The 57245-nt window shown below is 71.0% G+C and carries 48 protein-coding genes and 5 pseudogenes (1 of these 53 running past the window's edge); 19 read left to right on the forward strand and 34 right to left on the reverse strand.

Going from position 1 to position 57245, the window contains the following annotated elements; translation table 11 throughout:
• Positions 1-415: 415 nt before the first annotated feature.
• From ACFHWY_RS07380 to ACFHWY_RS07390, 3 genes are all read left to right on the forward strand, one after another.
• Complete coding sequence (locus tag ACFHWY_RS07380) at positions 416-1138, forward strand: hypothetical protein (protein ID WP_416579356.1); 723 nt, start codon at positions 416-418, stop codon at positions 1136-1138.
• A gap of 203 nt (positions 1139-1341) precedes the next feature.
• Positions 1342-1905, forward strand: a complete 564-nt coding sequence (locus ACFHWY_RS07385) for a DinB family protein (protein ID WP_416579357.1) — start codon at positions 1342-1344, stop codon at positions 1903-1905.
• 114 nt (positions 1906-2019) lie between these two features.
• Positions 2020-2190, forward strand: a complete 171-nt coding sequence (locus ACFHWY_RS07390; RefSeq protein ID WP_416579358.1) for a hypothetical protein — start codon at positions 2020-2022, stop codon at positions 2188-2190.
• An 18-nt stretch (positions 2191-2208) separates the two neighbouring features.
• Here the strand turns inward: ACFHWY_RS07390 and ACFHWY_RS07395 are convergent.
• The 3 genes and pseudogenes from ACFHWY_RS07395 to ACFHWY_RS07405 form a co-directional block, all read right to left on the reverse strand.
• Positions 2209-2346 (reverse strand): annotated as a pseudogene (locus ACFHWY_RS07395) (IS256 family transposase); the annotation flags it as partial.
• Positions 2331-2609 (reverse strand): annotated as a pseudogene (locus tag ACFHWY_RS07400) (transposase); the annotation flags it as partial. The pseudogenes ACFHWY_RS07400 and ACFHWY_RS07395, both read right to left, overlap by 16 nt.
• A gap of 37 nt (positions 2610-2646) precedes the next feature.
• Positions 2647-3378: a TioE family transcriptional regulator gene (locus ACFHWY_RS07405; protein ID WP_416579543.1), complete on the reverse strand. Its 732-nt coding sequence runs from the start codon at positions 3376-3378 to the stop codon at positions 2647-2649.
• 82 nt (positions 3379-3460) lie between these two features.
• Between ACFHWY_RS07405 and ACFHWY_RS07410 the strand changes: the two genes are divergently transcribed.
• Positions 3461-5053, forward strand: coding sequence for a DUF6194 family protein (locus tag ACFHWY_RS07410; RefSeq protein WP_416579359.1), 1593 nt, complete (start codon positions 3461-3463; stop codon positions 5051-5053).
• Positions 5054-5251: 198 nt separating this feature from the next.
• A pseudogene (locus ACFHWY_RS07415) lies at positions 5252-5671 on the forward strand (LysE family translocator); the annotation flags it as partial.
• Positions 5672-5699: 28 nt separating this feature from the next.
• Here ACFHWY_RS07415 and ACFHWY_RS07420 read toward each other — a convergent pair.
• From ACFHWY_RS07420 to ACFHWY_RS07435, 4 genes are all read right to left on the reverse strand, one after another.
• Complete coding sequence (locus ACFHWY_RS07420) at positions 5700-7724, reverse strand: beta-galactosidase (RefSeq protein ID WP_416579360.1); 2025 nt, start codon at positions 7722-7724, stop codon at positions 5700-5702.
• 149 nt (positions 7725-7873) lie between these two features.
• Complete coding sequence (locus ACFHWY_RS07425; RefSeq protein ID WP_416579361.1) at positions 7874-8737, reverse strand: carbohydrate ABC transporter permease; 864 nt, start codon at positions 8735-8737, stop codon at positions 7874-7876.
• Positions 8738-8838: 101 nt separating this feature from the next.
• Positions 8839-9849, reverse strand: coding sequence for an ABC transporter permease (locus tag ACFHWY_RS07430; RefSeq protein WP_416579362.1), 1011 nt, complete (start codon positions 9847-9849; stop codon positions 8839-8841).
• Positions 9850-9880: 31 nt separating this feature from the next.
• Positions 9881-11548: an extracellular solute-binding protein gene (locus ACFHWY_RS07435; RefSeq protein WP_416579363.1), complete on the reverse strand. Its 1668-nt coding sequence runs from the start codon at positions 11546-11548 to the stop codon at positions 9881-9883.
• Positions 11549-11742: 194 nt separating this feature from the next.
• On the opposite strand from ACFHWY_RS07435, the gene ACFHWY_RS07440 reads away from it, so the two are divergent.
• The 6 genes from ACFHWY_RS07440 to ACFHWY_RS07465 all read left to right on the forward strand — a co-directional run bounded on the left by ACFHWY_RS07440 (position 11743) and on the right by ACFHWY_RS07465 (position 20779).
• Positions 11743-12960 carry an ROK family transcriptional regulator gene (locus ACFHWY_RS07440; RefSeq protein ID WP_416579364.1) on the forward strand — a complete coding sequence of 406 codons (1218 nt, stop codon included), beginning with the start codon at positions 11743-11745 and terminating at the stop codon, positions 12958-12960.
• 242 nt (positions 12961-13202) lie between these two features.
• On the forward strand, positions 13203-15650 hold the full coding sequence (locus tag ACFHWY_RS07445; protein WP_416579365.1) for a beta-glucosidase family protein: 2448 nt from the start codon (positions 13203-13205) through the stop codon (positions 15648-15650).
• Positions 15647-16723 (forward strand): LacI family DNA-binding transcriptional regulator, encoded by a 1077-nt coding sequence (locus tag ACFHWY_RS07450; protein ID WP_416579366.1) that lies wholly within the window; start codon positions 15647-15649, stop codon positions 16721-16723. The genes ACFHWY_RS07445 and ACFHWY_RS07450 overlap by 4 nt, the downstream gene beginning before the upstream one ends.
• A complete protein-coding gene (locus ACFHWY_RS07455) occupies positions 16720-18936 on the forward strand; it encodes a glycosyl hydrolase family 95 catalytic domain-containing protein (protein ID WP_416579367.1) in 2217 nt (738 codons plus the stop codon). Before ACFHWY_RS07450 ends, ACFHWY_RS07455 begins: the two co-directional genes overlap by 4 nt.
• 12 nt (positions 18937-18948) lie before the next feature.
• Entirely contained in the window at positions 18949-20106 is a 1158-nt protein-coding gene (locus ACFHWY_RS07460; protein WP_416579368.1) for a hypothetical protein, read from the forward strand.
• Between the two features lie 331 nt (positions 20107-20437).
• A complete protein-coding gene (locus tag ACFHWY_RS07465; protein WP_357148888.1) occupies positions 20438-20779 on the forward strand; it encodes an RNA polymerase-binding protein RbpA in 342 nt (113 codons plus the stop codon).
• 59 nt (positions 20780-20838) lie between these two features.
• Here ACFHWY_RS07465 and ACFHWY_RS07470 read toward each other — a convergent pair whose 3' ends face one another.
• The 3 genes from ACFHWY_RS07470 to lnt all read right to left on the reverse strand — a co-directional run bounded on the left by ACFHWY_RS07470 (position 20839) and on the right by lnt (position 23929).
• Positions 20839-21399: an FxsA family protein gene (locus ACFHWY_RS07470; protein WP_416579369.1), complete on the reverse strand. Its 561-nt coding sequence runs from the start codon at positions 21397-21399 to the stop codon at positions 20839-20841.
• An 84-nt stretch (positions 21400-21483) separates the two neighbouring features.
• Positions 21484-22332 (reverse strand): polyprenol monophosphomannose synthase, encoded by an 849-nt coding sequence (locus ACFHWY_RS07475; protein WP_416579370.1) that lies wholly within the window; start codon positions 22330-22332, stop codon positions 21484-21486.
• Entirely contained in the window at positions 22304-23929 is a 1626-nt protein-coding gene (lnt, locus tag ACFHWY_RS07480) for an apolipoprotein N-acyltransferase (RefSeq protein WP_416579544.1), read from the reverse strand. Before lnt ends, ACFHWY_RS07475 begins: the two co-directional genes overlap by 29 nt.
• A 202-nt stretch (positions 23930-24131) precedes the next feature.
• Here lnt and ACFHWY_RS07485 point away from each other — a divergent pair, with 202 nt between their 5' ends.
• Positions 24132-24713: a helix-turn-helix domain-containing protein gene (locus ACFHWY_RS07485; RefSeq protein WP_416579371.1), complete on the forward strand. Its 582-nt coding sequence runs from the start codon at positions 24132-24134 to the stop codon at positions 24711-24713.
• A gap of 401 nt (positions 24714-25114) precedes the next feature.
• On the opposite strand, the gene ACFHWY_RS07490 is transcribed toward ACFHWY_RS07485, so the two are convergent.
• Genes ACFHWY_RS07490 through ACFHWY_RS07515 form a run of 6 tightly spaced genes read right to left on the reverse strand, consistent with a single transcriptional unit; the run spans position 25115 to position 31818 of the window.
• Positions 25115-26437, reverse strand: coding sequence for a glutamate mutase L (locus tag ACFHWY_RS07490; RefSeq protein ID WP_416579372.1), 1323 nt, complete (start codon positions 26435-26437; stop codon positions 25115-25117).
• The gene (locus ACFHWY_RS07495) at positions 26434-26829 is read right to left on the reverse strand and encodes a hotdog domain-containing protein (protein ID WP_416579373.1); all 396 of its coding nucleotides are present in this window, start codon (positions 26827-26829) and stop codon (positions 26434-26436) included. The genes ACFHWY_RS07490 and ACFHWY_RS07495 overlap by 4 nt, the downstream gene beginning before the upstream one ends.
• Positions 26826-27575, reverse strand: coding sequence for an OAM dimerization domain-containing protein (locus ACFHWY_RS07500; RefSeq protein WP_416579374.1), 750 nt, complete (start codon positions 27573-27575; stop codon positions 26826-26828). The genes ACFHWY_RS07495 and ACFHWY_RS07500 overlap by 4 nt, the downstream gene beginning before the upstream one ends.
• A complete protein-coding gene (locus ACFHWY_RS07505) occupies positions 27572-29131 on the reverse strand; it encodes a lysine 5,6-aminomutase subunit alpha TIM-barrel domain-containing protein (RefSeq protein WP_416579375.1) in 1560 nt (519 codons plus the stop codon). The genes ACFHWY_RS07500 and ACFHWY_RS07505 overlap by 4 nt, the downstream gene beginning before the upstream one ends.
• A 52-nt stretch (positions 29132-29183) precedes the next feature.
• Positions 29184-30752 carry an amidohydrolase gene (locus tag ACFHWY_RS07510; RefSeq protein WP_416579376.1) on the reverse strand — a complete coding sequence of 523 codons (1569 nt, stop codon included), beginning with the start codon at positions 30750-30752 and terminating at the stop codon, positions 29184-29186.
• 4 nt (positions 30753-30756) lie between these two features.
• Positions 30757-31818, reverse strand: coding sequence for a zinc-binding alcohol dehydrogenase (locus ACFHWY_RS07515; protein WP_416579377.1), 1062 nt, complete (start codon positions 31816-31818; stop codon positions 30757-30759).
• A gap of 143 nt (positions 31819-31961) precedes the next feature.
• Between ACFHWY_RS07515 and ACFHWY_RS07520 the strand changes: the two genes are divergently transcribed.
• Complete coding sequence (locus tag ACFHWY_RS07520; protein WP_416579378.1) at positions 31962-33368, forward strand: KamA family radical SAM protein; 1407 nt, start codon at positions 31962-31964, stop codon at positions 33366-33368.
• Between the two features lie 58 nt (positions 33369-33426).
• Here ACFHWY_RS07520 and ACFHWY_RS07525 read toward each other — a convergent pair whose 3' ends face one another.
• Positions 33427-33621, reverse strand: a complete 195-nt coding sequence (locus tag ACFHWY_RS07525) for a CsbD family protein (RefSeq protein WP_416579379.1) — start codon at positions 33619-33621, stop codon at positions 33427-33429.
• Positions 33622-33994: 373 nt separating this feature from the next.
• Here ACFHWY_RS07525 and ACFHWY_RS07530 point away from each other — a divergent pair, with 373 nt between their 5' ends.
• The gene (locus tag ACFHWY_RS07530) at positions 33995-34606 is read left to right on the forward strand and encodes a histidine phosphatase family protein (protein ID WP_416579380.1); all 612 of its coding nucleotides are present in this window, start codon (positions 33995-33997) and stop codon (positions 34604-34606) included.
• A 72-nt stretch (positions 34607-34678) separates the two neighbouring features.
• On the opposite strand, the gene ACFHWY_RS07535 is transcribed toward ACFHWY_RS07530, so the two are convergent.
• From ACFHWY_RS07535 to ACFHWY_RS07560, 6 genes are all read right to left on the reverse strand, one after another.
• Positions 34679-36346, reverse strand: coding sequence for a CDP-glycerol glycerophosphotransferase family protein (locus ACFHWY_RS07535; protein WP_416579381.1), 1668 nt, complete (start codon positions 36344-36346; stop codon positions 34679-34681).
• A gap of 38 nt (positions 36347-36384) precedes the next feature.
• Entirely contained in the window at positions 36385-37839 is a 1455-nt protein-coding gene (locus ACFHWY_RS07540) for a polysaccharide pyruvyl transferase family protein (protein WP_416579382.1), read from the reverse strand.
• Between the two features lie 211 nt (positions 37840-38050).
• Positions 38051-38560 carry an Lrp/AsnC family transcriptional regulator gene (locus tag ACFHWY_RS07545; protein WP_416579383.1) on the reverse strand — a complete coding sequence of 170 codons (510 nt, stop codon included), beginning with the start codon at positions 38558-38560 and terminating at the stop codon, positions 38051-38053.
• A gap of 86 nt (positions 38561-38646) precedes the next feature.
• A complete protein-coding gene (locus tag ACFHWY_RS07550; protein WP_416579384.1) occupies positions 38647-39789 on the reverse strand; it encodes an acyl-CoA dehydrogenase family protein in 1143 nt (380 codons plus the stop codon).
• Positions 39786-40901, reverse strand: a complete 1116-nt coding sequence (locus tag ACFHWY_RS07555) for a M24 family metallopeptidase (RefSeq protein ID WP_416579385.1) — start codon at positions 40899-40901, stop codon at positions 39786-39788. The genes ACFHWY_RS07550 and ACFHWY_RS07555 overlap by 4 nt, the downstream gene beginning before the upstream one ends.
• A gap of 66 nt (positions 40902-40967) precedes the next feature.
• Positions 40968-41195 carry a VOC family protein gene (locus ACFHWY_RS07560; protein ID WP_416579386.1) on the reverse strand — a complete coding sequence of 76 codons (228 nt, stop codon included), beginning with the start codon at positions 41193-41195 and terminating at the stop codon, positions 40968-40970.
• A gap of 88 nt (positions 41196-41283) precedes the next feature.
• Between ACFHWY_RS07560 and ACFHWY_RS07565 the strand changes: the two genes are divergently transcribed.
• The gene (locus ACFHWY_RS07565; protein ID WP_416579545.1) at positions 41284-42192 is read left to right on the forward strand and encodes a 5'-3' exonuclease; all 909 of its coding nucleotides are present in this window, start codon (positions 41284-41286) and stop codon (positions 42190-42192) included.
• A 77-nt stretch (positions 42193-42269) separates the two neighbouring features.
• Here ACFHWY_RS07565 and ACFHWY_RS07570 read toward each other — a convergent pair whose 3' ends face one another.
• The 3 genes from ACFHWY_RS07570 to ACFHWY_RS07580 are packed head-to-tail and all read right to left on the reverse strand — an operon-like array spanning position 42270 to position 45387.
• The gene (locus ACFHWY_RS07570; RefSeq protein ID WP_416579387.1) at positions 42270-43088 is read right to left on the reverse strand and encodes a sugar phosphate isomerase/epimerase family protein; all 819 of its coding nucleotides are present in this window, start codon (positions 43086-43088) and stop codon (positions 42270-42272) included.
• Complete coding sequence (locus ACFHWY_RS07575) at positions 43085-44194, reverse strand: dihydrodipicolinate synthase family protein (RefSeq protein WP_416579546.1); 1110 nt, start codon at positions 44192-44194, stop codon at positions 43085-43087. Before ACFHWY_RS07575 ends, ACFHWY_RS07570 begins: the two co-directional genes overlap by 4 nt.
• A gap of 41 nt (positions 44195-44235) precedes the next feature.
• The gene (locus ACFHWY_RS07580) at positions 44236-45387 is read right to left on the reverse strand and encodes a Gfo/Idh/MocA family protein (protein WP_416579388.1); all 1152 of its coding nucleotides are present in this window, start codon (positions 45385-45387) and stop codon (positions 44236-44238) included.
• Between the two features lie 283 nt (positions 45388-45670).
• On the opposite strand from ACFHWY_RS07580, the gene ACFHWY_RS07585 reads away from it, so the two are divergent.
• A complete protein-coding gene (locus ACFHWY_RS07585) occupies positions 45671-46687 on the forward strand; it encodes a LacI family DNA-binding transcriptional regulator (RefSeq protein ID WP_416579389.1) in 1017 nt (338 codons plus the stop codon).
• A gap of 165 nt (positions 46688-46852) precedes the next feature.
• Here ACFHWY_RS07585 and ACFHWY_RS07590 read toward each other — a convergent pair.
• Positions 46853-47134: pseudogene (locus tag ACFHWY_RS07590) on the reverse strand (XRE family transcriptional regulator); the annotation flags it as partial.
• Between the two features lie 31 nt (positions 47135-47165).
• A pseudogene (locus ACFHWY_RS07595) lies at positions 47166-47615 on the reverse strand (helix-turn-helix domain-containing protein); the annotation flags it as partial.
• Here ACFHWY_RS07595 and ACFHWY_RS07600 point away from each other — a divergent pair.
• Positions 47614-47820, forward strand: a complete 207-nt coding sequence (locus tag ACFHWY_RS07600) for a hypothetical protein (protein WP_416579390.1) — start codon at positions 47614-47616, stop codon at positions 47818-47820. The pseudogene ACFHWY_RS07595 and the gene ACFHWY_RS07600 sit on opposite strands and share 2 nt — an antisense overlap.
• Positions 47821-48082: 262 nt before the next feature.
• On the opposite strand, the gene ACFHWY_RS07605 is transcribed toward ACFHWY_RS07600, so the two are convergent.
• Positions 48083-48550: a hypothetical protein gene (locus tag ACFHWY_RS07605; RefSeq protein WP_416579391.1), complete on the reverse strand. Its 468-nt coding sequence runs from the start codon at positions 48548-48550 to the stop codon at positions 48083-48085.
• Positions 48551-48897: 347 nt separating this feature from the next.
• On the opposite strand from ACFHWY_RS07605, the gene ACFHWY_RS07610 reads away from it, so the two are divergent.
• Positions 48898-49902 (forward strand): phosphotransferase family protein, encoded by a 1005-nt coding sequence (locus ACFHWY_RS07610; RefSeq protein WP_416579392.1) that lies wholly within the window; start codon positions 48898-48900, stop codon positions 49900-49902.
• Positions 49903-50003: 101 nt separating this feature from the next.
• Here ACFHWY_RS07610 and ACFHWY_RS07615 read toward each other — a convergent pair whose 3' ends face one another.
• The 5 genes from ACFHWY_RS07615 to ACFHWY_RS07635 form a co-directional block, all read right to left on the reverse strand.
• Positions 50004-51803: an IucA/IucC family protein gene (locus ACFHWY_RS07615; protein WP_416579393.1), complete on the reverse strand. Its 1800-nt coding sequence runs from the start codon at positions 51801-51803 to the stop codon at positions 50004-50006.
• Complete coding sequence (locus ACFHWY_RS07620) at positions 51790-52389, reverse strand: GNAT family N-acetyltransferase (RefSeq protein WP_416579394.1); 600 nt, start codon at positions 52387-52389, stop codon at positions 51790-51792. Before ACFHWY_RS07620 ends, ACFHWY_RS07615 begins: the two co-directional genes overlap by 14 nt.
• Positions 52386-53666 carry a lysine N(6)-hydroxylase/L-ornithine N(5)-oxygenase family protein gene (locus ACFHWY_RS07625; protein WP_416579395.1) on the reverse strand — a complete coding sequence of 427 codons (1281 nt, stop codon included), beginning with the start codon at positions 53664-53666 and terminating at the stop codon, positions 52386-52388. The genes ACFHWY_RS07620 and ACFHWY_RS07625 overlap by 4 nt, the downstream gene beginning before the upstream one ends.
• 35 nt (positions 53667-53701) lie before the next feature.
• Positions 53702-55252 carry a pyridoxal phosphate-dependent decarboxylase family protein gene (locus ACFHWY_RS07630; protein ID WP_416579396.1) on the reverse strand — a complete coding sequence of 517 codons (1551 nt, stop codon included), beginning with the start codon at positions 55250-55252 and terminating at the stop codon, positions 53702-53704.
• A 143-nt stretch (positions 55253-55395) separates the two neighbouring features.
• Positions 55396-56427 carry an ABC transporter substrate-binding protein gene (locus ACFHWY_RS07635; RefSeq protein WP_416579397.1) on the reverse strand — a complete coding sequence of 344 codons (1032 nt, stop codon included), beginning with the start codon at positions 56425-56427 and terminating at the stop codon, positions 55396-55398.
• A 170-nt stretch (positions 56428-56597) separates the two neighbouring features.
• Between ACFHWY_RS07635 and ACFHWY_RS07640 the strand changes: the two genes are divergently transcribed.
• Positions 56598-57245, forward strand: the 5' portion of a protein-coding gene (locus tag ACFHWY_RS07640) for a FecCD family ABC transporter permease (RefSeq protein WP_416579398.1). 348 nt of this gene lie beyond the right edge of the window; the window shows 648 of its 996 coding nt (coding positions 1-648); it begins with the start codon at positions 56598-56600; its stop codon lies off the right edge, out of view.

The raw sequence follows: 57245 nt of genomic DNA on the forward strand, positions 1-57245 counted from the left end.
ACTCAAGCAGCCGCCGCCCCAGCTTCGCTGGGTCGGGTCGCAAATAGTCGGCCCACAACTCCCAGCTTCAGCGGGATGTCTCAGATCAACTGGGACAGGACACCAGCCGTCCGTGTGCCGAGACACCAGCTTGAGTGGTTACGCACAATAACAGTCATTATGATGCATCGGCAGATTGTCCCTTATGTGGCTTTAATTAACCGAATATTGTTACCAGTAATTCGTTAATTGGCCGGATGGGGTCCCGCCCTCCTCGTCGAGTACGAGATCAAGTCAGATCTCAGCCGACGTGTGGCGAGCACGCCGTGTAGGTGGCGAACGCGTGGCGAGTTCTCATCCAAGTTGGCGAAGGGGTCTGTCGAAACCTCCGGCGAGCCGACAGCGGCAGCGCTCCGCCCTGCCCGAAAATCGACGTGTGACGACGACTTCTTTCACGCGGCAGACGGCCGACTCCTCTCCTGCGCTGCACTACTACGTGGTCCGCGACGGTGCTGGCGATCCGGAAGGGCTGCTGGCCGAGGAGTTCCTGCTCGCGGCGGATTACTCCTCCGCCGGGCTGGTAAGTGGTGGCTGGAGCCGGTCGGAGGGCCGCTGGTGCGACGCGGCGGCCACCAGCCGGCGCTTACGCGTCGACGCCGCGTTGCGGGAACGAGTGACGCCCGTCGGCCGGACAGCGGCCGCGGCGCTCTATCGGGATCTTTGCGGCGCCGACCTGCCGAATGAGACCGCGCTGCGGGCGTGCTTCGGTGCGCCTCCCGCTCAGATGCCGCGCCCCTTGCGGCTGAACGGGTCCGAGGCCACGTCGGGGTTCCGCGAGACGCGCGTCTACCGGATCCTGTTCACCGACGAGTTGACCCAGGACGGCCTCGCGGCGCTCAGCGAAGCGTGGCAGATGCCGATCACCGGCGACCTCGCGGATCCCGAGGTGCGCATCCTGGGTGCGGTGCGCCGTCAGGTTTCCGGCGACGCCTTCCGTTGGGATCTGCGCCGGGTCGCCGCGGGGGCCGCCTGGGGATTGGACGTGACCTGCGATCTGCTCGGGGATCGCGATGAGGCAGTCGGCGTGCTGTTGCGTGACCTGACAACCCAGATGCGGCAACAGGGGATGATTCCCGTCACCGTGGACCGGTTTCGCTGAGTGTCTACAGGTGCCGTTCCGGGTCTCTGAAGTTGCTGAGGGGCCACCGCGTGCCGTCCCTCGCTGCTTCCCGGCTGGACGCAATCAGAGTGTCAGTTCTCTGCTGAGCTGGCGGAGTCTCAGACGACCTGTCGGTACAGGTGGCGGAGTCTCACCGGATCTGGCGGACGCAGTCTGCTCGACGGGGTCTGTAGTGTGCGGCAATGACAAGAAGCGAGCGGCTCGCGGAGCAGTTGGACTGGTACTGGCGCCAGAACCTGCGGCCGCGGCTGGACGGTCTTACTGACGAGGAGTACTTCTGGGAGCCGGTGCGCGGCTGCTGGAGCATCCGCCCACATGGCACGTCGGCCGCTCCGATGTCGGCAGGTTCGGGGGAATGGACGGTGGACTTCGCGTCCCCTGCCCCGGTGCCGGCACCGGTGACCACGATTGCCTGGCGGCTGGCGCACATCATCGTCTCGTGCCTGGGCTATCGGGTCGGGTGGTACTTCGGCGGCCAGGAAGTCGACTCCGAGACATTCGCCTACGCGGGGACCGCTGACGAGGCGCTGAAACAGCTCGATGAGATGTATGGGAGATGGAACGCGGGGGTCCGCGAGCTCTCGGACGCTGACCTGGACAATCCGCCTACGGTGGGTCCCGAGCGGTTTCCCATGGAAAACAGGGTCCTGCACGTCAACAGGGAGCTGATCCATCACGGCGCCGAGATTTCCCTGCTGCGCGACCTCTGCCGCTGGCAGGACGGAGCCACACCGTACCAAGTATGACTTTCGGTAACCGGAGATCGAGCTTCGGAAATTTACGTGGACACAGGACATGTGTCTCACGAGACTTGGCGGCCCTGCGCATTCGTTTCAGTTGATGTGGCGGATGATGTTTCGATGATCAGCCAGGGGCGGGTGGCGCTCGCCGATTTCGAGGCCGTGTATGTCGGGGCCGATGGTGTGGAGCGGCAGCTGCCGTGGGCATGGATGCCGGAGGTCGTCGACGAGTTGGAGCGGCCGGTGCGGTCGTTCCCGTCGTATCGAGGGTCTGTCAAGTTAACGGTGTAACTGGGGTTGGTTGATCTTCTATTTGCGGCCGGCAGAGAGGCGTCCGTCCAAGGTGATGTCGAAGGCGTTGAGGGCGTTCTTCCAGCGGGTGGCCCAGCGTTTGCGGCCTTGTCCGGTGGGGTCGAGGCTCATCACTGCGAGCGGGAGTTGCCGGAGTTCACGCCGGCCTGGTCGTGCTTGTCGTAGCCGAGGTGGTCGGTGATCTCACCATCGAGGGCTGACTCCAGCACGATCTTCGTGAGCTGCTGCAGCAGCTGACCCTCGCCGGACAACTGCAGTCCCTGCTCGCGGGCCTGGGTCACCAGCTGCGACACCAATGCGGGGTCGACACCCGCCGGCGTCGTCCTCGTACGGGATCGCTTGGCCTTCTCGTCACCAGGCACAGCGGCAGTGTCCACCGCATCGGTCGTGATCGTCATCAGGTGCTACTCCCTTAATCGAAGTTACACCGTTGTTTTACAGTCCCGCACCGTCCACTGGGACGGGCACGGCAGCGCGGGTCAACTCGACGAAGGACAGATAGTCCGCGAGGCGGGCGGATCCGGTGAGCATCGAGCGGCCGCGGGCCGTGATGCGCTCCCGCCACTGATCGATCGAGGCCGCCAGCGGGCCGGGTCCACCGGCGGCGTGAACCTGCTCGATCACGGCCGCGATGTGGTCCAGTTGGTAACCGCCGCGGCGCAGCAGGTGGGCGAGTTCGGCGTCGCGCACGTCATCGGGCGAGTAGGCCCGCGCGCCCCGGGTCCGGGCCGGGGCCAGGATGCCGGCGCGCTCCCACTTGCGCAGGGTGGCCGGGCTGACCCTGAGCCGGTGGGCGAGGACACCGATCGAGACGGGCCCGCCCGCTGGTGTGGCCGGCGTGCAGGAGGCGAGTACGACAGCCGCCGAAGCGACCCGGTCTACGGTTTCCCGGTCGCGTTGAAGCCCCACATGGGCGGCGTCGAGCACGGCCAATGCCGTCGAGAGTTCGCCGCGGAGCACCAGTTTCATGATCTCACCGGCCGCACGGTGGCCGTACCCCGGTACGAGCGCCACGTAGGCGCGCAGCGCTCCCGCATGCTCGTCGGTGTAGACGCGGTAACCGCTCGCAGTCCGTGTTGCTGGCGGGATCATCCCGCGCTGCTCGTAGTTGCGGACCGCCTGCGCGGACAGCCCATACGGCCGTGCCAGGTCCACCGGTCGGTACACCCTTGTTTGAGACTTCAACGGGCACTCCTCAGGTCAGCGGAGGAAAAGCTTCAACCGCTGGTTGAACGATACGGTTGAGGTCATGGCTTTCGAACCCGAGTTGCAGTCCCTTGTCTGCGTACGCCAACCGCTCCTGCTCGCGATCGGTGAGCCCTACCACGGCGAGCCGGCGTTCCCTCGCCTGCGCAACCGGATCCTCGAAACACTCTCCCGGTCCGGCTTCCGGTCGATCGCGATCGAGTCCGACCGGGCCGCCGGCCTCGCCGTCGACGACTACGTACAGGGCCGGCGCGATGACGTGGACCTGACCACCGGCATCAGCCACGGCTGGGGCACCCACCCCGCCACCCGCGAACTGATCGACTGGCTACGCGCCCACAACGAGAAGCTGCCGCCCGGCGAGCGCATCGCATTCCACGGCTTCGACGCCCCGACCGAGATCACCGGTGCTCCCAGCCCCGGCCCGCTCCTGCGGGAACTGCGTGCGTACCTCGGCATCCCGGCCGTCGAACTGGACCGGCTGGTCGGCGACGAGGGGCGCTGGAGCGCACAGGAGATCATGTTCGACGCGACGCGATCTCCCGGCCGGTCACCGGAGGCTGCCGCGCTGCGCGGCCTCGCCGAAGACTTCCGCACGCAGCTGTACGCGGAGGCACCCCGCCTCATCAAAAGCACCTCCATGCAGTCCTGGATCCGCGCCAGAGTGCTCGCCACCACGGCCGTCGGCCTGCTCGCCTACCACGCCGCGATGGCCGAACCGGGCACCCAGTCGCAGCGGATCGGTCGTCTGCTCGCGGCGCGTGACGCGCTGATGGCACAGAATCTGCTCGACATCCTCGACCTCGAACGCGACCGTGGACCGGTCCTGGTCTCCGCCAACAACGCCCACCTGCAGCGGCACCCGAGTCGGTGGGCCGCCCACTGGGATGGCCACGACATGGCAGCACAGTGGAACGGCGCCGGTTCGATCGTGTCCATCCTGCTGGGGGACAGATACGTGTACGTGGCCGGCAGCCTCGGGGCGAGCGGGCCGGTCGGCCTCACTCAACCAGAGCCCGGCACCTACGAGGAACGGCTCGGCCCGCAGACCGGGATCTTCCCACCTCCGGCCGGCAGTGACCTGCGCGAACGCGTGTCGCAGCTGCTCGGATACGGCCCACTGGACACCGACACGATCAAGACCTGCGACGCGATCCTGCACATCGGCTCCGAGCCGGGGGCGGCCGACGCGGCCCGGATCGCCGGCCTTCCCGGGGTGACCGGGACCCGGATCCAGCCGGGCTCCGAGATGCCGCCCTACACCTGGGGGGACCAGTTCTTCTTCAGCGGCGAGGATCGCACCCGACCGTTCGCCACGATCGTCCTGCACGACGTGCCCGGCTTCGACGAGCGGTCCCGCCTGTCCGAGCCCGGACGGTACCGGCTGAACATCGAGGTGGGGCGCGCCGAGTTCCGCAACCTGTTCGGCTACGGCCCGGAGGAGTTCACGGCACACCGCGACGGACTCGACTTCACCCAGACGGATCGCCTGTTGCCGCATCCGGCCTACGCCGTGCAGGGCTGGGTGAGCGTGGTCAACCCGGGCGGAGCCACCGCGGACGAGGTGGAGCGACTGGTGGCGGAGGCACGTGCGCGCAGCGCTGGTCGCGAGCACCGCAGGAGCCAGCGCCCGTAGTCCATGCCGAAGCACGACGCGCCTACGAGAGTCGGGCCGGCGAGGTCAGCCGGTGCGGCGGCGGAACGGGAACCAGGCCCACCGCGATCTGGGTGACGCCGGGCGGCCGGCAGGTGCCGGTGGGCCGGCAGTGGCGGCGCGACGGCCGGCCCACCAGTCCGCCACGACGGTGTCGGCGTTGACCGGACGCACCACGACCTGGCCGGCGCGGCGTACCTGTTGTGGCTGGCGTGGCAGGCGGTGCGTCCGGGCGGGCAGTCGCCGTTCACCCCGGCGCCGCTGCCGCCGGAGGGGACCCGGCGGCTGTTCACCATGGGTCTGGTCACCAACCTGCTCAACCCGAAGATCGCCATCCTGTACGTCTCGCTGCTACCGCAGTTCATCGACCCCGCCCGCGGCAACGTGGCGGCGCAGAGCCTGCTGCTCGGGCTGACCCAGATCACCGTGGCGTTGACGCTGAACGCGCTGATCGTGCTGACCGCCGGTGGGATCGCCGGCTTCCTGAGCCGCAGGCCGTTGTGGCTGCGCGTGCAGCGGCTGCTGATGGGCACGGTGCTGGCCGCCATGGCCGTACGGATCGCCGCCGACCGTTCCCGCGCCGCCGTCGCCACGCCCTGACCGCAACGGACCCCCCGACCACAACGGGTCAGTCGGCCTTCTCGCGGAGTACCGCGACGCCGCCGGGCGGCAGCGTCACCGCCGCCTCGACCGGTGTCGCGGAGAGCAACTCCATTCCCCGGGCCGGCACGCGCTGCTGCCGGTCGCTGTGGTTGAACAGGAACAACCAGCTCACGTCCGCGTGCCGACGCCGTACCGCCTCGACACCGTCGGGGGCGGCGGGGCAGACCGGGACGACGCCGGCCGCCCGTGCGGTGGTGTCGGCGAGTCGGCGGTAGGTGGCGTCGTCGGGCCGGGTGGAGACATACCAGGCCGTTCCCGCGCCGCTGCGATGTCGGGTGACGGCGGGCATCGCGTCCAGCACCCCACCGGCGTACGAGCTGACCACCTGCGCTCCGGCCACGCGTAGTGTCTCGCTCCAGATCCGTGCGGTCCCGCCGTCGCGGAGGCGGACGTGCTCGTCGTCGGCGAGCGGATGGAACTCCTCGACCCGGACACCGAGCAGGTCCCGCAGGGCGCCGGGGTAGCCGCCGAGGCGTACCCGGGCGTGCTCGTCGGCCGTGCCGCTGAGGTACGTCACCAGTAGGTGGCCGCCGCCGTGGAGGTACTCCCGCAACCAGTCGGTGGTGGCGTCGTCGACCAGGTACAAGGCGGGCACGACGAGCAGCCGGTATCCGTCGAGCGGATCGCCGGGGGTGACGGTGGCGCAGCCGTACCCGGCTCGCCAGAAGGCGCGGTGGGCGGCGGCCAGCTCCAGGTGGTGGTCCAGGCGGGTCGACGGGAGGCCCGGGTGGCGCAGCGCCCAGCCGCTGGCGGCGTCGACGGTGAGCGCCACGCTGGCCTCGACGCCGCCGCGCACCTCGGCGAGCCGTTCCAGGGCGGCCCCGAGTTCGACGGTCTCCCGGAACACCCGGCTGTCCGGTCCGGCGTGCGGCACCAGGGCGGTGTGGAACCTTTCGGCGCCGCCCACCGGAGCCCGCCACTGGAAGAACATGGCGCCGTGGGAGCCGCGGGCGACGTGGGCGAGGCTGTGCCGCAGCATCCGTCCGGGCTCCTTGCTGTGCATCCGTCCGGCGGTGTGGATCTGGCTGGGTGCGCTCTCCATGAGCAGCCACGCCGGTGTGGACGCGGTGGCGGCGGGCACGGCCGGCGGCCGGCGGGCGCTGGCGTGCCGGGCCCAGCCGCGGGCCAGGTCGGCGGCGAGCGCGGTCTGCTCCTCGGCACCGCCGTCGGCGGCTGACGGGTAGTGGTCGATGGCGACCAGGTCCACCTCGGCGGCCCAGCGGGCATGGTCGACGGGCACCCAGTCGCCGAGTACGTAGTTGGTGGTGACCGGGACCGCCGGGTTCGCGGCACGCAGCAGGTCACGTTGGTCGGTGTACGCGGCGAGCAGCGTGTCCGACCAGAAACGCCGGAAGTCCAGCAGGTGGCCGGGGTTGGGCAGGTACTGGGTGGCCCGGGGGGTGCTGATCTGCGCCCAGTCGGAGTAGTGCTGGCCCCAGAAGCTGGTGACCCAGGCGTCGTTGAGACCGGTCAGGTCGCCGTGGCGGGTTCTGAGCCAGCGGCGGAACTCCCGGGCGGTCTGCTCGCAGTGACAGATGGTGCCGTACTCGTTGTGTACGTGCCACAGCGCGAGGGCCGGATGTTCGGCGTACCGGTCGGCGAGGGCGGCGGCGATGCGCCGGGCGGCCTGCCGGTAGGCGGGTGTGGCGGCGCAGTAGGTGTCCCGGCTGCCGTGGTGCAGGCGTACCCCGTCGGCGGTGACGGGCAGCGCGCCCGGGTGGGCCAGCGAGAACCACGGCGGCGGCGAGGCCGTGGGGGTGGCCAGGGCGACCCGGATGCCGGCGCCGTGCAACAGGTCGAGCACTTCGTCGAGCCAGCCGAAGGTGTACCGGCCGGGTGCCGGTTCCAGCCGCGACCAGGCGAACACGCCGACGGTGACCAGGTTGACCTTTGCTTGGCGCATCAGCGCGATGTCCTCGGTCCAGACCTGCGCCGGCCACTGCTCCGGGTTGTAGTCACCGCCGTAGCAGAGCCGCCCGTCGGTCCACATCGCCGCCACCCGCCGCTTTAGTTTAGGAAACACCCAAACTATTGATCGGATCTGCCCCTGTCAACGCCGAAGATGTTCCAGGAACTGATGATCCTCGGCGCCGACCGACCGGCCCGGTCAGGCGCCCAACGGCAGGTTGCCGGCGTCGGTCAGCCCTTCACCGCTCCGGTGATCATGCCCTTGGTGAAGTGCCGCTGCACGAACGGATAAATGATCACGGCGGGGATGACGGTGACCACCACCACTGCCATCTTGACGGCGAGGGTGGGCGGGTACGCGGTCACTCCGGGCAGGCTCACGGCCGCGCCGGAGACGTTCGGTGACTGCCCGGCCAGAATGTAGCTCTGCAGTACCCGCTGGATGGGGAACTTGTCGTTCGAGTCGATGTAGAGCACCGCGTTGAAGTAGGCGTTCCAGTAGCCGACGGCGTAGAACAGGCCCACCACGGCGATCACCGCCCGGGACAGCGGCAGCACGATCCGGGTGAGGATGCGCAGTTCGCCGGCACCGTCGATGCGGGCGCTGTCCAGCAACTCGGCTGGCACGTTCATGAAGAACGCCCGGATCACCACCAGATTGAACACGCTGATGGCGCTGGGCAGGATCAGCGACCAGATGTTGTCCTTGAGACCCAGGCCGGTGACCACCAGGTAGCTCGGCACCAACCCGGGGAAGATCAGGAAGGTGAGCAGGAAGTAGAAGAGCAGACCCCGGTGGGCCACCGAATCGGGCCGGGACAGGCCGTACGCGGCCAGCACGGTGAGCACGAGGCTGAGCGTGGTGCCGAGCACGGTGACCATGGTGCTGATCCACACCGCCCGGGTGACGTCGCCGCCGCTGAAGATGGTGATGTACGCCGACAGGTCGATCTCCCGGGGCACCATCACCATGCCGCCCGCGTCGTCGATCGTGCCACGGGAGGCCAGGCTGGTGACCAGCACCGCCCACAGTGGCACCAGCACCGCCGCCACCAGCAGGGTGAGCGCGACCGCCTTGGCGAGGGTGCCGGGCACCGACGGCGGTCCTTCCCAGACCGGCCGGCCTGGGCGCCGTCGTGGGCGAGGCGGTGGCGGTGGTCCCGCCGGCACCGGGCCGACACCACTGAGCTGGACAGTCATGATTTGGCGTACACCCCCTGCTCGCCGAGCCGGTGCGCAATCTTGTTCGCGGTGAGGATCAGGGCCAACCCGACCACCGCCTTGAACAGGCCCGCCGCCGCCCCGAGCCCCCACTGCTGGGTGCTGATGGCCTGGTAGTAGACGAACGTGTCCAGCACCTCGGCGGCCTCCCGGCCGACCGCCTCACGCTGCAGGATGAACTGCTCGAAGCCGACCGACAGCGCGTCGCCGAGGCGCATGATGAGCAGCAGCACGATGACCGGACGCAGGCCGGGCAGAGTGATGTGCCACAGCCGGCGCCAGCGCCCCGCGCCGTCCGCGGCCGCCGCCTCGTACAGGTTCGGGTCGATCGCCGACAGCGCCGCCAGGAAAACGATCGCGCCCCAGCCGAGGTCCTTCCACACCGACTCGGCGGTGACCAGCACGATGAACGTGTCCGGGTTGGTCATGATCTCCCAGGGCTCCAGGCCGGCCTGGCGCATCTCCTGGGCCAGCAGCCCGGCCCCGCCGAGCATCTGCACGAAGAACGTCACCACCAGCACCCAGCTGAAGAAGTGCGGCAGGTAGACCACGCTCTGCACGAACCCGCGTACCCGGCCGGAGACGATGCTGTTGAGCAGGATCGCCAGCAGGATCGGCAGCGGGAAGAAGAAGACCAGCTGGAAGGCGGTGATGGTCAGCGTGTTGCGCACGGCGTCCCAGAACGCCGGGTCGCGAAAGAGCGCCTCGAAGTTGCCGAAGCCGATCCACTCGCTGTTCAGGAAGGCGTCGACGGGATCGTCGCCGACGAACGGGTTGTAGTCCTGGAAGGCGATGATGTTGCCGAGGGTGGGCAGGTAGTGGAAGACCAGCAGTAGCGCCGCCGCGGGCGCGGCCATCGCCAGCAGCGGCCAGTCGCGACGCAGCCGGGCCCGCAGCGTACGCCGGTTGCGTCGCGGATGGCGGGGCGGGCGTCGCCCGGCCGGCGCATGCCGGCCGGGCGACGGGGTGATCGACGGCGCGCTCATGCCGGGAAGCCTCCGCGCCGCGCACGCACGCTCATCGACCGTTGTCGGCGAGGGCCCTCTCGTGGAACGCGCGGCCCTCCTCGCCGCCGGTGTCCATGAACTCCTTGCGTACCTGGTCGAGATCGCCGACGGGGCGGCGGCCCCGCACGATGTCGCGGATCTTGTCTTCGGTCGGTTGGAGCGTCTTCGACCAGTTCGCCGGAAGTTCCAGCTTGATGCCGGCGAACAGGTCCTTCTCCATCGTCTCGATGTGCTTGCGGTAGTAGCCGATGTAGTCCTGCACGTACTGGGGGGTGTCGCCGCTGCGCACCTTGACCGGCACCCGCCCGCCGATGTGGGTGTACTGGGCGCCCAGTTCCTTTCGGCCCAGCTCGGTCGGGGCCGGCGTGCCGTCGGTGCTGCGGGTGAAGTGCTGGCCCTCCGCGCCGTACTCGCGTAGTTCGAACTCGCGACTGCCGAAGGGCGCGGCGCACCAGTTGAGCACTCCCAGCAGTTCCTCGACCCGCTCGGGGGCCAGGTCCTTCTTGAGGAAGGTGTAGAAGACCGGCTTCTCGCCGCCCCAGATGACCGGCTGTGCGCCGCTGGCGCCGAAGACCGGCAGCGGCTGCATGTCGAAGGTGGGCAGTTCCTTGACCCGTTCGCTCTGCATGCCCTGCCAGGCGCCGAGTCCGTCCTGGTACATCAGGATCTTGCCGGCCTTGAACAGCTGTTTCTCGTCGGCGCCCTTGCTGGCCACGGTGTCCGGGTGCACCAGGCCCTCGGTGAACAGCCGGGCGGTGAACTCCAGCGCGGCGGCGAAGGCCGGGTTCTCGAACTTGTGCTCCAGGCCGCCGTCGGGCTTCTTGCGCCAGGTCTGCTGGCAGCCGAAGAACTGCTGGACCATCTCGAAGACGCTGCCGAAGGCCCACACACCCTTGGCCTGGTCGGTGGCCTTCTTGCCGAACTCGTACAGCTCGTCGGGGTTGCTCGGTGCGGCCAGGCCGGCGGGGGCGAGCAGGTCCCGGCGGTGGAACAGGGCGTAGGCGAACGGGCCGTCGGTGGGGAACGGCACCGCGTAGAGCCGTCCGCCCCACACGGAGTACTCCCAGGCGCCGCTGGGCAGCGAGGCCAGGTACGGGTACCTGGCGGCGGCGTCGCCCTTGAGATGGTCGGTGAGGTCGGTGAACAGCGCTTTGACCGCGTCGGAGAACCGGGCGACCTTGTCGACCTCCCAGTTGGGCGCGGAGAGCAGGTCGGGGACGTCCCGGGCACCCAGCATGGCGTTGAGTTTGTCGGCGTAGGTGTTGCCGTCCTGCAGGCTCGGGTCGACCTCGACGCCGAGTTTTCCGTTGACCGCCGCCAGGTACCCGTTGCGGCCCAGCGGCGGCGGGGCCGGCCCCCACCAGGGGCTCATCGTCTTGATCGGCGGTCCGCCCCGGCCCGGTGCCTCGGTGACGGCGTCGAGCAGTTGGCTCGGGTAGCTCAGGTACCCGTCGGGGATGGGCCCCTCCCCGGGAATGTCCGGCTTGAGCAGCTCGACCCGCTGGTAGGTGGGCAGTACGGCCTTGATGGCGTCGGCGCTGGTGGCGCTGCCCTGACTGCCGGCCTCCTTGCTGCACCCGGCCAGGGCGGCGCCGCCCACGGTCGCGGCCGCGCCGAGGCCGAGCAGCCGCAGCATGCTCCGTCGGTCGGTGGATGCGCCCGGCAGGGAAGGCTTCACGGCGCACTCCCTTCGTTAGCGGTGACGGTTTGCGGAGCCGATCGCTCCGGCTAAGATTAGTTGGGGTTCTAGCCGAACAAACTAATCGACGGTGATCCGTCCCACAAGACAGGGCGGGCGGCCTGGTCGGTCCCGCCAGCGCGGTACGCGATGATGGACGCGCGCCGTGACAACGGCGAGGGAGCGGGCAGATCGTGATCAGCATCCACAACGAACCGCAGCCGACGGACCTCGGCGATGTGCGGGTCGCCAACCGGGCCGTGGTCCTGCGGCAGGTGCGCCTGCACGCCCCATGCTCCCGGGCAGACATCGCCGCGCGCACCGGACTCAACAAGGCCACCGTCTCCAGCCTGGTGTCCGAGCTGATCACCCAGCGGCTGGTCCGCGAGACCGGGCTGACCGAGAACCGGGTCGGCCGACCGGCGACGATGCTGGTCCTCGACGGCGAGCCGTACGCCGCCCTGGGCCTACAGATCGGCGCCGACGAGTTGGTGGCCGTCGCCATCGACCTGGGCGGCAACCGGCTGCTCAGCTGGCGGCGGGCATTCGCCGCGAGCGCCGTCCCGCCCACCGACACGCTGCGCGCGCTGACCGCACTCAGCCGTCGGGCCATCGGACGGGTGAGTGCCACCGGCCGAACCGTCCAGGGACTGACCGTCGGCGTGCCGGGGCTGGTCGACACCGCCGGCGCGGTGCCGCTGGCCGCCGCCCTGGGCTGGCGGGACGTACCGGTCGCGGCCGCACTGCGCGCCGCCCTGCGGGATCCGGGCTTCGTCGTCGGCGTCGACAGCGTCGCCAACCTCGCCGCTCTGGCCGAGCAGCGGCACGGCGCGCACGCGGGCGTCGCCGATCTGGTGCACCTCACCGGCGGGCTCACCGTTGGCGCGGGCATCATCGCCGCCGGCAGGTTGCTGCGCGGCGCCCGGGGCTTCGCCGGCGAGATCGGGCACCTGCCGCTCGACCCGGCCGGTGCGCCGTGCGCCTGCGGCGCCCATGGCTGCCTGACCGCCCTGGTCGGGCTGCCCGCCGTGGTACGCCGACTGCTGCCCGATGCCGAGGCTGACGGCCCGGTGGTGGATTACCTGCCGGAGCTGACGCGGATCGTCGCGCTTGCCCGTCAGGACGACCCGACGGTGCTCAGCGGGCTGGCCGAGACCGGGCGGCAACTCGGGCGCGGCGTGGCGGTCCTGGCCGACCTGCTCAACCCGGAGGCGGTGGTGGTGGGCGACCACCTCGCGGCGCTGGCACCCTGGCTGCTGCCGACGGCGCGCTCGGAGCTGGCCGCGCGGGCCCACCTGCCAGACGCGGGCGGGTGCCGGTTGGACGCCTCCACCGTGGACGCCGCGGCGGCCCTCGGCGGTGCGACGGCCGCGTTGGCCACCGTCGAAGCGGGACGGCTACCCGTCCGCTGATCCGGCCGCGTCGGCGCGACCGCCGGCGCCGAGCCTTGACCCGATCCCCCCGCGGGTGCCAACCTCGAAGTCCGCCGCTCCGTTCGGGCAACCGGGGCGGCTTGCTTCTCACGGTTGTCGAAGCGCTTCGCCAGCGTCCGGGCCGACGACCGCTCCCCCACCATGACCTGCGATGCCGCTCGGCCATCCGCAGTCGAAGCGCTTCGACAACCGGCGTGCCGGGCACTGGAAGGCGATGCACCATGACCGACCGCACCACGCCCTGCGCCCGTGATCGGATCGACGACCTGCTGGCCCGGCTCACCCTGTCGGAGAAGATCGGCCTGCTGCACCAGTGGCAGGCCGCCGTACCCCGGCTCGACCTACCGGCCTTCCGGACCGGCACCGAGGCCCTGCACGGTGTCGCCTGGCTCGGCCCCGCCACCGTGTTTCCCCAGGCCATCGGCCTGGCCAGCAGCTGGAACCCCGAGCTGGTACGCGCCGTCGGCGTCGCCGTCGGCAGCGAGGTGCGCGCCAAGCACCACGCCGACCCCGGCCGGGTCGGCCTGAACGTGTGGGCGCCGGTGGTCAACCCGCTGCGCGACCCACGCTGGGGACGCAACGAGGAAGGCTGGTCGGAGGACCCGTGGCTGATTGGCCGGCTCGCCACCGCCTACGCCGAGGGCCTGCGCGGCGATCATCCCGAGCGCCTGCGTACCGCCCCCACCGTCAAGCACTTCCTCGGATACAACAACGAGACCGACCGGGCCACCACCTCCAGCGACCTGCCACCCCGGGTGCTGCACGAGTACGAGCTACCGGCGTTCCGCGCACCTATCGCCGCCGGCGCGGCAGTCGCCGCGATGGCCTCCTACAATCTGGTCGACGGGGTGCCGGCCCACCTGAGCCCACTGATCGACGGCGAACTGCGCCGCTGGGCGCCCGACGAGGTGATGGTCGTCGGCGACGCGGGCGCGGTGACCAACATCGCCGAAGCGCAGGGCCACCTGGCCGACCACGTCAGCGGGTACGCCGCCGCGCTACGCGCCGGCATCGACAGCTTCACCGAGGACGACGCCGACAGCACACCCACCCGCGAACGACTGACCGAGGCGCTGCGGCGGGGCCTGCTCGCCACCTCCGACGTGGACCGGGCGGTCCGCCGCATCCTCTCCGTGCGGCTGCGGCTGGGTGACCTCGACCCACCACACACCGACCCGTACGCCGGCACCGGCACCGAGGTCGTCGACTGTCCGGCCCACCGGGAACTCGCCCGGGAGGCCGCCCGCCAGTCGTTCGTGCTGCTGGGCAACACCGGGCTGCTGCCGTTGACCTGCGGGCCGCGGCTCGCGGTGCTCGGCCCGCAGGCCGACGTCGTCCACCAGGACTGGTACAGCGGCACCCTGCCGTACGCGGTGACCGCGTACGAGGGGCTGGCCGGGCGGCTGCCGGAGGTCACCACCCATCCGGGCACCGACCGCATCGCCCTGCGGGTCGGTGACCGGTACGTGCGGTGCCCCGAGGGCACCGCCGGCGGGCCGCTCACCGTGGACGCCGAGGCCACCTGGTTCGACGTCTACGACTGGGGACACGACACCGTGGCGCTGCGGGCCGTCAGCAACGGCCGACACGTCGGCGCCACCGACGACGGCGGTCTCGTCAACGACCGCGCGGGGCCGGGCGGCTGGGTGGTCCGGGAGACCTTCCAGTTCGACCCGCTCCCCGACGGCACGGTGCTGCTGCGTCACCTGGACACCGACCGGTACGTCACCGTCGACGACGAGGGGCGACTACGGGTCGCCGGCCACGGGACGTCCGCCGGCACCCCCTTCGGTATCGACCTGGTCGTCGACGGCGTGGCGCAGGCCGCCGCGCTGGCTGCCGCCGCCGACGTGGCGGTGGTGACGTTGGGCAACCACCCGATGGTCAACGGACGGGAAACCGAGGACCGCGTCGACCTGGCGCTGCCGGCCCGGCAGGAAGCGATGCTGCGGGCCGTGCACGCCGCGAACCCGCGCACCGTGCTGGTGGTGACCAGCAGCTATCCGTACGCCCTCGGTTGGGCGCGGGAGCACCTGCCGGCGCTGCTGTGGTCCTCGCACGGCGGGCAGGAACACGGCAGCGCGCTGGCCGACGTGCTGCTCGGCGACGCCGAGCCCGGCGGCCGACTCACCCAGACCTGGTACGCCGACGCCGCCGACCTGCCGGACCTGCTCGACTACGACGTGATCGGCGCCGACGCCACCTACCTGTACTTCCGGGGTGAACCGCTGTACCCGTTCGGACACGGGCACTCCTACACCAGCTTCGACTACAGCGACCTGTCACTGAGCGCGGCGACGGTGAGCGTCGGCGAGGAGGTCGAGGTGAGGGTGGACGTCACCAACACCGGTGACCGCGTCGGCGAGGAGGTGGTGCAGCTGTACACCCGGCAACGGCGCTCCCGCGTCAAGCAGCCACTGCGGCAGTTGCGGGACTTCGCCCGGCTGCTCCTGGCTCCCGGCGAGCGGCGCACCGTCACGCTGCGGCTGCGCACCGGCGAGCTGGGGTGGTGGGACACCGACCAGGGCGCCCACGTGGTGGAGGACGCCACCCACACCGTGCTGGTCGGGCGCTCCGCGGCCGACGTGCGGCTGGTCGGCGCCGTCACGGTACGCGGCCCGGCGGCCGGTCGGGCGGCGCGGCTGCACAGCGCGAGCGGGGCCAGGTGAGCGGGCGCGGACGCGTGCCGTCCGGTCAGCCCACGATCGCCGACGTGGCCCGGCACGCCGGTGTCGCGGTGAGCACCGTGTCGTACGTACTCAGCGGCAAGCGGGCCATCTCCGAACTCACCCGCAGCCGGGTGCTGGCCAGCATCCGGCTGCTCGGCTACCACCCGAACGCCGGGGCGCGGGCGCTGGCCAGCCGACGCGCCAACGTGATCGCGTTGGTGCTGCCGCTGCGGTCGGGCATCCAGGTGCCGGTGGTGATGCAGTTCGCCACGGCCGTGGTGACCTCCGCCCGCCGCCACGAGCACGACGTGCTGCTACTCACCTCCGACGAAGGCCCGGAGGGGCTGCGCCGGATCGCCGCCGGCGCCCTCGTCGACGGGGTCCTGGTGATGGATGTCGAGCTGCGCGACGCACGGGTGCCGTTGCTGCGGGAGTTGGGCCGGCCCAGCGTCCTGATCGGCCTGCCCGCCGAAACCGGCGGCCTGACCTGTGTGGACCTGGACTTCCACCGCGCCGGCCAGGTGTGCGTGGAGCACCTGGCCGGACTCGGGCACCAGCGGATCGCGCTGCTCGGTGCGCCGGGCGCCGTCTACGACCGGGAGACCGGGTTCGCGCACCGGACCCGGGCCGGGGTGGTGCAGGCGGCGCAGCGGCACGGCGTCGACGCGGTCACCGAGCCCTGCGAGGAGAACGCCACCGACGTACACGCCCGGGTGGTGGAGCTTTTCACCCGGCATCCCGAGTTGTCCGGGCTGGTGGTGCAGAACGAGGCGGCGGTCGGTCCGGTGCAGGCGACGCTGGTCGGGCTGGGCCGGCGGGTGCCGTACGACGTGTCGGTGGTGGCGGTCTGCCCGGACCAGTTCGCCGAGCACGCGAGCCCGCGCCTGACCTCGGTGCCGGTGCCGGCCGAGGAGATCGGCCGGCAGGCCGTGTCGCTGCTGATGCGCAAGCTGCACGAGGAGCCGGTGCCTGAGGTGACCCTGCTGGAACCCCGGTTGACCGTCCGGGACAGCACGGCCACGGCACCCGCCGTGCCGGTGCCGGTGGGCGACGGCTCGGCGGCTGCCCGGTGACCGGTCCGGTGCACCAGATCTGGGACATGGCTGCGGCAGCCGGGTGGGAGGACGCGTTCCTCGCCGGCAACGGCGAGTACGGGATCATGGTGCACGGGCAGCCCCACTCGGAACGCATCGTGGTCAACCACCACCGCTTCGTGCTGCCCAACGGCACCCGGCAGGCCCGCCCACCACGGCTGGCCGCCCTGCTGCCCCGGATCCGGGAGTTGATCCTCGACGATCGACGGACCGAGGCCAGCCGGCTGTTGGCCGGCGACGGGGTGCTGCGCTGGACACAGTCGTTCCATCCGGGTTTCGCCCTCACCATCGACGCCGTCGGCGAACCGGACGGCGCGCCCGACTACCGCCGGCACACCGACTTCGACACCGGCGAGGTGGTCATCCAGTGGGCTGGTGGGCAGCGCCGCTCGTTCGTCTCCCGGGCCGATCGGCTGATCGTCACCCAGCTGGACATGGGTGACTGCCGGGTCGGCGCGACAGGTGAGCTGCCCGGCCGGCCCGCCTCGGTGCGCTACGCGGTGTCGGCGTACCGGCGCGACGGGCTGGTCCTGCTGCGGGTGCGGGGCCGCTACCCGCGTGCCGGCGGCGCGTACGGCTTCGAGGGGTTGACGCTGCTGCGTGGCGACGTGACCGTCGACGCCGACGGTGTTCAGGTGCACGGGCCCGCCCTGCTGCTGACGGTGCTCGACCGTCCGGAGACCCGATGGCACACCGCTGTGCTGGCGCGTCGGCTGGCCGGGCACCGCGACGCCCGCTACGGCGTCCTGCTGGCCCGGCACACGGCCCGGCACGCACCGGCGTACCGGCGGGTGAGTCTGGACCTGGACGTGCCGGCGACGCAGCGCGCGTTGCCGGTGGGTGAGCTGCTGGCCAGGCAGGCCGCGAACCCGCACACGCCGGACGCGGCCCTGCTGGAGCGGCTGTTCCACGCCGGGCGGTACCTGCTGCACAGTGCCAGCGGGGTGCTGCCACCCCGGCTGACCGGCCTGTGGCTCGGTTCGTGGGGCGCCGCCTGGGCGGGTGACTTCACCACCGACGCCAACCTGAACCTGCAGCTGGCCACGGCGACCGTCGGCGCCCTGCCGGAGGTCACCGCCGCCCACGCCCGGCTGGTGCGTGGCCAGGTCGACGACTGGCGGCGCAACGCCCGCGCCGTGTACGGCGCCCGCGGTCTGCTGGCGCCCAGCCGCACCGACGGCGAGCACGGCCACCTGTTCCACCTGCACCCGGACTGGCCGTTCGCGGCGTGGCTGCCCGGCGCCCACTGGCTGCTGCTGCCGCTGTACGAGCAGCATCTGGTGACCGGGGAGCCGCTGGGCGAGGTGGCTGGCTGGCTGGTGGAGGTGGCCGAGTTCCTCGCCGACGTGCTGACCGTCACCGGCGCCGACGGGACGCTGGGGTTCGTGCCGTCGTACTCGGCGGAGACCGGGCCGCTGGACGCGACGGGTGTCCCGGTGCACGTGGCGGTGAACGCGACGATGGACATCGCCGCGGCGCGGCACGCGTTCACCGTGGCCGCCGCGCTGACCGGCGAGCACCGGTGGGTACGCCTGGCGGGACGGCTGCCCGCGTACCGGGTCGGGCAGGACGGGGCGCTGGCAGAGTGGGCCTGGCCCGGCTACCGCGCCGACGAGAACCACCGGCACGTCAGCCACCTGTATCCGGTGTGGCCGCTCGGTGAGATCACCCCCGAGGACACCCCGGAGCTGGCGGTGGCGGCGCATCGGGCGCTGCGGCGCCGCGGTGACGAGGACCTGTCCGCCCACGGCAGCCTGCACCGGGCGCTGGTCGCCGCTCGCCTGCACGACGGGCCGCTCGTCCAGGCGAACCTCCTGAAGATCATCGGCCGGGACATGTTCTTCCGGTCGCTGATGAGCGCACACAACCCCGGACGGGTCACCTACAACGCCGATGCCGCCCACACCCTGCCGGCCGTGCTGATCGAGTCGCTGGTGCAGGGCCGCCCCGGCCAACTGCGGCTGCTACCGGCCCCACTGCCCGGACTGCCCGGGGGCACCCTTCGTGGAGTCACCTGCCCGGGGCGGATCACCGTGGCGGAACTGGCCTGGCAGCCCGGCACCGTACGCGCCCGACTGGTCTCGGCGGCGACGCAGCGACTCCTGGTGCGCAGCCCCTACGGCGAGACGGTGCTGCGGCTGACCGCCCACGAGGCGACCGAGGTGGCGTTCACCGCGCAGACCGCCCACTAGACTGCCCGTTCGATGGACGCCCAGCACACCCCCGAGTACCGCCCCTGCGCCCACTGCGGCCGTGACGTGCCGCAACGCGCCGGCGCGGGCCGCCCGTTCCGGTACTGCCGGGACAACGACGGCACCTGCCAGCGTGCCTCCCGCAACAGCCGGATGCGTCACCGCAACGCCCCCGGCCTGCCCGGTCAGGTGGCCCGCACCTGGGAGGCCGTGGATCGGCTCGACCAGATCGTGGAGACCCTCACCGAGGCGCTGCACGCCGAACTGTCCCCGGCCGGGGTGCAGCGGCAGGTGGCGCAGGTCCGCGCGGAGACGGCCGGCGAGGTCGCGGCGGCGCAGACCGAGCGCGACGAGGCGCTGCGGGCGGCCGAGGACGCCGCCGCCCGCGCCGAGCGGGAACGCCGGCAGGCGCGGGCCGCGTCGGCCCAGGCCGAGGATGCCCGGGCCGACGCCGCCCGGGCCGGCGAGTTGGCGGCGGCGGCCGCCGAGCGGGCCGAGCGGGCCGAGGCGGCGCGCGACGAGGCCAGCCGGGCGACGGCGGCCGCACAGGCGCTACGGGCGCAGGCCGAGTCCGACCGGGACAGCGTCCGCGCGCAGCTGGCGTCGCTGCTCGCCGACCTGGACGCGCAGCGACGCCGGTCGACCGAGCTGACCGCCGAACGCGACGCCGCCCGCGCCGACGCCGAGCGCGCCGGACGGGCCGCCGCCGACACGGGCGCGCAGGCCGAGCGGCTGCGGGCCGACATCGGCGCGCTGCGAATCGACGCCGAGCACGCCCGCGCCGACATCGAACAGGCCCGGACAGCTGTCACGCAGGCATCCGCCGCTGCCGAGCGGGCCTCCGCGCTGGCCGCCGGGGCCCGCGCCGATGCGCAACGGGCCGAGGCGGCCCGCGCGCAGGCCGACGTCGACCGCGACCGGGCGCAGCAGGCGGCCCGCCAGGCCGATGAGGAACTGACCGCCGCCACCGACCGGATCAGCACGTTGCGCGCCGACCTGGAGACCGCCCGGTCGGCAGCCAGCACCGCCGAGGGCCGCCTGGCCGAGCTGACGGTACGCCTGCGTGAGACCGAGGCCGACCGCGACGAGTCCCGGCAGCGGACCGCTCAACTCGCCGGCCAGGTGGGTGACCTCGCCGCCGCCCTGGCCCGCCTGACTCCTTCCCCCTGACCCCACCTGCGGGCGGGGGCAGCCGAACGTGCCGCAGCGGACGTGGATGGCGGCATGGGCGGCGTTTCGCCCGCGGTCGACGCCTCGCCAAACCCTCACTTCGCCCGCTCACGCCACGGCCGGCTCCGGAGCCGGTTACCATCTCCGCTGGCGGCGACGGTTTGCCGAGACGACCCGGCCGGGACGCACCCCGCCGGGCGTACGGTGTGGCCGGTTACCCTTGACTGCGCACCCCGGGGGCTGGCCGTCGAGGCGTGGCCATGGGAATGGCCCGGCGGCGGCGGACCGTTACACCGATAGGACCTGCACCACCGAAGAGGGGAAGTCGATCATGGGCGAGCGTATGCTGCGCGGCAGCCGGCTGGGCGCGGTCAGCTATGAATCCGACCGCAACACGGAGCTCGCGCCGCGGCAGACCCGCGAGTACCTGTGCGCCAAGGGCCACCAGTTCGAGGTGCCGTTCGCCGTCGACGCCGAGGTGCCGACCACCTGGGAGTGCAAGTTCGACGGCAGCGTGGCCCGGCTGGTCGACGGCAACGAGCCCGAGCAGAAGAAGGCCAAGCCGCCGCGTACCCACTGGGACATGCTGCTGGAACGGCGGTCGATCGCGGAGTTGGAGGACATCCTCGCCGAACGGCTGCAGGAGGTCCGCACCCGCCGCGGTCGCGGCTGACCCACACCAACACGACGCCCCCGGGAGATCGCTTCCCGGGGGCGTCGTGATGCGTCTGTTCAGCTGTTGCGCGGCTCCACGATCTCACCCTCGATGGCGCCGCCCTGCTCCGCCGCCGGCTGTCCCGGCCCGGCCGCGGGCTGCGACGGCGGCGCACCCGACTGCGGCGGACCGCCCGCCGGCTGCTGCGCTCCACCCTGGTACACCCGCACCCGGCGCGGACCGAACAGGTCACCGGCGGCCATCGACGACACCCGCCGCTCGGCCGTGCGCTGCATGCCGCCTCGCGCCAGCCGCCGCACCGGCGGCACCAGCAACACCAACCCGACCAGGCCACTGACCAACCCCGGGGCCGCCAGTAGCAACGCCCCCAGCAGCCCCGCCAACCCGTCGGTCACCTGCCGGCCCGGCGGCCGGCCGGACTGCGCGGCCTCCCGGAACCCTCGCCACGCCCGGATGCCTTCCCGGCGCAGCAGCACCAGCCCCAACAGCGAGGCCGCGAACACCAGCAGCGTCGCCGCACCGAAGCCGACCACCCGGCCCACCAGCACGAACACGGCCAGTTCCGCGGCCACGGACACCAGAAGGGCCAACGGTACGAACCTCAGTGCTCGGCGCATATCACCCCATCCGCCTCACGACGCCTCGTCGTCACCGCCGTGCCGGCGGGCGCAGGCGTCCCGTCCAGCATGACACGGCTCCGCTCAGGGCCACCGAGCCTGTCCCGCCGTGGCGGCGCGCAGGCCCCGGCGCACCGCGGTACGCCGGTCGGACACCGCCCACCCGGTGATCCGCCACAGCGCCTCGGCCACAATCAGCGGGCTCATCTTGCTGGCACCACGTTCCCGCTCGGCGAACGTGATCGGCACCTCCACGATCCGTGCCCCAGCCCGGTGCGCCAACCGGGACAGCTCCACCTGGAACGAGTATCCCTGAGAGCACACCGATTCCAGATCCAGGGCGTCCAGCACACCCGCCCGGTACACCCGGTAGCCGCCGGTGGCGTCCGCCAGCGGCATACCCAACGCCAGCCGCGCGTACATGTTGCCGCACCGCGACAGCAGCAGCCGCCGCCACGGCCAGTTGACCACCCGGGCGCCCCTGGTCCACCGTGACCCGATCACCACATCGGCGTCGCGGGCCGCAAGCAGCAGCGCCGGCAGATCCTCCGGGGCGTGCGAGCCGTCGGCGTCCATCTCCACCACGGCGTCGAAGCCACGCCGTCGCGCCCACGCGAACCCCGCCAGGTATGCCGCGCCGAGCCCCTGCTTGCCCTCCCGGTGCAGCACGTGCACCCGCTGATCGGCGTGGGCGATCCCCTCGGCGATCTCGCCGGTGCCGTCCGGACTGTTGTCGTCGGCGACCAGAATCTCCACCTGCGGTGCGGCCTCGCGAACCCGCCGCACGATCGCCGCGACGTTGTCGGCCTCGTTGTACGTCGGAATGACCACCAGCACCCGACCCACGTCGGGCACCCCCGTCACCCCAGGACGGATGTCGGTCCTGTGCACCACCGCTGCCCCCTCACCCCGGGCCGCCGGCCGCCCGTCCATCCCGACCGGCCCACCGGCGCCGCAGCACCGCCGCCCCAGCCAACGCGGCCACCGCCAGCCCGGCCAGCACCACCTCCGGCAACACCCCCACCCGGGTGGCCAGCGTGCGCCCGCCGGTCAGCTGCAACTGCCGCACCACCACCGCGCGGGTGTTGAACCCGGTGGCATCGCTTACCCGCCCGTCCGGGGTCACGAACCCGGACACCCCGACCGTCGAGGCCATCAACGCCGGCCGGCCGTGCTCCACCGCCCGAAGCCGCACCATCGCCAACTGCTGGCGCGCCTCGGCCACGTCGAACGTGGCGTTGTTGGTCTGCACCACCAGCAGCTGCGCCCCGCCGACGACCGTGTCCCGGACCAGCCCGTCGTAGGCGACCTCGAAGCAGATGACGTCGCCGAGCACCGTAGACCCGGTGTCGATCACCCCCGGCTCGGTGCCGGCCACGAAGTCGGCCCGTACCCGGTCGACCTGGTCACTGACCATCCGGGCGATACCGCGCAGCGGCACGTACTCGGCGAACGGCACCGGGTGCCGTTTGATGTACAGCTGCTCCAGGTCGGGTCCGCTGCCCGGACGCCACAACAACCCCGCGTTGCGCACCTGTCCCCGCTCCGGCCCGAACAGCACCGCGCCGACCAGGATCGGCACGCCGACGGTGTCGGCGGCGGCAGAGATGCGCGCCCCGGCGGACGGGTTGCGCAGCGGGTCGATGTCGCTGGAGTTCTCCGGCCACACGACCAGGTCCGGGCGCGGCGTACCGCCGGCGGCGACCTCACCGGCCAGGTCGATGGTGGCGTCGACGTGGTTGTCGAGCACCGCCTGCCGCTGGGCGTTGAAGTCCAGGCCGAGCCGGGGCACGTTGCCCTGCACGACGGCCACCGTGACCGACGCACCGGGACGGGTCGTCGCGACCGGCACCAGCAGCCCACCGGCGAGCACCAACACCACCGCCGCGGCACAACCGGCCGTCGGCGCCCACCACCTGCCGCTGGCCGCTCGACGCGCCCGCAGCAGCCACCAGAGCCCCGTGACGAGCAACCCGCCGGTCAGCGCCACCGCGAACGTCACCAGCGGCGCGCCACCCAACGCGGCCAGCCGCAGCAGCGGCGAGCCGTCCTGACCGAAGGCCAGCCGCCCCCACGGGAACCCGCCGAACGGGGTCCGGTCACGCAGCGCCTCCTGCCCCACCCACAGCACGCCGGTCAGCGCCGGCCAGCCCGCCGGGAACCGGTCGGCCAGCGGCGACACCCACGCCGTGGCCGCACCCAGCAGCGCCAGATAGCCGGCCTGCAACAGCGACAGCAGCACCCACGGCAGGTAGCCGGTGTGCAGGTTCGTCCAGGCCAGCAACGGCGCGAACAGGGCCAGACCGGTCAGGAAGCCCAACGCGGCGCCGGCACGCCACCGCCGCCGGTGGGTCGCGGCGGCCAGCAGTGCCACACCGACCGGCGCCAGCGGCCACCACCCGTACGGGGGGAACGCCACCAGCAGCGCCAACCCGCCCGCCAGCGCCAGCGCCACCGCCAGCGGCAGCCGAACCGGTCGAGCCGGTCGAGCCGGCGGGCTGGACCCGGCGGCGCGGTCCACGGTCGTCACGGGCGAGTCGGGCGCGATCACGCGCCGAAGGCTACCCGGGCGACCCGAAGGTCCACGCCGCCGCCCAGCGACGGCACCGAAACCACCCACCGGCACGGCCGGCACGAGCACCAGCGGCGGCGGGCGGACAGCACGCGGCCCCGCCGCCTGTCGACCCCCACCCCGCGACCGACCACGAACGAAGAAAAGTAATGTTGCTGCTATGGCAAACGAGGAGGCGGCGGTGCTGGCGGCGGTCGGCCCCCGCCTGCGGGCCCTACGCAAACACCGCGGCACCACCCTGAGCGAACTCGCCGACACCACCGGAATCTCGGTCAGCACCCTGTCCCGACTCGAATCCGGACACCGCCGCCCCACCCTGGAACTCCTCCTGCCGCTGGCCCGCGCCCACCAGGTGCCACTGGACGAACTGGTCGGCGCGCCGACCGTCGGCGACCCACGGGTACGGGCCCGCCCCATCGTCCGCCACGGCATGACATTCCTGCCACTGACCCGCCGCCCCGGCGGCCTCCAGGCGTTCAAACAGATCCTGCCCCCACACACCCCCACCGACCCGCAACCCCAGTCCCACGAGGGCTACGAATGGCTGTACGTGCTCTCCGGGCAGCTACGGCTACACCTCGGCGACCACGACCTCACGCTCACACCCGGCGAGGTCGCCGAATTCGACACCCGAGTACCGCACTGCGTCGCCAACCCCGGCAACGAACCCACCGAAGTACTCAACCTGTTCGGCCCGCAGGGCGAACGCCTACACGTGCGGACCCGCCCCACCACCACCTGAACCGGCCACCGGGCGGACACGAAGTCGGGGCGCGGCATATGCCACGCCCCGATGCTCCCAGGCCCCTCCCGGCCGATGCGGCCGAATGCGGCACCCCGACCTTCGGACCGACCGGACGGCGACTGGCTGTCCCCGTCGGGCCGTTGTCTACTGGCCGTGCACCTCACCCCGCCAAACACCGGTAACCGCGGCCGGTTCGCGCCGCCCCGCCGACCCCCGCCCGCTGGACCTGGCCGCCGCGACTTTGACGTACACCATGTCGCTCGGCCAGCGGACGAAGGGACGAAGCGAACAACAGCCGCTTCCCGTGGTAGGACTCAAAGACGGTACGTGCCACACCCCCAGCCTTGTCAACCCACCCCCGACGAGTCGCCGCCACCGCCCCGGCGTGTCGCCGCTCCTCAACCACAGAGAGGACTCAGCAACGCCCGTGCCGCCACCGGATGATCCGCCGCGAGCAGCCCCGCGGCGGCCAGCACATAGTCGGTGTCCACCACCGACCGCGCCGACCGCGGCAGCGCCCACCCACCAGCATGATCGCCCAGCACCGCGACCAACACCCCCACCGCCTCGCCGCGAGGGGCATGCCGCAACACACCACCCGAACCGACCAGCAGCCGCACATCCCGCAGATCCCGACCCGCCCGCTCCCCGGTACCCACCCCCCGAGCGTGCCGACGCAACGCCACCGTCGCCGCCAACCCCGCGATCCGCGCGTCGACAGCCCGCCCCACGGCATCCGACGGCAGAAAACCCGGCTCAGCGGCACGGAGCACCGCCTCCGCCGCCAACCCGTCCTGCTCCCCCACCCCCACCAGCCGTTCCTCGACACCGGCGCGCACCACCCCAGGAGCACTCCACCGCATCCCCAGGTCCCCCTCGACGGTCCGGGCCCGCCACACTGCGCCGGCCACCTCCCGGCCCGGCCCATCCGCCCGCTCATCGGGAGTCAACACCGAGTACACGTCCGTGGTGGCTCCACCCACGTCCACCACCACCAGGTCACCACCGACCACATCGGCCAGAGCCTCCACCCCGGTCAACACCGCATCCGGAGTTGCCGCCCGCACCAGCCGAGCGAACCGGCCCCCCCGCGACAACCGCTTACCGCCGATGACATGCCGCAGGAACACCCGCCGGATCGCCGCACGCGCCGACAACGGCGCCAACACCCCGATCCGCGGCAACACGTTGTCCGCCACCGTCACCGGCACCCCCGCGCCGGCCAGCACCGCCTGCAACTCCGCACGGACGTCCACATTGCCGGCGAGCACCACCGGCACCCGCCACCGCGCCCGCGCCAACCGAACCGCGTTGTGCCTCAGCGTGTCCGCGTCCCCACCGTCGGTGCCGCCCACCAGCAACACCACATCCGGACGGGCCGCCCGCAACGCCGACAACTCCAACCGACCGGCGGCCACGTGCACTACGTCCGCCCCCGCCGACAGACCCACCCGCCGGCCCGCCTGCGCCGTCACCAGCGGCTCATATCCCACCACCGCCAACCGCAGCCCACCACCAGCCGACGAACACACATACCACGGCACGTCACCGCAACCCAGACCCACGGTCGCCGCCGCGACCGCGGCATCCAGCCCCCACAGCACATCCGTGCCCACCGTCGTCGGCGCCGCCGCCGCCGACACCAACCCACCGCCGTCGAGATCCACCACAGCGACCTTCGTGTACGTCGAGCCGACGTCGGCGCAGACCGCGACGCTCACGCCGCCGGCACGACCACGGTGCCGGTGGCGGTCACCGCCACCAACGGCACGTCGAGCACCTCCGCGGCCGACTCACCCCGTTCCGGTCGGCCCCGACACACCACCACACAACTCAACTCCACCGTGCGGCTGCGGGTACCCACCCGGCTCACCTGACCGGTCACCTCCACCACGTCACCGGCCCGCACCGGCGCATGGAACCGCACATCCGAATACCCCGCGAACAGCCCCTCGTCGCCGTCGGTCCGGATACACACCTCGGTAGCCACATCCCCGAACAGACCCAACGCGTACGCGCCGTCGACCAGATTTCCCGCATAGTGCGCGTGCCCGTACGGCACATACCGCCGATGCGTCACCGTCAACCCCAGCCGGACATCCCGCTCCCTCATGCCACCTTCACCTTCCTGCCGACCAACGCATGCACCAGGTAGGACGCCACCTCACCCGGAGTGGTACCCCGACCGAAAATCCGATCCACCCCCAACTCCGCCGCCTGCGACTCGTCGAACCGCGGCCCACCCACGATCAACAGTGGCCGCCGACCCGCCGGCAGGGCCTCCCGGAACGCCGCCGACATCTCCCTCGTGTTGTGCAGATGCGCGTCGCGCTGGGTCACCACCTGAGACACCAACACCGCATCCGCCCGCACCGCCCGCGCCGCCTCCACCAACTCCGGCACACTGACCTGCGCACCCAGGTTCGTCACCGACAACTCCCGGTAGTACTCCAGGCCCTTCTCCCCCGCGATGCCCTTCACATTGAGAATCGCATCGATGCCCACCGTGTGCGCGTCCGTGCCGATACACGCCCCCACCACCGACAACTTCCGCCGCAGCCCACGCTTCACGACCGCGTTGACCTCCCTGGCGCTCAGCAACGGAAAGTCCCGCTCCAACACCCGCACCGCCGACAGATCCACCAGATGGTTCACCCGCCCGTACACCACGAAGAACGTGAACCCGTCACCCATCTGCTTCGCGTGCACCAGCATCGCCGGGTCAATGCCCATCCGGTTCGCCAACTGGACCGCCGCACCCTCGCCCCGCTTGTCATGGGCCACCGGCAACGTGAACGACACCTGCACCATGCCGTCACCGGTGGTGTCCCCGTACGGCCGCACCACCGCACCACTCATACCGGCCGCTCCAGAATCTCGGTGGCCGGGTTGTAGTAGCCGACCTCATGCCGCGCCACCCCGGCCAAACCCTTACCACGATCCGCCGGCCGCTTCATGATCCCGAACGTGCCCTCGGCGATCGCCGTCAACAACGACTGCTCACCGATCCGCTGCAACAACCGCACCGCCTCACCCAGCACCAGATGCGCCCGCTGCTGAATGAACCCGCCCGACGCCGGCACGAAATCCTCATGCAAACCACCCGCCGCACCCAACACGTACCGCACGTTCTGCAGCGCGATGTCCCGATCCGACAACCACGGCGTCACCACCGCCTCGGTCATCATCCCCACCAACAGAATCCCCTGCCCGGTCATCGCACCCACCAGGTTGAAGAAACCGTCCAGCAGATTGCCCCGGAACACGTCACCGGTCATGTGCTTCGTCGGCGGCATCCACTTCAACGGCGCATCCGGAAACAACTCCCGAGCCAGCAACGCATGCGCCAACTCCAACCGGAACGACTCCGGCACCTCCGGATTGATTTCGAACGCGTGCCCCAGACCCAACTGCCGGTCCGCCAACCCCGCCTCATGCGCGAAATACTCGTTGAGCAACTGCGACACCGTCACCGTGTGCGCCTCCTCCACCGCGTCAGCGGTGGTCAGATAATTGTCCTCACCGGTATTGATGATGATCCCCGCCCGCGCATGCACCTGCCGGGAGAACCGCTGATCCACGAACGTACGAATCGGGTTGATGTCCCGAAACAAAATCCCGTACATCGAGTCGTTGAGCATCATGTCCAGACGCTCCAAACCCGCCAACGTCGCCATCTCCGGCATGCACAACCCCGACGCGTAATTCGTCAACCGCACATACCGGCCCAACTCCTTCGACGACGAATCCAACGCCGCCCGCATCAACCGGAAGTTCTCCTGCGTGGCATACGTACCCGCGAACCCCTCCCGGGTCGCCCCCTCCGGCACATAGTCCAACAACGACTGCCCCGTCGACCGGATCACCGCGATCACGTCCGCCCCCGCCCGCGCCGCCGCCTGCGCCTGCGGAATGTCCTCGTAGATGTCCCCCGTCGCCACGATCAGATAAATCCACGGCCGCTGCCGCGGATCCCCGTACCGCCGCACCAGGCGATCCCGCTCCACCCGCCGCCGGTCAACCTGCCGAACCCCCACCCCCACCGCCCGCCGAGCAGCCCTACGCGCTGCCGTCGCCGCCCCACCCGAGGGCACCACGAACCGAACCGACCCCGCCGCGGCCTTCTGCGCCAGCAACGTCACATCGGTGATCTGCTCCCGCACCAGCGCGTCGAACACCGGCAACGCCACCCCGTGCCCCAACCCCACGTCCGCGACCACCGCATCCACCAGCCGGTTCACCCACGGAATGCCGTCCGGATCAGCACCGGCCACCCCGGCCAACCGCAGCACCGCCCGCTCCACCGACACCGTGGTGTGGCTGCGCGCCAACTCCACCACCGGCTGCCCCGCCCGACGCGCCAACTCCCGCGCCCGCGCCACCAACACCGGATCCAGACCCAGCTTGCCCGTCACACCGCCACCCCACCGCACCGACGCACACCCACGCCCAACCCGCTCAGCCCGCTCACGAAGCCCCTTCCTCGTAGATCACCGCACCACGCAGCACCGTGGCCCGACACACCGGCAACGGTGTCGGATCATCCACCCCCCGCACCTGAAGATCCTCGGCCTGCAACACCGGCAACCCCCGCTCCACCCCCGCCGGCGCAGACCACACCGCGAACGTCGCCGGCGCCCCCAACGCCAGCACCCCCTCGTTGTCCAGGTGCACCGCCCGCCAACCACCCCGGGTGTGCGCCGCGAACGCCGCCCGCACACTCATCCGCTGCACCGGGTTGTGGTGCGCCACCGCCGCCCGCACTGACCCCCACGGATCCAACGGCGTCACCGGCGAATCCGAACCGAACGCCAACGCCACCCCGACCCCGTGCATCGCCCCCATCGGATTCGACGCCAACGACCGCGCCAACCCCAGCCGCGTCTCATACATCCGGCCCGCACCACCCCACAACCGGTCGAACGCCGGCTGCACCGACGCCACCACCCCGAACTCCACGAACCCGGCGATCAACCGCCGATCCATGATCTCCGCGTGCTCCATCCGATGCCGCGCAGCCCGCACCCGCTCCGTACCCAGCCGCCGCGCCGCCGCCGCGAAACCCTCCAGCACCGTCGAGATCGCCGCGTCCCCGATCGCATGGAACCCGCCCTGCATCCCGTACGTCGCACAGTCCAACAGATGATCACAAACCTGCTGCGCACTCAGATAACCGTGACCACAACCCACACCATCGGCGTACGCCCGCGACAGATGCGCCGTACCCGACCCCAACGCCCCGTCGGCGAACAGATCCCCACCAGCACCGACCGCACCCAACTCCCGCGCCCGCGCCGCACCACCCAACTCACCCCAGTACCCGTACACCTCCGGCAACCCCGCCCCCGAGATCGCCAACAGACCGGTGAAATCCTCCTCGTCGGAGATCTCCGGCCCCCCACACTCATGCACCGCCGCGATCCCCAACGACGCCGCCCGCCCCAACGCCACCCGCTGCGCCGCGACCCGCTGCACCCGCGTCACCGCCGCCCGCGCCGCCGCCCGCACCACATGGTGCGCGTCACGCCGCACCCATCCCGACCCGTCGTACCCGGGCACCGCCACCACCTCCGGACACGCCGCCAGCAACGCCGACGACACCAGAGCCGAATGGATCGAAGCCTGCGACAGATACACCCGCCGCCCTCCGGCCGCCCGCCCCAACTCGACCGCCCCCGGCGGCTGCGGCACCGACCACGTCGACTCGTCCCAGCCGTGCCCCAACACCACCGCCTCCGCCGGCAGCCCCGCGGCGAACACCGACACCGCGTCCAGCAACTCACCGGCCGACCGCACGGCGGACAGATCCAGGCCCGACAGCGCCAAACCGGTATCACTGACATGCACATGCGCGTCCACGAACGCCGGCGTCACCAGCGCACCATCCAGATCCACCACCCGGTCGGCCGGAGGCGCGTCCGCATCCGCACCCAACCAGGCGATCCGCCCGTCACGGACCAACAGCGCCGTCGCCGACGGGTCCGCCGGGCAGTGCAGCACACCGGCGCGGTACAACGTCGAGGGGTAGTTCGTCATGGCCTCAGTCTGCCGCCAGCCTGGCCTCGAAGAGCCCACGCACCCCCGGCTCACCGCGCAACAGCCCCAACGCCAACTCCGCATGGCCCGGCACATACCCGTTGCCCACCAGCATCGTCACGTCCGCCGCCAGACCCTCCGCGCCCAGGGCCGCCGCCGCGAAACTCGTCGCCATCGAGAAAAAGATCACCGTGCCGCCGTCCCCGGTGGCCAACACCGCACCATGCTCGCAGCCCGGCACATCCACGCAGACAACCGTCACGTCCGCCGGCACCCCCAGCGCCGACGTCACCGCCGTCGACAACGCCACCGGATCCCGGGCGTCAGCCTGCGCCACCACGTCGGCGAGCCCCGCCGCCTCCAGCGCGACACGCTCCGCCGCCACCGGCACCACGCCGACCGTACGCGAGGCACCGGCCCGCCGCGCCGCCGCCAACGACAGCGAGCCGCTCTTGCCCGCACCGCCGAGCACCGCCACCGACACCGGCCGGACGTCGCCCTCGGCCGCCCGCTGCGCCACGTACCGCGACACCACCCGGGCGGTCAAAGCCGGCGCGCCGCACACGTCCAACACCGCCAGGGACAGATCCGGCGACAGGTCCGCCGGCAGCACCGCCGCTATCGACCGGGCGAACAGGATCGCGTACCCGTCACAGGGGACCTGTTCGCTGCGCCCGTCCCAGCGGGCCAACCCGTCGGTCACCACCAACGGCGTCAACGTCAATGACACCAGCGTGGCCACCCGCTCACCGGGCTTGAGCCCCAACGGCGAGCGCCGCCCGGACTCTTCGACCGTGCCGACGAGCATGCCACCCGAACCGGTCACCGGGTTCTGCATCTTGCCCCGCGTCGAGATGATGTCGAGGACCTCGGCGCGGACCGCGTCACCGTTCCCGCCGTGCCTGCCGGACAACTGCCGAAAACTCGCCGCGTCCAGGTTGAGCCGCTCGACGCGGATTCGCACCTCGTTCGGCGCGGGCTCGGGTCGAACGTCCAACCGCCAGGCGGCCTGTGGCAGCACCCCTGCCGGTTCCAGGACGCGATGCAGACCCACTGGTGATGTCAACGCCGACCTCCCCTGTTCGACCGCCTGAAGCCCGGACATGGACTCGCGCAGCGGGAAAACTTACGGCAGACTAATTTCTACGCCGGATATTTTCCAGTAGCCTTGCGTTTCACTGATCACCAACACAAGCCAGAGGAGGGGCCGTGACCCAGACCCGACCGCCGGTGCAGACCATCCCGGCACCGGAGCCGGCCCCCGCCACCACGCTCAGCAGCCAGCCCTACGAGTACCGCCGCACTCCCCTGGTCGAACCCGACTGGACCCGCTTCCCCGGCTGGCGCACGGTGACCCGCGACCAATGGGAAAGCGCCCAGTGGCAGCGCGTCAACTGCGTGAGGAACATCAAACAGCTACGCGCCGTACTCGGTGACACCGTCGACGAGAGCCTCTACACCGATCTCGACGCCGACCAACGTGCCCTTGCCACCATGTCCATGCTGGTGACCCCACAGATGATCAACACGATGGTGCCGTTCGCCCCGGTCACCACCGAGGCACTTCTTGCCGACCCGATCCGGCGATACATGATCCCGGTGGCCTCCGACCGGCGTACCGACTGGCCGTCGCACCCGTACGCCGCCCGCGACTCGCTGCACGAACACGACATGTGGGTCGCCGAAGGGCTCACCCACCGCTACCCCACCAAGGTCCTCGCCGAGCTGCTCTCCACCTGCCCGCAGTACTGCGGGCACTGCACCCGCATGGACCTGGTCGGCAACTCGACCCCCGCCGTCGACAAGCTCAAGCTCACCCTCAAGCCCGTCGACCGCTACGACGCCCACATCAGCTACCTGAGGGGCCACCCCGGCGTCCGCGACGTCGTCGTCTCCGGCGGCGACGTCGCCAACGTGCCGTGGCGCAACCTCGAGGCGTACCTCATGCGGCTGCTGGAGATCGAGACCATCCGCGACATCCGGCTCGCCACCAAGGCCCTCATGGGCCTACCTCAGCACTGGCTGCAGCCCGACGTGGTCGAGGGCCTTGAACGCGTCGGCCGCACCGCCGCCCGCCGCGGCGTCAACCTGGCCATCCACACTCACGTCAACCACACCCAGTCGCTCACCCCACTGGTCGCCAAGGCCGCCCAGACCGCCCTCGACGTCGGCGTCCGCGACGTACGCAACCAGGGCGTCCTGATGCGCGGGGTGAACGCCACGAACACCGACCTGCTCGACCTCTGCTTCGCGCTACAGGGCGAGGCCGGCATCCTGCCCTACTACTTCTACATGTGCGACATGATCCCCAACGCCGAGCACTGGCGGGTCCCCGTCTGGCGCGCCCAGCAGCTCCAGCACGACATCATGGGCTACCTGCCGGGCTACGCAACTCCCCGGATCGTCTGTGACGTGCCCTTCGTCGGAAAGCGCTGGGTACACATGGTCACCGAGTACGACCGCGAACGCGGCATCTCCTACTGGACGAAGAACTACCGCACCTCCATCGAGTCCGCCGACCTCGCGGCGCTCAGCAAGAGGTACGCCTACTACGACCCGATCGACACCCTGCCCGAGGTCGGACAGCGCTGGTGGCAGGCCCACCGCGACGCCTGAGCCGCGACTCGCACCGGTAGGGCCGCCGGCTGGTCCGGCGCCCCTACCGGTGCACCCGTTACCGGCCGAAGGCGTCCTTCGCGTCACGTCCCGCGTCCTTGACGTTCTCGCCGGCCTTACGGGCACGGGCCTCGCCCTGCTCGGAGGCACCCTCGGCGCGCATGCGTTCGTTGTCGGTCATGTCGCCGATGCGCTCCTTGGCGGTGCCGCTCAGTTCCTCGACCTTGTTCTTCGCCTTGTCGGTGAAGCTCATGTCGCCTCCCTGCGTTTCTCGGCGGCTCGCGCGCTGCGCTCCGCTTTCCTCTGGTGTCCCCTGCTCTCGGTGGCCGAAACTGTTGTTCCGAGGGGTGCGGCGCACGTCCGCTAATGCATCCTAGGATGCTAGGTGTAGTTCGTCACGGCTCTGGTACTCGTCCGCACACCCGAATGAGCATCCTAGGACCCTAGCTACTATTGGGATCACGGTCAGCGGCAAGGCGGGCACACCACCGAAATCGCTGAGCATCTGGAGGTCGTGGGGGCAATGACGACGGCTGCCCGGTTCTTCGGCCAGTGCCGTCGACGGGCCCACGTGGCACGCAGTCCTGGTTGACTGGGCCCATGCCCGAGCGAAGCGGAGCACCGCAATGAGCGAGATCCTCCTCGTCCGGCACGGTGAGACCACCTGGAGCGCCAGCCGCCGACACACCTCGTACACCGATTTGGAGTTGACCCCCGACGGCGAGCGGCAGGCCCGCGGGCTCGGCCCCACCCTCGCCGGCCGGCGGTTCGTCGCCGTCCTGACCAGCCCGCGAACGCGGGCACTCCGCACGGCACAGCTGGCCGGTCTGCCCGTCACGAAAACCGACGAGGACCTGGCCGAATGGAACTACGGCCAGTACGAGGGGCGAACCACCGCCGAGATCCACGACGAACGCCCCGGCTGGAGCGTCTGGTCCGACGGGTGTCCCGGCGGGGAGTCACCCAGCGAGATCGGTGAACGCGTAGACCGGATGCTCGCCAAACTACGTCCCCTGCTCGACCGGGGTCCCGTCGCCGTGGTCGGACACGCGCACTCGCTGCGTGTGCTGGGCGCCCGGTGGATCGGCCTGCCACCGTCGGCGGGCGGGCTGCTCCGCCTCGACACCGCCACCCTCAGTCTGCTCGGTCACGAACACGGCCGCCGGGTGATCCTCCGGTGGAACCAGCCGTCCTGCCCACCTACCGACACCGCAGCGGGGTCGACGGCCCGGCCCTGACGGCCGGTACGACAGGTCGGCCCCGACCCGGCGTTGCCGCTGGGTCGGGGCCGACCGTGGCCGCTCGCGCAATCAGAGGTAGCGCGACGCCTCGTCGAGGAAGTGCTGGGCGTACCGCTCCCCCGGGATGTCACCGAGGTAGTACTTCTTGAGCTCCTGCCTGGTGGCGGCGAGTGGATCGCTGTTCAGGAGGTCGTCGAGGGCCCCGTCGAGTCCCTGTAGCCGGCCGCCGTGCGCATCGATCACATAGCTGACCCGCGCGAGCGGGAAGTGGTCGGTGAACGTGGTCGCCGACGTCGAAACGGCGACCATCGCGAACGGCTTCTCCGAGTACAGGTAGTCGGCCACCACACTAGACACGTCCGACACCAGCACGTCCGAAGCGTTGAAGCAGTCCACCACCGACATCTTCGACTCGGCCTGCTTACCGAACACGTGCTGCCGCCCGTTGACCCGACGGTCCTCGACCAGCAACGCCTGGATCCGCTCACATTCCCTGTTCAACACCGCAGACCCCCGGCTGTACGGGTGCGGCCGGAAGACGATGCTGCACCCCCGCGCGACCAGCGCCTTGATGATGTCGTAGCCGACCGGCAGCGACGAGTAGTTGGAGTCGGCGTAGAACCCGGACCACGTCGGGGCGTACAGGACGCGGGGATTGGCGATCGAGGCGATCGGCTTGGCGGCGACGGCGACGTTCTCCACCTGGGGCCGCCCGACGACGCTGAACATCTCTGCCGGCATGCTCACACCGTTGGCCGCAAACCGGTCGATTGCGGCCTGACCGGCGACGAAGTTCTTGTCGTAGATCCGGAACGCCGGGTTGTAGCTCGGCACCTTGTCGCTGTCGCCGTGGTTGAGCTGGATGTGCGTGAGGTTGGTGTAGCGGATGAGGTGGTTGTTCTTCGTCGCGGTGTTGACGTAGAAGGCCGCCCGCATGGACGGGGTGACCACGTCGTCCATGTCCTCCAGCCGGGACCGGAACACCACCGGCGCCTTGGTGAGCGCCACCGCCTCGTTGAAGTTGGCCTCGCCGCGTACCAGCACGAAGAACTTCCGCCCGAGGCGTTCCAGGTAGGGCAGCCACATCGTGATCTGGTAGGCGGTGCCCGCGGGTGCGGTCCAGTGCAGGACGAAGGCCGGCTCGTAGGCGGTCAGCGCGGCGGACAGGTTCGCCTCGCTGGTGCGCCGCGCCCGAACCCGGGTCAGTGCCTGGTACACGGTAAGGAGCGACAGCCCGAGCGCCACGGCCGCCACCGCCGCCGCGATCACCCCGAGGGTGTCGGTGAACGCGCAGGCGAGCACCACCAGGACCGCAGCGCCGTTGACCAGGACGGCCCTGCTCGTGTTCGGGCGGCGGTAGGGCCCGGAGCCGGTCCCGGGCAGGTTCGCCGAGACGGGGTAGGCGGAACGGGACAACGTCGCCATGGCTTCCTCGCTGAGCACCGCGAGGCCGGCGACGGCGATACCGAGGGCAAGTGCGGGATCAACACCGCCGTGCACCGCGCCGAGCAGGTACGCGCTGGCGAGCAGCAGCACTCGCGGCACGACCGCCTTCCCGGCGGCCGCCGGTCCGCCGCGCAACGCGCCGCGCCACGTCCAGGCCAGCAGACCGGCCGCGAGCGCCGCCGGGGCGAGCGCCCAGAGGCGGGAGTTTCCCACCGCCGCCAAGAGCAGCGCGGCCAGGGCCGAAACCTCGATCACCGAGGAGACGACCAGCGGTCCCGACTTCGAGGTCAACCATGCTCTAATTCCGGACCTGTCCGGACCCACCATCGTCACCGCCGGCCTCCGGTGGACAACGGGTTGATCCGCAGGACCCGTCCCATCCGGCCCCGCCAGCTGGCCATGGATTCCTGCTGTAGCTTCAGTTCCTTCTCCAACTGGGTTACCCGCTCCTCAAGCGACTTCGTTCCGCGCGGCTCGCGGAAGGGTGGTTCGAAGGCGTAGGCAGGACGTTCGATATCGCCGTCGTGTCCCTGCCGCAGCCAGCGCAGGCGCGACATGACCTGCCGCCGCCCGACGATGTCCGAGGCCATCAGCGTGTGCACCGGTCCGGGAAAGTTGGCGGCGGCGAGCGCCTTGTCGTAGGCGGGGTTCGCCTTGCCCGGCTGGAACACATGCTCAAGATCGTTGTGTTCGAGGAACCGCACGTACGTGTCAAAGGTCTCGGCCTGCCGCCGGCCGAAGGTGTCGAAGTCGGCCTCGGCGTAGAGCTGCTGCGCGTCGACGTCCGCCGGCAGGTCAGCGTAGAGGCGGTACGGGATCCCGTGGTACTCGGCCAGCTCGACGGTGCGGGAGTCGTGAGCCAGCACCACCGCCGGGGTGCCCGCCAGCACGCCCGCGACGTTGCCGTGGATCCGGGTGCCGAACGTGAAGTGCTGCTCTGCCATAAAGTCGACCCAGGTCGACGTGTCCACGAAGAAACGCATCCGGTCGTTCTCGTACAGCGGATGGTCGGTGTGGATGGGCATCCGCTTGTTGGGGACCTTGGCCGGGTTCTCCCCCCACAGCATGAGGGCCAGCCGCTGATGCTGTTGGGGCACGATCACGCTGTTGGGATAGCGGTTGGTGTTCGCCTCGACCAGCAGGTCGACACCCTTGACCTTCGGGGTGTACGAGATGGCCATCGGGCTGTCGTAGGAGAGCCGGTCGACCTTGCGTACCAGAGGGCCCAGCGGCCCATTGCCGAACATCGACGGACAGCCGATCACCCGCACGTGCTCGTCGCCGAAGCCCAGGTACCTCAGCATGCGCGCCGTGTACTCGCCACGGACGCCGATCGAGGCGGACCGGTTGAGAACGGCCCGGGTGAACCGGGTGACGATCTTCTTGTAGTCGTCGGGCAGCGAGTCGAACTCCGTGCCGTACGGCAGTTGGGCGCCGATCCCGACGACCGTGACAGGAATCTTCAGCCGCTCGATGACGTTGGCGAGGCGCTCCAGGTGCGGGAGGAAGGTGTCCCGGTATGAGTTCGCCATCGGCAGCACGAACCGGTCGAACTCATCGTTGGTGCGCCGGACGTAGGTGCTGAGATTCACCGGACGTTCATGCACGTAGGAGTTCGCGACCACCTCGGCGTCGGGCACACTCAGCACCCGGAACACCGCGCTGTAGAAGAGCATGTTGCCGGAGTTGGACCCGAAGATGCCCAGTCTGGAGGAGGCGAGGCTCTGCTCGTGAGACAGCGCTGTCAACGGGCTCTTGCCGGCGCGGATGAGGATCCGCGTCATCAGCGGACTCCGGCCATCGCCTGGCTGAACCGCGATCGCATCGATCCGTACATCTCACCCTCCCCTGGAGAACCCGGCCTCGACCCGTGGCGGCCGAACGGCGTACGCCGCCGTCCGGGCGGCTGGTCATGATCCGGATCTCACTTGTCGCAGAATCAGGGATGGATCCTAGCCGCGCCTCCGGCGAGTTGACGCCATGGGGCTAACCGATTCAACCCGACTGTGAGCCCGCCGACTCGGCCGAAACCCCCCGGACCCGGTGCTGGCCCGCGGGATTCAGAGCGACCTTCGGCGGGCGGTGCTCGTACGGGGTGGAGAGCACGACGGTGGTCCGGGTGGTGACGTTGGCCGAGGTACGGATCTCCTGCAGCACCCGTTCCAGGTCGACCGGGCCGGCCACCCGCACCAGCAGCAGGTAGAAGTCCTCTCCCGCCACCGAGTAGCACGAGTCGATCTCCGGCAGGTGCGCCAGCCGCACGGGCGCGTCGTCCGGCTGTGACGGATCGAACGGCCGGATCGCCACGAACGCGGTCAACGGCAGGTCGAGCGCCTCGAAGGAGACCCGGGCGGCGTAGCCGTTGATCACACCGCGCTGTTCCAGCCGCCGCACCCGCTGGTGCACGGCGGAGACCGACAGGCCCACCTTCTCCGCGAGATCCGTGTACGACAGCCGGCCGTCCGCGGTCAACGCGGCGACGATGGCCCGGTCGATCTCCTCCACGGCGTGCAACCTACCGGGAAAGCCGCGCCAACGCGACGACAGGGCCCTTCGGGCGTCGCGTTCGGCGGGCGGCCGGTCGCGCTCGGTCAGCCCTCGGCCAACGCCCGGGAGATCACCAGCCGTTGGATCTGGTTGGTGCCCTCCACGATCTGGAGCACCTTCGCCTCCCGCAGGTAGCGCTCCACCGGGTGGTCGGCCACGTAGCCTGCGCCGCCGAGCACCTGCACCGCGTCCGTGGTCACCCGCATCGCCATGTCGGTGGCGAACAACTTCGCCTTGGCCGCCTCGATCGAGTACGGCCGTCCGGCGTCGCGTAGCCGGGCCGCGGCGAGCGTCAACGCCCGGGCGGCGGAGATCTGGGTGGCCAGATCGGCGAGCGTGAAGCCGAGGCCCTGAAAATTGATGATGGAGCGGCCGAACTGCTGGCGCTGCCGGGCGTAGTCCACCGCGTAGTCCAGGGCCGACTGGGCCAGCCCCACCGCGCAGGCGGCGATGCCCAGCCGTCCGGAGTCCAGGGCGGACATGGCGATGGTGAAGCCGGCCCCCTCGCCGCCGAGCAGCCGGTCGACCGGCACCCGGGCATCGTCGAAGGCGATCTGCGCCACCGGCGAGGAGCGCAGCCCCATGGTACGTTCGGCGGCCTGCGGGTGGATGCCGGCCGTGCCCGGCTCGGCGAGCAGGCAGGAGATCCCGCGCGGACCGGGGCCACCGGTGCGGCAGAAGATGTTGTAGAAGTCGGCTACCTGGGCGTGGGTGATCCAGGCCTTGGTCCCGGAGACGACGTAGACGTCCCCGTCTCGGACGGCCTTCGTGGCCAGCGACGCGGCGTCCGAGCCGCCCTGCGGCTCCGACAGGCAGTACGCGCCCAGCAGCTCGCCGCCGATCATGTCGGGCAGCAGCTCGCGTTGCTCGTCGGTGCCGAACGCGGCGACCGGGTAGCAGGACAGGGTGTGCACGCTGACCGCCTCGGCGACGGCCAGCCAGCGGCCAGCCAGGACCTCCAGCACCTGCAGGTACACCTCGTACGGCTGGGCGGCCCCGCCGTGCTTCTCCGGGTACGGCAGGCCGAGCAGCCCGGCCCGGCCCAGCGTGCGCAGCACCTCCCGGGGGAACTCGGCGCGCTGCTCGTACCCGTCCACCTTCGGGGCGAGTTCCCGGTCGGCGAGCTCGGTGGCCAGCTCCAGCAGGTCGTGAGCCTCGTCGGTGGGCAGAATCCGGTCGACAGTCATAGCGCGATGAGCTCCGTGGAGGTGGTGTTGAGCCGCCGTACGCCGTCCGTCGTGCAGACGACGATGTCCTCGATCCGGGCGCCGTGCCGCCCGGCCAGGTAGATACCCGGCTCGACGGAGAAGGCCATTCCCGCCGCCAGCGGCCGGGCGTTACCCGCCACCAGGTACGGGTCCTCGTGGCCGTCCAGCCCGATGCCGTGGCCGGTGCGGTGTAGGAAGGCGTCGCCGTAGCCGGCGGCGGCGATCGGTTCGCGGGCGACGGTGTCGACGGCCCCGGCGCTCACCCCGGGGCGGACCGCCGCCACGGCGGCCCGCTGCGCGTCACGCAGCACCGCGTAGTAGTCGCCGAACTCGTCCGGCGGCCGGCCACCGGCGACGTATGTGCGAGTGCAGTCGGAGCGGTAGCCCGAAGGCATCGTGCCGCCGATGTCGACCACCACCGGCTCACCGGCGCCGATCGGCCGGTCGCCGGTGCCGTGGTGCGGGCTGGCTCCGTTCGGGCCGGCCGCGACGATCACGAAGTCGACTGTGACGTGCCCGGCCGCACGGATCGCCGCCGCGATGTCGGCGGCCACCTCCACCTCGGTCCGCCCCGGCCGCAGCCACTGGCCCATCCGGGCGTGCACGGCGTCGATCGCCGCGCCGGCCTCGGCGAGCGCCGTGATTTCCGCCGGCGACTTGTGGATCCGTAGGTCCCGCAGCACCTCGGAGGCGAGCCGCTGGCGGGCGGCGGGCAGCGTGGCGCCCAACGCGAGGACCTGCTCGGCCCACATCCGGTCGGCCAGCCCCACCGCACCGACCGGCCCGCCGAGGGCGGCGGTGACCAGCGGGTACGGGTCGGCGCCGTCGGTATGGTCGACGATGCGTACGCCGGTGCCCGGCGCCGGGGACGCCTCGGCCGCCGGCCGCTCCAGGGCCGGCACGATGAGCGTCGGTTCGCCCTCGGCGGGCAACACCAGCAGGGTCAGCCGCTCACCGGCGTGCGCGTCGTAGCCGGTCAGGTAGCGCAGGTCGGAGCCGGGGCTCAGCAGCAACGCGTCGAGCCCGGCGGCGGCGGTGGCGCGCTGTGCGGAGGCCAGACGTCGCGGCGGATACAGCTCCTCGGTCCCCATCGCACTAGCTTAACGGTCGTTTGGGGCGGAGGGTACGGACGGTGCCGACTGGGCCTGCGGACCGGGTTACTCGACCCAGAGGCAGAAGGGATGCCCGTCCGGGTCCAGGCAGACCCGTACGTCGTCCTGCGGTTGGAACTCGGTCAGGGTGGCGCCACAGGCCAGCGCGTGGTCCAGTGCGGCGGTCAGGTCCTCGACCCCGATCTCCAGGTGCATCATCATCTGCTGCCGGCCGGACTCTGCGGGCCAGGTCGGTCGCAGGTACGCCCGCTCCCGTTGAAAGGAGAGCCCCACCCCGCCGGATCACGCCGTCGACGTGCCGTCCGCCGTAACGTCGGTGGGGTGTGCCAGGCTGTCGGGCGTGGCACAGCAGACTCCGATCATGCTCGTCGACGCGCCCAGTCTCTACTTCCGGGCCTACTTCGGCATCCCCGAGTCGGCCGCGAAGACTGCCGACGGCCAGCCGGTCAACGCGGTGCGGGGCTTTCTGGACATGCTCGCCCATCTGGTGCGCACCCGTCGACCGGGCCGGATGGTGTGCGCGATGGACCACGACTGGCGGCCGGACTGGCGGGTGGCGCTGCTGCCGTCGTACAAGGCGCACCGGGTGGCCCCCGAGGGTGGCGAGGTGGTGCCGGACACCCTCGGCCCGCAGGTGCCGATGATCCTCGACGTGCTCGACGCGCTGGGCGTCACCGTGGTGGGCGCTGCCGGCTACGAGGCCGACGACGTGCTGGGCACGCTGTCGGTCACCGAGCCCGGGCCGGTGGAGGTGGTCTCCGGCGACCGGGACCTGTTCCAGCTCATCGACGACGCCCGCGGGGTGCGGCTGCTCTACATCGGGCGGGGCGTGGCCAAGTTGGACGACTGCGACGACGACGCGGTACGCGCCCGTTACGGCGTGCCGGCCGACCGGTACGCCGATTTCGCCGCGCTGCGCGGCGATCCCAGCGACGGACTGCCCGGGGTGGCCGGGGTGGGCGAGAAGACCGCCGCCCGGTTGGTCGACCGGTACGGCGACATCGCCGGCATCCTCGCCGCCCTGGACGACCCGGCCGCCGGCTTCGCGCCCGGGCTCCGCGCCAAACTCACCGACGCGCGGGACTACCTCGCGGTGGCGCCGAAGGTGGTCCGGGTCGCCCTGGACGTGCCGCTGCCGCCGCTGATCACCGAGCTACCGGTGGCACCGGCCGACCCGGAACGGCTGCTCGACCTGGCGCAGCGGTGGAACCTGGCCGGTTCCACCCGCCGACTTGTCGACGCCCTCGCCGCCCGCGAAGCGGCAGCCTAGCGCAGGGGCCGGGAACGGCGGCGCCTGCCGGACGACGTACCCGGCCAGCAGCGCCAGCGGGCACCCTTCATATCACTTCAGGTGACCTCGCGAAGGTAGCCGTCGATGGCCGCGGCCAGCACCTGGTCGCCGGGGCGGGCCCACACCTCGGCGTTGAAGACCTCCACCTCGATCGGGCCGGTGTAGCCGGCCGCGTCGACCGCCGCACGCAGCCGGCGTAGTTCAATGCAGCCGTCGCCGGGCATTGCCCGCCCCAGCAGCACCCCCTCGGGCAGCGGTGTGATCCAGTCGCAGACCTGGAACGAGGCGATCCACTCGCTCGCCCGGGCGATCTGTTCGTAGACGGTGTCGTCCCACCACACGTGGTAGGCGTCGACCACCACCCCGACCACGCTCGGGGCGAAGCGCTCGGCGATGTTCAGCGCCTGACCGAGGGTGGCGATGACGCAGCGGTCGGCGCTGAACATCGGGTGCAGCGGCTCGATGGCGAGCGTCACACCGGCCGCGTCGGCGTGCGGGGCCAGCTCGGCGATCGCGTCGGCGACCCGGGCCCGGGCGCCGTCGATGTCCTTGCTGCCGGCCGGCAGGCCACCGGAGACCAGCACCAGCACGGGCGCGCCGAGGGTGGCCGCCTCGTCGATGGCGCGCAGGTTCTGGTCCCGCCAGTCCCCGGCGGTGAAGAAACCACCCCGGCACAGTGTGGTCACCGCGAGCCCGGCACCGCGTACCAGCTTGGCGCAGCGGGCCAGGCCGTACTCGGCGACCGGCTCCCGCCACAGGCCGAGGCCCGGCACCCCGGCGGCGACGCAGCCGGCGACCAGCTCGGGCAACGCCCAGTGCTGGGCGGTGGCCTGGTTGAACGAGAAGCGGCGCAGGGCGGTGCGGTCGGCGGTCACTGGGGCACCCCGGCCACCGTGAAGAAGGCCCGGGCCCGGGCGGCGGCCAGCTCGGCGTCGGGCAGCAGGCCGGCCGCGTCGGCGAGGGTGAGCAGGGTGGCCAGGTGTGCCGGCGACCGACCGGACTGCAGTCCGCCGACCATGGTGAAGTGCTCCTGGTGGCCGGCCAGCCAGGCGAGGAAGACGATACCGGTCTTGTAGTACCAGGTGGGCGCGGCGAACAGGTGCCGGGCCAACGGCACGGTCGGTTCGAGGATCTCGTCGTAGGTGGCCAGGTCACCGCGGTCGAGGGCGGCCAGCGCGGCGGCCGCGGCCGGGGCGATGGCGGCGAAGACCCCCAGCAGAGCGTCGGAGTGGCCGGCGTCGTCGCCCCGGATCAATTCGGGGTAGTGGAAGTCGTCGCCGGTGTAGAGACGGACCCCGGCCGGCAGCCGGCGACGCAGCGCCACCTCCCGACCAGCGTCGAGCAGGGAGACCTTGATCCCGTCGACCCGGTGGGAATGGGCCTTGAGCAGCTCGACGACGGTGTCGGCGGCCAGGTCCAGATCGCTGCTGCCCCAGTAGCCGGACAACGCCGGGTCGAACATCGGGCCGAGCCAGTGCAGCACCACCGGCCCGTCGGCGGCACGCAGGAGCTCGTCGTACACCCGCAGGTAGTCCTCGGGACCGCGGGCGGCGGCAGCCAGCTGGCGGCTGCACATCAGGACCGGTACCGCTCCGGCGGACTGCACGTCGTCGAGCTGCTCGCGGTAGGCGGCGGTGACCTCGCCGAGGGTGGCCGGGCCGGCCGGAAGCTGGTCGGTGACGACGCCGGCGACGATCCGGCCGCCGGCGGCCCGGGCCTCCGCCGCACTGCGCCGGATCAGTTCCCGGGTGCTCGGGTAGTCCAGGCCCATGCCGCGCTGCGCGGTGTCCATCGCCTCGGCCACCCCAAGGCCGTACGACCACAGGTGTCGGCGGAAGGCCAGGGTGCGGTCCCAGTCGAGCCCGGCCGGGGTACCCGGGGTGTTGTCGGCGGCCGGATCGGCGACCACGTGCGCGGCGGCGTACGCGATGCGGCTGCGCGGCGGCCCGTCGGGACGCGCGTGGCCGGCCCCACCGGCCATCCGCAGAAGCCGGCCGCCGGGCAGGGCAACCTCGGCCGGGGTCACAGTGCCAGCTCCGGCACCTCGACGCGGCGGCCCTCGCGGGCGGAGAGCAGGCCCAGTTCGGCCAGCTGCACACCGCGTGCACCGGCCAGGAAGTCCCACCGGAACGCCTCACCGGTCGCGACGTGCCGCAGGAACGCCTCCCACTGCACCTTGAAGCCGTTGTCGAAGTCCTCGTTGTCCGGCACCTCGGTCCACTGCGACCGGAAGTTCTCGGTCACCGCCAGGTCCGGGTTCCAGACCGGCTTCGGGGTGACCGCGCGGTGCTGAACCCGGCAGCGACGCAACCCGGCCACCGCGCTGCCCTCGGTGCCGTCGACCTGGAACTCGACCAGTTCGTCGCGGTGCACCCGCACACACCAGGACGAGTTGAGCTGGGCGATCACGCCGCCGTCCAGTTCGAAGGTGCCGTAGGCGGCGTCGTCCGCGGTGGCCGGATAGGGCTGACCGGCTTCGTCGACCCGACGGGGAATGTGGGTGGCGACGGTGGAGGAGACCGCGCGTACCTCACCGAACAGCTCCGCCAGCACGTAGTGCCAGTGCGGGAACATGTCCACCACGATGCCGCCGCCGTCGGAGGCCCGGTAGTTCCACGAGGGGCGTTGCGCCGGCTGCCAGTCGCCCTCGAAGACCCAGTAGCCGAACTCGCCGCGCACCGACAGCACCTGGCCGAAGAAGCCGCCGTCGAGCAGCCGCTTGAGCTTGCGCAGGCCCGGCAGGAAGAGCTTGTCCTGCACCACACCGGTGCGTACGCCCGCGGCGCGGGCCGCCCGGGCCAGGTCCAGGGCGGCGGCGGTCTCCTCCGCCAGCGGTTTCTCGGTGTAGATGTGCTTACCGGCCTCGATGGCCTGTCGGATGGCCTTCTCCCGCTGCTGGGTCACCTGGGCGTCGAAGTAGATCTGGATGTCGTCGCGGGCCAGGGCGGCACCGAGGTCGGTGGTCCAGTCGTCGAGGCCGTGCCGCTCGGCGATCTCGCGCAGCTTGGCCTCGCTGCGGCCGACCAGGACGAGGTGGGGCCAGGCGGTGGTGCCGTCGGCCAGCGGCACGCCACCGGCGGAGCGGATGGCCAGCAGGGAGCGCACCAGATGCTGCCGGTAGCCCATTCGGCCGGTGACGCCGTTCAGGATGATGCCGATCGACCTGCGGGTCATGGGGGTCCTTCCGTCGAACAAGGTCCAGGTAAGCGCTTTCCTGCCCAGAGTAGGTCTACCCCCTTGCGGGCGGCAAGGGCATACCTAGCTGGTTGTTTCGGCCACCGCCACCGCCGGCCGCCGGCTGCCACCCGCCCGTCGCCCATGACCGCAGGTCACCTGCCCTGCCTCGAATCGATAGGCCGTGACCTGCTCGAACCAGGATCAGGGTGGGTGCCCACACTGCGGTACGGTGACGCTGGCCGCCACGCGTGCGGCACGCGTGGTCGTGAGGGGGCGGTAGGTGGCGACTCTGTCCGATGTGGCCCGGCGAGCCGGTGTCTCACCCGCCACGGCGTCCCGGGTGATCAATGGCAGCAGCAAGCCGGTCACCGACGACCTACGCGAGCGGGTGCTCCAGGCCGTCGCCGAATTACAGTACGTACCCAACGCCCACGCCCAACTGCTGGCCCGCTCGCACCGCGGCCCCGTCGGCGTCATCGTGCACGACGTCTCCGACCCGTACTTCTCGGAAATCACCCGAGGTCTGCAGCGGGTCGCCACCGACCAGGGTCGGCTGCTGATGATCTGCAACAGCTACCGTGACCCGGACCGCGAGCTGGAGTACGTCGAGCTGTTGCGGGGACACCAGGTTGCCGCGATCATCCTGGCCGGGTCCGGCTATCACGACGCCGAGTTCGTCCGCCTGCTCAACGGAAAGCTCGCGGCGTACGAGGCCACCGGTGGACGGGTCGCGGTGATCGGCCGCCACGAGCACTCCGGCGACGCGGTGATGCCGAACAACCGCAGGGGCGCCTGGCTGCTCGGGCAGGAGCTGTGCCGCCTGGGCCACGAGCGGATCGGGGTGGTGGCCGGCCCACGGGTGCTGACCACCACCACCGACCGGTTGACCGGGCTGCGCGAGGCGCTCGCCGAGCACGGCCGGCGCCTGCCCGCAGGGCACGTCCGGTACGCCGAGTTCGACCGGGACAGCGGCGCCGCCGCCACCGCCGCGCTGCTCGACGCCGAGCCCGGGCTGACCGCGATCGCGGCGCTCAACGACTCGATGGCCATCGGTGCGCTGTCCCTGCTGCGCTCCCGCTCGGTGTCGGTGCCGGAGCAGGTCAGCGTATTCGGCTTCGACGACATGCCGACGGCCCGCGACGTCACCCCGACGCTGACCACCGTCCGGCTGCCCCTGGTCGAGATGGGTGCCCGCGCGATGGCCATGGCGCTGGACGCCGGGGGCACCGGCCCCCGGGTCGAGTCGCTCGCCGCCGAACTCGTCCGCCGCGGCAGCTCCGGCCCGGCGCCCGCCTGAATTCGACCAGGTGCCGCCGCGCGGCGCCCCGAAGCGCGCTACCGGGTGAAGTAGGTGGCGCTCTCCGCGTCCGCCGGGTAGTAGGACTCGATTGGCGACCCCGTCGACCGTGGGGTCCATCGGAGTGCCGAATGTGGTGATGGTGGAGAACATTCGCAGCTCCCGTCCGCCGACCCGGAGGATCATCGGTAGCACGACGTCGCTGTCGTTCCGTTGGTTCGACGCGTCGTCGGCTTCGGGTGCGAGCAGCTCTTCGTAGAGCGCGGTGAGTTCGGGGTCGGGAGCAGCCGCGAGTTGACGTGCGATCCGGGTGCGGAACACCGCGCGAACGTCGGCCAGGTTGACGACCATGCGGGCGAGCCCGCGTGGATCCAGTCCCAGCCGCACCAGGTTGACCGGCGGTCGCAGCAGTTCGGGAGCCACCTGGGCGAAGAACGGGTGCGACACCGCGATTGGTCATCACGATGTTCCACCGGCGATCGAAGACCACCGCCGGATACGGCTCGTGGGCGTGCAGGACCCTGCGGATCGCGTCGCGGACGGCCGACAGCGCATCGTCGGCGAGCGGACGCTCGGCGTACCGGGGTGCGAAGCCGCCGGCGAGCAGGAGCCGGTTGCGGTCACGTAGCGGCACATGCAGTTGATCGGCGAGCCGGAGGATCATGTCGGCACTCGGCTTGGACCGGCCCGTCTCGACCAGGCTGACGTGACGAGCCGAGACGTCCGCGGCGACACTGCGTCCATGACCGCAGAGAACAAGAGCATCGTCCAACGGGCGCTGGCAGTGCTGATCCAGACGGGGGACGTCGACGCGCCCGCCCAGTTCCTGAGCGACGACTTCGTCCACCACCCCCGGCCGGGCTCGAACATCGAGCAAGAGCGTCGGGCTCGCCGCCGTCCGCGCCGCGCTGGTCCCTCTCGCCGGCATGCGGGTCGAGATCCAGCAGGTGCTGGCCGACGATGATCGGGTCGTGGTGTACTCGCGGCGCTGGCTTCCTGACGCGGGCTCCGAGATCGCCGTGGTGGACATCGGGCGGATCGACGACGGGCTGATCGCTGAGGGGTGGGAGGTCATCGAGCCGGTGGCCGAGGTGGCCGCCAACCTCGTCTGGTGGGAACCTGCTCAGCGCTGAGCACGCCGGCGGCCTCGAACGCCTCGTGCTGGCCGAGGAGCAGCAGAGGGTCGTGACACACATTCTGTGCCGCGATTTCGACGCCATGTCCGCCCATTTCTGGTCGGGCAGTATTCAATCAGTGATCGGACGTAGCGCGGGGTGTTCGTTTCGACGAGGCGGGTGCGGCGGGCGGCCGACCTCACCGCCCTCCGCACCCGCCGAGGATCGAACAGGCATCATTCCCGGCCGTTGCCGCACCCGCTCCGAGCAACGTCCGGCGTCAGCCGATGACGATGTCGCAGTCGGCCTGCCCGGTCGCCGCCGCGAGCGCGTCGAAGCTGATCTCGATGAACGGCTCGTACGCGCCGGCACCGAGGCTGCGGGTCTTCTTGCCCGGCACCCACCTAGTGCCGGTCGACTTCCGCAGGTTCGACGAACCCAAGGTCAGGTCGCAGATCCAGTGAGCGTTGCGGCCGATGAGGTTCCGGTTGTGCGCGTCGGCGTCGATCTCCCAGTTGCCGTCGCGGTGGATCGTGAACGCGACGTCCCCGCTGACCTTCCGGCTGCTGTCGCTGGTGGTGAACGTGACGGAGTCGCCGTCCGCCGCCACCTTCTTGGTGGTCGGGTTCGCGTGCGCCGCAGTGGCCCCGAACAGGACGGCGCCGACCGTGGTGGCGGTGGCGACCGCCACCGCCAGACCACGCCGACGAAGAACCGCGGCAGCCGTACCGGTGTTGTTGGATCGCATTTCGGTTTCCCCACTTCCTCGTATTACTGGACGGATACCGGCCCCAGACATTTGTACGGCGCCGGTGAAATCAATTTTCGGGCCCGGCTGCGGGTCCTTCCTTGAGGAAACTCTGAGGAAGTCGCGAGGAAATGCTGAGATTCCGCATACAGGCCACAATGCGATAGCACTTCCGACCGGGATCCGACACCGCAGCGCTTGACCAGCGGCGACAGCATCCAGACAACCCGAAGCAATTAAAAGAATTCGTTTGCGCCTGGAAGTGTCGGGAGTCGATCTGGCGTACGTGGCGACCCGACGACCGGCACGGGACGGACAACCGGTGCGCCGCCGCATACCCTGGCCGGGTGGCGCCGGTCAGTGCGACCCAGCGGGTCCTGTCCCCCGACGACGTGGTCGATCTCGTCCGGGCCTCGTTCGGCCCGGATCGGAGGCTGCTCGACTGCGGGCCGCTGACCGGCGGCGCCTTCGCCGCGGTGTGGTGGGCCCGGCTCGACGACGGGCGCGACATCGTGCTGAAGGTCGCCCCGCCGCCCACCGTTCGGCTGCTACGGTACGAAACCGATCTACTCGCCGCCGAGACCCGCTACTTCCGGCTGATCGCCGAACGGGCACCACAGGTACCGGTGCCTCCGGTGCGGTACCACGGCCGGCATCCGAGGCTCGGCGAGTGGTTGGTCACCGGGCGGCTACCCGGACGGGCGCTACCCGAGCTGGACGGTGACGACGGGCAGGCCCGCGCCGACCTGGGTGCCGCGATGGCCGACATACACCGAATCACCGGCGACCGGTTCGGATACGACGCCGGCCGCACCGGCGGGCCGACCTGGCGCGCCGCGTTCACGGCGATGATCGACGACCTGCTCGCCGACGCGGTCGACTGGGACGTGCGGCTGCCGGTGCCGGCACAGCGGATCCGGGTACTGGTGGATCGGCACGCCGACCTCCTCGACCTCATCGACCGGCCGGCCCTGCTGCACGTCGACTGCTGGGACGGCAACGTGCTGGCCACCGCCGACGACCACGGCGTGTACCGGATGTGCGGGTTGGTCGACGGTGAGCGGTTCCTCTACGGCGATCCGCTGCTGGATCTGGTCTCCCCACTGTTGTTCCGGCGCACCGAGGACGAGCCGGCGCATCCGTTCCTGCGCGGGTACGCCGAGGCGACCGGAGTGCCGCTGGTCTTCGACGACGGAGATCGTCGCCGGCTCGCGCTCTACCGGATGCACCTGCACCTGCTGATGACGGTGGAGACGCCCAGCCGAGGCAGCACCCCGACAAACGACCCCGACCGTCATGCCCTGCTTTCCGACCTGCTGGATCGCGACCTCACCGACCTGGCTGCGGACTGACCGGCCGGGCTGGCCCGACAGCTGGTCCGACCGGTCACCGGGGGCCGGGGCCGGCCCGCACGGTCCACCGCCGCGCGCCGGACTCAACCGCACCCTCCGGGTCAGGACGGCTTGAAGCGGGCAAGGGGGTTGGTCAGCGCGCCGACCAGTTGCAGCGCAGCGGACGGGTCGGCGAGGTCGACCATCTGCTGGTTGTCACGCAGTTGCAGCCGGTTGAGGCAGGAGAGCGCGAACTGCGGGGCGAACAGGTCGTAGCGGGCGAGCCGGTCGGCCAGGTGGGGCACCCGGTCGGCGTACTCGGTGGCGCAGTCGGCGACCGACTGCCAGAAGGTCTCCTCGCCGACGACGCCCTGCTCGACCAGCACGGCGCCGAGGAAGCGGAAGAAGCAGTCGAACACGTCGGTGAAGATCGACAGCAGCTTCATGTCCTCCGGGATGTCGGCCCGGATCCGCTCGACCGCGGGCGGCAGCACTGCGTCGGTGCTCATCACCACGATCTCCTCGGCGATGTCCTTGAAGATCACCCGCTCGACGATCCCGTCGCGGAGCACCATGATGACATTCTCACCGTGCGGCATGAAGGCCAGGTCGTAGGCGTAGAAGGCGTGCAACAGCGGGGTCAGGTAGGCGGTGAGGTAGCGACGCAGCCACTGGGCCGGCGCCAGCCCGGATGTGGCGATCAGTTCGGCCGTGAACGACCGGCCGTCGGCGTCGACGTGCAGCAGCGACGCCATGGTGGCCAGCCGCTGGCCGGGGGTCAGGTCGGGCACCGGGCTCTCTCGCCAGAGCGCGGCGAGCATCTTGCGGTACGGCGAGTAACGGTCGGTGGCGGCCTCGTACTGCCGGTGCCGGTATCCGACGGCGGCCCGCTCGCGGATGATCGTCAAGCCGGTGGCCCGGAACACCTCGTCGGTGGCGATCAGGTCGGCGAGCCAGTCGTTGATCGCCGGGGTGGCCTCCATGTACGCCGCCGACAGGCCGCGCATGAAGCCCATGTTCAGCACCGACAGCGCGGTCTTGACGTAGTGCCGTCGCGGGTGGCTGACATTGAAGAAGGTGCGGATGGACTGCTGGGCGAGGTACTCGTCGGGCCCCTCACCGAGGTGGACCAGCCGCTGGCGGGCCACCTCGCCGGCGAAGGTGACCGACAGCTTGTTCCACCACTGCCAGGGGTGCACCGGGATGAGGTGGTAGTCGGCCAGGTCGAGGCCCAGACCTTCCAGGGTATCGGCGAAACCGGCGAGGGTTGTCTCGCCCAACTCCGCGCGCAGCAACGTGTCGTGGTCCAGGTCGGCGGAGCTGGTGAAGGTGGCGTGATCGCGGTGGGCGGCCAGCCAGATCAGCCGCACCGGGTGGGCCGCCTCCGGGGCGTAGCGGTGGTACTCGTCGACGCCGAAGCCGAGCCGGCCGTTGTTGGCCACGAAACAGGGATGTCCCTCGGTCATCGACGTCTCGACGGTCTGGAAGTCGGCCTCGACCAGTTTCGCCGCGGTCGGCAGCGCCCGATCCAGCTTGTACGCGATGCCGGCCAGGGTGGAGCTGATCTCCTCCAGGTACACCGGCAGGATCCGGTCGCTGAGACCGAGCGCGCCGCGCAGGTCGAGACAGAGCTCAACCGCGTCCGGCGGGGACGTCTCGTCGCCCCGCTGCCGGATGATGCTGTCCGGGTCGATTTCCCAGTGCTCCAGGGTCCGCACCCGGGCGGTGAACCGGTAGCGCGCCGCGCCCGAGTCGCCGGTGACCGCGTACCAGCGACGGCCGTCGTCAGCGGGCTGGCCATCCGGCTCCGGGGTGAGCAGCCGCTCGTGGGTGAACTCGGCCAGGGCCTTGCGCACCAGCAGCCGGTTGGCCCGCTCCCAGGTTTCCGGACGCAGGTGGGCGACCAGGTCACGAGTGGTCAAGGTGATGCTCCTTCGCTTCGGTGGCGCCCGAAACCGCGGCCCGGAACCGCGCCCGGGTGCAGATGCTCAACAGGGCCGTCTTCTCCGGCTTGGCGATCGGGCCGACCACCTCGAAACCGACCGCCGCATTGAGGACGTGCACGGCGGTGTTACGCACGTCCGGCTCCACCACGACCCGACCGGTGGCGGGGTCGGCGAAGATCCAGGCCATCACGGTGGTGATGACGGCCCGGGTGAAGCCGTGCACCGGAGTTTCGGCCGGTGCGCAGAGGAAGTGCATGCCCACGTCACCGGGCTGCGCGTCGTACAGCCCCGCCAGCTCGACCTGCGCCGGGTCGTACCGTTCGGCGAGGAACGCCGGTTCGCCCCGCCACAGCCCCAGGAATGCCTCGTGGTGCGGGTGGGCGGCGATCCGCCGGTACTCGGCGGCCACGGCGGCCACGTCGGCGTCCTGCATCAGCCAGAACGCCGCCGCCGGGTGGGTCACCCAGCGGTGCAGCAGTGCGGCGTCGGCGTCCACCTGCAGCGTACGCAGGGCGAACTCGCCGAGCCGCCGATCGTGTCGGGTGTATACGGGCGGGCTCATCCCGTCACCCCGAACTCCTGGAAGGTGATCGACTTCTCGATCGGGTACGGTTCCCGGCCGAGCATCTCCCGGATGATCCAGGCGTTGCGGTACGGGCCCATCCCCAGGTCCGGCGAGGTGATGCTGTGCGTGTGGGTGCCGCCGTTCTGCAGGAACACACCGCGTCCGGTCGCATCGACGCTGTAGTTGCGGGCGACGTCGAGTCGACCCTGACCGTCGAAGCGCAGCCGGTCCCGGATCGGCTCCAGGAAGGCCGGCACCTGGTGGCGGTACCCGGTGGCCAGCACCAGCCCCTCGGTGTCCAGGGTGAAGTCGCGGCCCTGCTCGGCGTGCCGCAGCCCGAGCGTGTGCACACCGGTGCTCTCGTCGTACGCGGCACTGGTCAGTGCGGTGTTGGTCAACAGCCGGGTGTTCACCGGGCCGTGGACGCTGCGCGCGTAGAGCAGGTCGTAGATGTCGTTGACCAGGTCGGCGGAGATTCCCTTGAACAGCCCCTTCTGCCCGGCCTCAAGGCGGTAGCGTGCCGGCTCGGGCAGGGCGTGGAAGTAGTCCACGTAGTCCGGCGAGGTCATCTCCAGGGTGAGCTTCGTGTACTCCAGTGGGAAGAAGCGCGGCGAGCGGGTCACCCAGTTCAGCTGGTAGCCGTGGGCGTCGATGTCGCCGAGCAGATCGTGGTAGATCTCGGCGGCGCTCTGCCCGCTACCCACGATGGTGATGCTCCGCTTGGCCTTCAGTTCGTCGCGGTGTGCCAGGTAGCGCGAGTTGTGCACCGCGTCGGAGTTCAGGTCGGCGCAGGCGGCGGGTAGGTGTGGCGGGGTGCCGGTGCCGAGCACCAGGTGCCGGGCCCGGTGGGTCACGGTGCGGTCGCCGGCGGTTGCGGTCACCACGTAGCTCTGGTTCGCCGGGTCGTACCCGACGGCGGTCACCTGGTGGCCGAAGCGCAGGTTGGGTAGCTTCCCGGCCGCCCAGCGGCAGTACGCGTCGTACTCCACCCGCAGCGGAAAGAAGCTCTCCCGGATGTAGAAGGGGTAGAGCCGGCCGATCTCCTTGAGGTAGTTGAGGAAGGAGAAGGAGGAGGTGGGGTCGGCCAGGGTGACCAGGTCGGCCAGGAACGGGGTCTGCAGCCGCGACGACTCCAGCAGCATGCCGGGGTGCCAGGAGACGTCGGGGCGGGCCTCCAGGAACAGCCCGTCCAGGTCGGCGAGAGGCGCGGTCAGGCAGGCCAAGCCGAGGTTGTACGGGCCGAGGCCGATGCCGATGAAGTCGTGGCTGTCCATCGGGCCCTCCAGGCTCGGGTTCGCGGGCGGCACGGTCAGCCGACCGGGCAGGTCAGGTCGGCGGCGGCTGAGTCGGCGTGTTCGTGCACGTACCGACCGGCGTGCTCGGCGATGAGGTCGAGGACGTAGGCGATGTCCTCGGCGGTGGTGGCCGGGTTGAGCACGGTGAACTTGAGGTACTGCCGGCCGTCGACCTTGGTGCCGGCGACCACCGCGAGGCCGGAGGCGGCCAGTGCCTCCCGGGCCCGCAGGTTGGCCGCGTCGGCCAGGTCCCGGCCCGGACCGGTGGGTCGCCACCGGAACACCACCGTGCTCAGGTGGGAACGGGTGAGCACCTCGAACCGGGGGTCGGCGGCGACCAGCTCCCAGGCCCGCGCGGCCAGGTCGCAGACCTCGTCGAAGAGTTCGCCGACGGCGTCCGGACCCATCACCCGCAGGGTCAGCCAGAGCTTGAGGGCGTCGAAGCGACGGGTGGTCTGCAGGCTCTTGTCGACCTGGTTGGGGATGCGTTGGGCGACCATCCGGGCCGGGTTGAGGTAGTCGGCGTGCCAGGTGGCGTGCCGCAGCGTACGCCGGTCCCGGACCACCAGTGCGCTGGAGCTGACCGGTTGGAAGAAGGACTTGTGGTAGTCGACGGTGACCGAGTCGGCCCGTTCGATGCCGTCGAGCAGGTGCCGGCGGGTGGGCGAGACCAGCAGCCCGCAGCCGTACGCGGCGTCCACGTGCAGCCACACCCCGGCGGTGGCGCACACCTCGGAGATTTCGTCGAGCGGGTCGATGGTGCCGAAGTCGGTGGTGCCGGCGGTGGCTGCCACGGCCATCACGGTCAGGCCGGCGCGGCGGCAGCGGGCGATCTCGTGTCGCACGGCACCGGGACGCATCCGCCGGTCGGGGCCAATCTCCACGACCACTACCGCGTCCGGGGCGAGACCGAGCAGCTTGGCCGCCTTCTGCACGCTGAAGTGGCCCGCCGCCGAGGCGATGATCCGCAGTCGGGGTAGCAGGATCCGCCGGTCGGTGGGTCCGGCCCCGGACAGGGCCTCCTCCCGAGCCAGCAGCAGGGCGTGCAGGTTCGACTGGGTTCCGCCGCTGGTGAACACCCCGTCGGCGGCCGGGCCGAGGCCGATCCGGTCTGTCGTCCACTCGATCAGCCGTTGCTCGATGAGGGTGCCACCGGCACTCTGGTCCCAGGTGTCCATCGAGGAGTTGACCGCGCTGAGCACCGCCTCACCGAGCAGCGCCGGGATCACCACCGGGCAGTTGAGGTGGGCCAGATAGCGGGGGTGGTGGAACCAGACCGCGTCGCGTAGGTAGACCTTCTCCAGTTCGTCGAGCGCGGCGGTGGTGTCCCCCAGCGGCCGGTCCAGGTCGATCGACTCCACCAGCGGCGCCAGTTCGTCCGGCCGTACGCCGGTGAACGGTCCGGTCACCTCGGACATCCGCCGGGCCACCCGGTCGGTGCCGGCGGCGACCGCCTGGCGGTACTGCGCGGCCGTGTCGTCGCTGAGCAGGTGGGCCCGGGCAGGTGTGGGCCCGGGGTTCTGGTGGGTCGGCGTCGCCTCGGCGGTGTGCACCGGCAGGGTCATGGAAGTCCTCCACGCTCGGCGGTTCGGTATTCGGGCAGCCGGAACCCGCCGCACGACTGGTGGGCGGCGGGCGTTGGGGTCCTGGGAGGGGTGGTGCGGTGGGCGGCCGGCGAGTGGTCCACCGCGCCGGCCGCCCGGCGGCGTCAGGTCAGCTTCTTCGCGCTCTGGATCGCCTTGGCGAGGTTCTCCAGCAGCGGCGCCGAGCCGGCATACGAGAAGCGGGGCACGGCGTCCCACGCAGTGACCTGCCCGGCCTGCACGGCGGGCAGCTGCTTCCAGGTGGGCTTGGCGGCCAGGTCGGTGGGTTGCAGCGCGGTGCCCCGGTTGTCGAGCAGGATCAGGTCGGCCGGGAACTTGCCGGTGTTCTCCCAGCTGAGCGCCTCGAAGTAGTCACCGGCCTCAAGCTCGGTCGGCACCACGATGTCGACACCGAGTTCGGCGAAGTACATCAGGTCGGTGCTGACCTGCGGGTTGGAGACGTAGAAGAGGTCGGGGCTGCCGGAGGCCGCCATCACCTTGATTCCGGGGTTGGCCCTGACCGCCTGGCGTACCGCTTCGGCGGCGGCCTCGAAACGCGCCTTCGCGTCGGTGACCTTCGTCGCCGACAGGTCGGCCCCGAGGGACTCGGCGAGCTTCGCGTACCGCTCGATCGGTGCGGTCATCGGCACCCGGGCGGTGGTGATGGTCACCACCGGCGCGAGCGGCAGGATCTTGTCCTTGCTCTCGTCCGGCACGTACCAGTACGCACCCGGGTCGTACATGTGGGTGACCAGCAGCTCCGGGCGGAGCGCGGCGTACTTCTCGACGCTGAACTCGCCCCAGACGTTGCCGAGGACCTCCACGGTCTCCACGTCCAGGTCGCCGGCCTGCGGCTCGACGGTGCCGTCAGCTTTCCTGGTCTCGCCGAAGACACCGACAATCTCGCGGCCGAGTCCGAAATCGACCAGTGCGGCGGCAGATCCGGTGAAGGCGACCACCCGGCCCGGTCGGGCCTGCGCGGTAACCGTCTCGGGACGGTCGTCGGTGAAGGACCAGGGTCCGGAGGTGGTGTTGGAGCTGGGCTCTGCGGCCTCGTCCCGGCCGCAGGCGCCGAGCACGGCGGCCACTGCGGCGGCGCCGCCGACGGCGAACAGACCCCGACGGGAGAGGCGATGGGCGGATACGGGATCAGGCATGTTGTCGTCTTTCGATCAATGGTCGAGGGGCAATGGACAGCCGCGGTTAGGCTAACCTAACCTAACCTCCTGTCAAGTCCCACTCGGCGTTTCGCACCACACTGGAGCCCACCCTGTCCGTCATCGAGTCGCCACCCTCCGAAGCGTCGGCGCAGGCCACACCGCCACCGATGCACCGCCGCGCGGCCCTGCGAGCCGGTGGACTCGCCGTCGCCGCGCTGGCGCTGCTCGCGGTCACGGTGCTCAGCATCACCGTCGGCGCCAAGCCGATTCCGCTCGCCGACGTGTGGCAGGCCCTGACTGACCGCGACGCCGCCGAGTACGCGGTCGTCCGGCAACTGCGCGTGCCGCGTACCCTGCTCGGCCTGCTCGCCGGCACCGCGCTCGGCGTGGCCGGCGCGGCGATGCAGGCGCTGACCCGCAATCCGCTCGCCGACCCCGGTCTGCTCGGCATCAATGCCGGCGCAGCCGCCGCGATCGCCACCGCGGCGGCCCTGTTCGGTGTCGGCGGCGGCACCGGACAGGTGTGGTTCGCGCTGCTCGGCGCGGCCGCGGTCACCGTCGGCGTTTACGTCATCGGTGGCGGTCGCTCGGCCACCCCGGCACGGCTGGCCCTGGCCGGCGCGGCCATCAACGCGGCCCTCTACTCGTACGTCCTTGCGGTGATGCTGCTCGACGCGGCCGGCCTGGAGCGGCTGCGGTTCTGGACCGTCGGGTCGCTGGCCGGCGCCGACCCCGGCACCGTGCGGCGGGTACTGCCGTTCATCGTGGTCGGGCTGCTGGTGGCGTTGGCCTCGGCACGGCCGCTCAACGCGCTC

Origin of the sequence: Micromonospora sp. LOL_024, from assembly GCF_048060415.1 — a bacterium.
In the GTDB taxonomy this organism is placed as follows: Bacteria; Actinomycetota; Actinomycetes; order Mycobacteriales; family Micromonosporaceae; genus Micromonospora.

Excerpts from the sequence above, each read along its gene's own strand:
- ACFHWY_RS07385 (WP_416579357.1), top strand. The coding sequence starts at position 1,342 with ATGACAAGAAGCGAGCGGCTCGCGGAGCAGTTGGACTGGTACTGGCGC.
- ACFHWY_RS07390 (WP_416579358.1), top strand. The coding sequence starts at position 2,020 with ATGATCAGCCAGGGGCGGGTGGCGCTCGCCGATTTCGAGGCCGTGTAT.
- ACFHWY_RS07410 (WP_416579359.1), top strand. The coding sequence starts at position 3,461 with ATGGCTTTCGAACCCGAGTTGCAGTCCCTTGTCTGCGTACGCCAACCG.
- ACFHWY_RS07420 (WP_416579360.1), bottom strand. The coding sequence starts at position 7,724 with ATGTGGACCGACGGGCGGCTCTGCTACGGCGGTGACTACAACCCGGAG.
- ACFHWY_RS07430 (WP_416579362.1), bottom strand. The coding sequence starts at position 9,849 with ATGAGCGCGCCGTCGATCACCCCGTCGCCCGGCCGGCATGCGCCGGCC.
- ACFHWY_RS07445 (WP_416579365.1), top strand. The coding sequence starts at position 13,203 with ATGACCGACCGCACCACGCCCTGCGCCCGTGATCGGATCGACGACCTG.
- ACFHWY_RS07460 (WP_416579368.1), top strand. The coding sequence starts at position 18,949 with ATGGACGCCCAGCACACCCCCGAGTACCGCCCCTGCGCCCACTGCGGC.
- ACFHWY_RS07465 (WP_357148888.1), top strand. The coding sequence starts at position 20,438 with ATGGGCGAGCGTATGCTGCGCGGCAGCCGGCTGGGCGCGGTCAGCTAT.
- ACFHWY_RS07470 (WP_416579369.1), bottom strand. The coding sequence starts at position 21,399 with ATGCGCCGAGCACTGAGGTTCGTACCGTTGGCCCTTCTGGTGTCCGTG.
- ACFHWY_RS07475 (WP_416579370.1), bottom strand. The coding sequence starts at position 22,332 with ATGGACGGGCGGCCGGCGGCCCGGGGTGAGGGGGCAGCGGTGGTGCAC.
- ACFHWY_RS07485 (WP_416579371.1), top strand. The coding sequence starts at position 24,132 with ATGGCAAACGAGGAGGCGGCGGTGCTGGCGGCGGTCGGCCCCCGCCTG.
- ACFHWY_RS07495 (WP_416579373.1), bottom strand. The coding sequence starts at position 26,829 with ATGAGGGAGCGGGATGTCCGGCTGGGGTTGACGGTGACGCATCGGCGG.
- ACFHWY_RS07500 (WP_416579374.1), bottom strand. The coding sequence starts at position 27,575 with ATGAGTGGTGCGGTGGTGCGGCCGTACGGGGACACCACCGGTGACGGC.
- ACFHWY_RS07510 (WP_416579376.1), bottom strand. The coding sequence starts at position 30,752 with ATGACGAACTACCCCTCGACGTTGTACCGCGCCGGTGTGCTGCACTGC.
- ACFHWY_RS07525 (WP_416579379.1), bottom strand. The coding sequence starts at position 33,621 with ATGAGCTTCACCGACAAGGCGAAGAACAAGGTCGAGGAACTGAGCGGC.
- ACFHWY_RS07530 (WP_416579380.1), top strand. The coding sequence starts at position 33,995 with ATGAGCGAGATCCTCCTCGTCCGGCACGGTGAGACCACCTGGAGCGCC.
- ACFHWY_RS07540 (WP_416579382.1), bottom strand. The coding sequence starts at position 37,839 with ATGACGCGGATCCTCATCCGCGCCGGCAAGAGCCCGTTGACAGCGCTG.
- ACFHWY_RS07550 (WP_416579384.1), bottom strand. The coding sequence starts at position 39,789 with ATGACTGTCGACCGGATTCTGCCCACCGACGAGGCTCACGACCTGCTG.
- ACFHWY_RS07555 (WP_416579385.1), bottom strand. The coding sequence starts at position 40,901 with ATGGGGACCGAGGAGCTGTATCCGCCGCGACGTCTGGCCTCCGCACAG.
- ACFHWY_RS07565 (WP_416579545.1), top strand. The coding sequence starts at position 41,284 with ATGCTCGTCGACGCGCCCAGTCTCTACTTCCGGGCCTACTTCGGCATC.
- ACFHWY_RS07575 (WP_416579546.1), bottom strand. The coding sequence starts at position 44,194 with ATGGCCGGTGGGGCCGGCCACGCGCGTCCCGACGGGCCGCCGCGCAGC.
- ACFHWY_RS07580 (WP_416579388.1), bottom strand. The coding sequence starts at position 45,387 with ATGACCCGCAGGTCGATCGGCATCATCCTGAACGGCGTCACCGGCCGA.
- ACFHWY_RS07600 (WP_416579390.1), top strand. The coding sequence starts at position 47,614 with ATGCGGGTCGAGATCCAGCAGGTGCTGGCCGACGATGATCGGGTCGTG.
- ACFHWY_RS07605 (WP_416579391.1), bottom strand. The coding sequence starts at position 48,550 with ATGCGATCCAACAACACCGGTACGGCTGCCGCGGTTCTTCGTCGGCGT.
- ACFHWY_RS07620 (WP_416579394.1), bottom strand. The coding sequence starts at position 52,389 with ATGAGCCCGCCCGTATACACCCGACACGATCGGCGGCTCGGCGAGTTC.
- ACFHWY_RS07625 (WP_416579395.1), bottom strand. The coding sequence starts at position 53,666 with ATGGACAGCCACGACTTCATCGGCATCGGCCTCGGCCCGTACAACCTC.
- ACFHWY_RS07630 (WP_416579396.1), bottom strand. The coding sequence starts at position 55,252 with ATGACCCTGCCGGTGCACACCGCCGAGGCGACGCCGACCCACCAGAAC.
- ACFHWY_RS07635 (WP_416579397.1), bottom strand. The coding sequence starts at position 56,427 with ATGCCTGATCCCGTATCCGCCCATCGCCTCTCCCGTCGGGGTCTGTTC.